Raw genomic sequence first — 57671 nt, forward strand, 5'->3', positions numbered from 1 at the left:
GTTGATATGAGTCGTTTTACAACGACAAATGCTCAAATACAAGCAAATTCATCTGCAAATGTAACGCTAAGTGTGAAAGAAAACTTACAAGGAAAAGTTTCCACATCTGCAAAAATTGTATTAAAAAATCAACCAAAAAATGTCCAGGTTGACAAATCGACCAGCGGCAGAGTAGTCATGTAATTTTTAGTGTGGTCTTGAAAAAGACTGTTTATTTATGTTTAATGTTTAGTTAGCAAAAAAGGTGGTACTTCCCCAGTATCACCTTTGCTTTACCTGCCCTTAGACCGCTTATTCTTACTCCTCCTTCAATGCCTTGTCAATAATAGCGTTAACATGCACATCCGTGAAATTAACTGATCAATAACCACTAATCTCGCGTTACACAACTTAAGTTGGGATTAGTTTCACGACATTTTTGTATATTGATACCATAAGTTGACGATTTAATAGGGCTATGAATAATTTTTTAGGGACTTGTATAAAACAATTTCAATATTATAAATCATTGGGTGATAAAACATTTGAACAGTTGAGCACGGAACAATTATTTTGGCATCCAAACGATTCGAGCAACAGCATCGCATTAATTGTAAAACATTTAGGCGGCAATATGCTTTCCCGTTGGACTGATTTTCTAACCACCGACGGAGAAAAAGATGATAGAAACCGGGACCGAGAATTTGAAAACACCTGGACAGACCGTGATGAACTGATATCGTATTGGAATACTGGGTGGACTTGTCTATTCGAAGCCATCGGATCGCTCGATGAAAATGATTTCGATAAAATTATTTATATCCGTCATCAAGGACACACCGTTATGGAGGCTATCTTACGGCAGCTAGCACATTACCCCTACCATATTGGACAGATTCTTTATATTGGAAAAATATGTTTGGGTGATACATGGTCATCCTTATCGATACCTAAAGGGCACTCCCTTTCCTATAATGAGGAGAAATTCAGACAGAAAAAGCAACAACAGCATTTCACCTCCGAATTTCTAACGAATGATCAGGAGAATACGCCTGAACATTAAAATACAATCAGGGCTGGCACTACAAATGTACCAGCCCTGATTGTAAACTAACCCTAATCTTAAAATACGATGATCGAATTAATTGTCCAGTCGTATTAGCGATGTAAATCAAAACGATCTAACTCCATCACTTTAGTCCAAGCCTTCACGAAATCTTGTACGAATTTATCTTTCGCATCGTCACTTCCATATATTTCGGAAACTGCTCTCAACTCCGCATTCGATCCAAAAACAAGATCTGCCCGTCCCGCTTCCCATTTTTTAGTACCGGATTTGCGATCTGATCCTTCAAAAACTTCCCGATCCTGCGAGATTGCTTTCCAAGCTGTCCCCATATCCAATAGATTAACAAAAAAGTCGTTGGTCAATTGCCCCGGACGGTCTGTCATTACTCCCAGTTGAGAACCGTCAAAGTTCGCTTGAAGAACACGCATTCCGCCAATAAGCACAGTTAATTCCGGTACAGAGAGTGTGAGCGATTGTGCTTTGTCAATCAAAAGGGACTCGGTAGATACGGTATAAGCGCCTTTACGATAGTTTCTGAATCCATCTGCAATTGGCTCGAGATATCCAACAGATTCAACATCAGTTTGTTCCTGAGATGCATCCATACGTCCAGGACGGAATGGGACTTCGATGTCATGTCCTGCCGAGCGAGCTGCCTGTTCTATCGCTGCCCCCCCACCCAGAACAATTAAATCGGCCAAAGAGATTTTCTTTCCAGCTTGTTGTTTTCCATTAAAATCCTGTTGAATGTGCTCGAGAGCGGTAAGCACTTTTTGTAATCGTGCTGGATTATTAACTTGCCAATAACGCTGTGGAGCCAGACGTATCCTAGCGCCATTTGCCCCGCCTCTCTTATCTGATCCTCGGAAGGTAGATGCCGAAGCCCAAGCTGTTGTAACAAGCTCGGAGCTACTGAGCCCAGTATTCAATATGGTCGTTTTCAACGCACGAATATCATCCGAATCAACAAGAGCATGATCAACAGCCGGAATTGGATCTTGCCACAATAATTCCTCAGCAGGAACCTCGGCACCGAGATAACGTTCGCGCGGTCCCAAATCACGGTGTGTTAATTTAAACCATGCCCGGGCAAATGCATCTGCAAATGCTTCTTGATCTTCATAAAATTTACGCGAGATCTTTTCGTAAACTGGATCAAAACGTAAAGACAAATCGGTGGTCAGCATCGTTGGCCGGCGCTTTTTACTTGGATCGAAAGGATCGGGAATGGTTGAATCGGCACCTTTAGCTACCCATTGGTGTGCTCCTGCAGGACTTTTTGTTAATTCCCATTCATTCTCAAACAGATTTTTAAAGAAAAGATTGGTCCATTCTGTTGGTTTTTGTGTCCAAATGACCTCCAGTCCACTGGTAATGGCATCAGCACCCACTCCACTGCCGTAAGTGCTTTTCCAACCAAGGCCTTGTTGTTCTATACCAGCGGCTTCTGGTTCTTTTCCGACATTGTCTGCAGGTCCTGCACCGTGAGTTTTCCCAAAAGTATGTCCTCCTGCAATCAAAGCAACGGTTTCCTCATCATTCATAGCCATCCGACCAAAAGTGTCCCGTATATCTTTTGCTGCAGCAATCGGATCAGGATTTCCATCCGGTCCTTCTGGGTTCACATAAATTAATCCCATCTGTACCGCAGCCAATGGTTTTTCAAGATTGCGCGTGTGCAGCTTACCATCTGCATCATCATCGGCAGATAAGACTCCGTGCGGTTCGGCCACTCCTTCCGAGCCGTGCGCATAACGCATATCGCCACCCAACCAGGTGGTTTCAGACCCCCAATATACATCCAATTCTGGTTCAAAAGCATCAACACGTCCACCTGAATAACCGAAAGTTTTGAAGCCCATAGACTCTAGGGCAACATTACCCGTTAATATCATTAAATCTGCCCAAGAAATATTCTTACCATATTTTTGTTTGATAGGCCACAACAGGCGGCGCGCTTTATCCAAACTAACATTATCTGGCCAGCTATTTAGAGGAGCAAAGCGCTGTTGACCAGATCCTGCGCCACCCCGACCATCACTTACACGGTATGTTCCTGCACTATGCCACGCCATCCGGATGAATAATGGGCCGTAATGTCCAAAATCTGCTGGCCACCAATCCTGAGAATCAGTCATCAATGCATGTAAATCTTTTTTTACGGCTTCTAAGTCCAATTGGTTGAATGCCGCTGCGTAGTCAAAGCCTTCATCAATTGGATTTGACTTGCTCGCATGCTGTCTCAACAGGTCTACACGTAGTCTATTTGGCCACCAATCTTGATTCTGAGTTCCACCTCCTGCGACGGAGTTGCGCATCGTACCATTGTGAAAGGGGCATTTGCTAATGTCTTTTTCGTTGTTGTCCATATTAAAAGAAAGTTTTTTTATATAATACCTTAATTGATCAAATTGTTTGATTTCAATTTTCATAAAAGTACATAAATACAGTCGATCCGCTCCATCGAATGATTTGATAAACTATAGACAAAATTTATATTATATAAAATACACTATCTAAATGAATGATAATACCTTTTCGACATTTTAAGCGTCGTATAACGGAAAGTGGTATGATAGACATACGTAGAAATAAAAAAGGACAGCTAATTTCTATATGCTGCCCTTTTTCAAAATCAGCTCAAATACTGATTTACGTTTACTATTTGTTGCTAATCAATAACAACCTCTTGTGGCCTCGCTACCTTTTCGAGATCTTTTGGGAGAATGACCGTCAACACCCCATCCTCAAAACTGGCATGTACATTATCGGTAAGCACGTGTTCATTTAATTGGAATTCACGCTCAAATGCTAATCCATCGTTCTCTTTATAAATATAATCTATGGCATTGTCTTGTCTATTTGCAGTACATGAAATTTTAAGTATCCCTTCTTGGATGCTGACTTGGAACTGTTCTTTCTTGCGGCCAGCAGCAAAAAGCTGTACTTCAAAGAATTCTTGATTCTCGACAATATTTACAGGAAAAAATTGCTGTCTCATTCCGCTTTGCATGGGTTCGCCTTCAAAAAAATGCTGCTGAAATTTTTCAAAACGGTCCTTGAAATGCTTTCCGCAAAATTTATTATGATTTGAATATCCACTGTTGTAATTATCTCTTTTAAACATGACTTTAATTTTTAATGTTGAATACTAAGTGTAAATTGATGATCGCAGGATTGTTTCCACAATCGCGATTTTTTGTAGCTATTAATAAACGGGAACTATTGTCGCTCTCTTCGAACGGCTTTGTGCATTTAATGGCACGATCGCTACGACTGTATCATAGTGACGCTGAACATTCGGGTGTACTGGGGCCGTGTCCATTTGGAAAGCCCGCCGATCTCTTCTGCGCATTCTTGCTGCGGCAAAGCTTCCTATACCAAACAACACTGTTCCAAACAACAAGAGTTTAAAGATCGTCCCAATAATTAGCGTTGCTAATCCTGCAATTGCCGTAAGCACGATCAGGCGCGGCAATATAAATCGAAGTTTATTTTTCATTTGAATACATCTTTTTTAAGGTTTCCGTCAGCACATACCTTCATCTGTCTGAAATTGTACTTCTTCTTGACCTTCATATTTGTAATTAATTTAGTGTCGCCAACATCCATTCTGACAGATCATCGCGTTCTGTCATTTCTTTCGGTATATCGACATAAAAAAGGCGCCTTTATAAAAGAAGACGCCCAACAACAGTTTTTACTTTAAAATTTTTATTGTTTTTTCAGAATCCGCATCGTCCGCTGAAACGACGCTTCCATTCCTCACGCAAACGCTCCTTCTCCTCTTCGGAAAGATCCTCTCCGTTTTCCGTTTGAGTTGGAAAAGCCTTTCGAAATCTCCCGCCTCCCGGTTTACCAAATCCCCTGCCGAACAGGATTCTTGACAAAACAAAGAGTCCTAGTGCCTGCCAATAGGTAATTGCTTTTAAATGGAAAATATCCACCATTAACGTATTCCATAAATATTGTAACAACGCCACCAATAAAAAAACACCAACAATAATAGCGACAAACATAAAAGCGAATTTACCCTTCCGCTGTCTTTTCATTCTTCCATTCATAGCTTAATCCTTAAAATTTTAATTCTTCATATAAACTCCGCAATCGTACTCTTAGATGCTTCACTGCATACCCTTTGCGACTGATGATTGTCTTTAAATGCTCATTTTCCATCACGGCAATTTCTTGAAGTGTTTTGTCTTCCAGTTCATTCAACATAAAAACCCGGCGTTGCTTTTCGGGCAGTTCGTCCAATGCTTTCATCAATTCGTCCCAAAAAATATCCTTAAATAATTTTAGCTCGGGATTGTTGGAGTCGTCAGCCAAAAGAAACTGACGGATGGGAAATGAACTTTCACTATCATCGTCGCCTGCGATGAGATCATCAAGTGATTCACTTTTCTTTTTTCGATAGCTATCTGTAATTTTATTGCGTGTGACTGCATAAAGCCAGGCTCCAGCATTCTCCAGTTCATCCATATTGGTCAAACGGCTGAATTGATACCAAACTTCCTGTAAGATATCCTCTGCATCCTCAGTTTTCTTTACTTTCCCCTTAACAAAACGCAGCAGCTGACTCCCATAAGTCTTAACGGTATCCGTAAATGATCTGGAATTTTTCTCTGCCATATTATTTTGGTATGCAATGTCCATAGCAGCCTAGACGAACCAGCAAAACTTTTACTTTAAATTATTTACAGCAATCTCTTCTCGCTCACTCCGCATCATGAACAACATCTCAGGTTTCTTTTCTTCTTGTTCCGTGTACGCTTTGTACATTCTAAATTAAGTAAAATCTAAAAAATATGCTCAAACAACAAAATTAATAGCGCTTTTTTTTGTCCCTATTTTAGGCAATAAAAGTAATGTTCTTGGAAGCTACAACGATTACTGACCTTGTAAATACCATAAATTTGTCTTAGTTTACTATAAATAACAAAACGCACCATGAATAGGGTATCGTCAAATTTTTATGCCGTTAATACGGCAGAAAATAAGTATAAAATTTCTTATAACTTCTATGAGCCTACAGATCATCCTGTATTGGCCACGATCCTCATCATCCATGGTATGCAAGAGCACAGTGGTCGATATCAGGAACTGGCCAGTTATTTGACAGCTCAGCAATTTGCAGTTTTAACCTACGACCAATTGGGACACGGATTAACGGCTTCACAACCCGATCTTTTGGGCTATTTCCAAAAAGAAAAGGCTAAAGAACAACTTGTCGATGACGCAATTGCGATGAGTAGTTTTTTACGGGAAGCCTATCCAAAAACACCGCAATTTATTTTAGGACATTCTATGGGATCCTTTGTTACACGTTGCGTATTACAAAAAATTGGGGGCCAATTTAAGGGGGCGATAATTGTGGGTACCGGACAGCGCCAAAAGGGCTCCACCGCTTTTCATCTTTTACTCGCTTTTCTAAATACTGTTGCACCAAAAAAAAGAAGTAAATTGATTAATCGTATTTTTGACAAACGCAACAACGCCCGTTTTAAGAACGAACCGAACCAACGTCACAGCAATTGGCTAAGCGTTAATAAGACAAATCGTATTTCTTTTTTGGAAGATCCACTCTGCGGAGGTCTATTTACCAATAATGGGTTTCATACGTTACTGGATCTTTCACTACAGGCGACAGATCCTATTCCTACACAGCTTATCCCAAAAACGCTTCCGATAGCTTTTATCAGTGGACAGGATGATCCAATTGGCGATTTTGGCGCTGGAGTTGAAAAAAGTGCAGAGCAGCTCCGCAACCAAGGGCAGGCTGATATTACGGTTAAATTATATCCGGGAATGCGACATGAAATATTAAATGAAGAATGCAAAAAAGAAGTATTTGAGTTTATCAGCAGCTGGCTCCATAGCCATTTAACTTAGCTACCGCTCACAAATATTTACCATAACGTTCATCGCACTCCAAACAGCATACAGCACTTCGAGATGTTTTTTCTTTTGCTGTATCTTATGGTGCTATATCGTGTAAGGAATAGGCAGCGGAAGTCCTACCCGACAAAGATCGGCCATCCGCTGCTAGCTATTGAAAATGCTATTTAAAATTAAATGTTGGTGCCGGTTGCGCTGCAACACTACTGGTTGCCCCTTCAATTTTGGGCCAGTCCTTATCCCAGACGATCTGATCCAAAAATAGCATCCGACGATTTCCACCCGTCGCAACACGAGGCTGCTTTGGGTCCATACCATGATAGAGTATCCAATCTTTTCCCTTATCGTCTGTAATAATGCGCGAAGTATGACCTGTCCCCACAAATTGATCATTTCCCCTTAACAGCAACGTTCCGCTCCCTCGCTGTACCAGATTGCGTCCCTCCCGATCCATATAAGGCCCTTTCAAATTTCTAGACCGTCCTACAAGAACATGGTAACTGCTTTTTTCCCCTTCACAACAAGATCCTTTGGATCCGATAAAGTAATAATACCCTTTCCGCTTATGAATTACAACAGCCTCAAAATCACCGGCAGCAACTTTAAATTTTTTATTTAGATCAGGTACAGCTGTTCCATTTTGATCTAATTCCACACCATAAGTGCCCTGCGTTTCAGCATCGCTAAAACTACCCCAAAACAAATAGTTCTGTCCATTCTCCATAAAAAAGTAAGGGTCAATTGAATTGGGTACATTGATCTGCTTGCTATCGAAAAGTTTACCTTGATCTATAAATGGTCCTTCCGGTGCATCAGCAAGAGCAATTCCTATCCCTGGATTAGGATCTCCCCATGTCGAATAGGCATAATACATCAGGTATTTCCCATTGAGCTCTACTACGTCGGGAGCCCAGATTCCACCTTCGGCTTTCCAGCTCGGTTTTGAGCTGAAGGCTGTACCAATCCAGGTCCATTGAACTAGATCGGAAGATTGTAGAATGGATACCAGACGCTGCCCTTTGCCATCTCCCCAATTGTCGGCTGTCCCGTAGGCATAAAACATGTTGCTTTTGGGGTCTCTAACAACTGTAGGATCAGCAAGTATAGGCTCAAAAACCGGATTGGTATAGGTCTTTTGCTGCACCTTATTAGCCCTTGCAATTGTCTCTGGTCCAAGTTGCGTTACTGAACCTGAAAAGCTTCCGCAGGAGCTTAACACGTTCAGTAAAACAACTCCGCCGATCCAATATCTTAACAACATTGTATTCAACATCTTATTATTTTATTATATTATTTTCTACATCATAGGAAAACGCTATTTCGCCTTTCCCAATTTCTCTTCCAGCATTTTGATAAAATAGCCTCCTACAACGGATCTTGCCTTAAATCCAGCTCTTTTAGGTCGATCCGTATACGTCCAGTCGGACATCGGAACCCGATCTGTTGTCTCATTCATAAAACGGTATACTGGCTTTACAAAGGTTTCAAATGTAGGTTTATCATTGGCCATGGTCGCCGTCCAAATAATCCAATCCGTCTTGTTGTAAGGCTGACGGTTATCCAGTGGTAATCCATATTGGTTTTGTTTGCTGAGATAGTAGCTTAGTTCGGTTTCGCGAATAGCAGGATCAAAAATATTCATCTTGAGCAATTTATCCCATACCATATTATACTTTTGGCTCCAGGTTCCTGCCTTGTCAAAAGTCAACTTATAATGATCCCCATCTTTGGCCATGCCTTCCCATTTCTTAGCCATCGCTTTCGCTTCCGTCAAGTATTTTTTAGCAGTAGCCTCTTCACCGAGCATTTGGGCCAGATAACCATAAGAAGCAATTCCCAAGATAGCTTTGATGGATAAATTAGCATTATGTGCAAAATGGCCAGCGAAATCGTCTGTACATAATTGATTTTCGGGATCCAGACCTTTATCAACTAAATAATCTGCCCATGTCGACAACACTTTGCAATGTTTCTTCGCATAAGTGGCATTTCCTTCCACTTTAGCTAATGCATAGGTTAGTATCAGCATATTTCCGGATTCTTCCACAGGCATATCTCCACCATAGGTTTGACCATTTGCCAGCGGATAAGTTCCAACATCGTGCGCAGCAAAAGGTTTTGTCCACTTATTGCTTTCGCTGTAATAAAAAATAGCGTTCATTAGCGCTTTTGCCAATTCCGGATTATAGTACAGGAAAATCGGAGCCGAAGGATAGGTTACATCAACAGTTCCTATTGACCCATTGCTATCATTTTCTTTGGACAGTAAAAGCAGATCGCCATTGGGTGCCTTCACAAGTTTATGGGCAGCGATGGCTTGCCGATAGGCCAAGGCACACAATGCGGCATAGTCCTCTCCCCCATTACGAAGAGCTGTACTCCATAATTCGGCATCAAATTTATCAGCAGCCTTTTTGAGAGCAGCATACTCTTTATCGGCCAATTCAAATTGTTTCTCAATTGTATGATTTCCATTTGTATTCCAATACGGCCGTAAATTTTGTTCGAAATATTGGATAGAATACAAGTCATCATACCCCAATAAGATCTTATCCTGATAGCTTGATGAGACATCAAAAGTTTGTATTAAAGCCAGCTGCTTACCTTCTTTTGAAGGTAATGTGTGTTCGTTTTTTAGAAATTTAACACGCAATTCCTGACTGTTGCCAACAATAGATTTCGTTTTTGCAGCGTTACCAGCCATATAAAAATATCCCCAATCTATTCGTAAATCATCTCCTTTTTTTTCGAGAATCTGCTGACTTTTACTTCCAGTCTTCACAAACTGCAGGTTTCCACTGCGGAATGAGCGGCTTACAGCGTCTTGTGCCGGAGAATTCAAAGCCCAGTTTGGAGCAGCTTCCAAATAAAGCTGTACGTGATGTTTTTTGCCATCCTTTACCTGAATCTGATAAGAAAGGTAATTTACGGGTCGCGACATTAGGTCCAAATTATCCATGAGCAACGGTGCCATAAAAGTAATATTTAGATTGACTGGACCGCAATCAAACGAATAATGTGTTTGTGTGGCCTGAACATTGGCGGCAAGCTGCTTTGCTTCCGTTTCGAATTGAATACTACCTTCTTTTTCTGCAAACAGTCCAAAATCAAAATAACCATTCGCTACCCTATTATGGCAATAACCAGCAAGTATATTTTTCCCCTTTTTCAGTGTCTTCACGATATGTTCGGGCAGTTTGACCCGATTATTTTTGCCTGTCGAATTCCCCGTATTAACAACTTCAAATCCGTTGACATACAAAATGGCATCATCATCGTGCGTAAACTCGATAAAAACAGGTTTTCCGGTGAGATCTTCATCAAGTTCAATTACTCTCCTGATCCAGATCTTAGCCTCCTGCCAATCCGTATTCACCTGAGGTTCTTTATCTTTGGTACCGAAAGGAGCGACGCCAATTTTCCATTGCTCTGCATCGTACGAAGGTTTCATCCAATCTGAAGCGGGTTCGCTATTGACATAACTTCCGGTCCAGGCCGCATGTTCCCCCATCCGTGCCAAAGACAGAGGTTCAGCTTCTTCTTTTCCTAGGAAGCGATAGGATCTCCCATCCACTTTAAGGACGCCCAGTAAAGGAAATGACTTTCCAGTCCAATGGCGGACAACATCTGCATTCAATTCGTTGCTATAGGACCAAGCACTTGTATTGGGATCTATTGTTATTAAGGGATAGGCAGGCGCCCGAAGGTCATTCTTAGGAGGCTGTTTTTGTGCAAACGACGATACAGACTGACATACAATAGCCGCTGCAATTAGTAATTTTAATTTCATTGATTTGTATCAAATAGATTTAGGTTGACCGGTATATTTTCACCGTTAAATTTAGGCCGCAACTCGAGTTGCGGCCATATCGCTATCAATTACTTGGCAGGTGCATTGTAGATCGCACGATGAGCAGCGTTCAACTCTGCCTCAGGCATTTTGACAACTTTACGGTCATAAGTCATCAAGCCATTTGTTTCTACTTCCACATCTGTTGTCTGGGTATACACAGCGGCAGACAATCCCATAGGAATTAGACGTGTCAAGTCATGGATCAGGCGTTTGTAACGCTCCAATAATTCCGTTTTATTCTTAAAACTTTGGTATCCCCAATTATCTTTTTGTTGCCATGAGTGTCCATCTATCGGCAAACCCAAACCTCCAAATTCACCCAATGCAAGCACTTGTTTGGCCCCAAACAAATTTGGATCAGGCATGGCTGCGTCTGGGTAATTATGGATATCCAAGATATGTCCAGTTTCCATAAAGTTACCGCCACTAGCGCTATTAACCAGTCTTGAAGGGTCATTAGCCATAGTCCACTCGGTAATTTCCTTAGTTTTGAATTGTCCCCAAGCCTCATTAAACGGCACCCAAATAACAATGCTTGGATAGTTATGCAATACCTCCATAATGGCTTTCCATTCTTTTTTGTAGTAACCTTCAGATTCCTGCGAACGCTGTTTATCCCTATTTCCACCTGAAATTTTTCCTGGCTGCATATCCCAATGATTTCCGCCAAGATCACCACTAGGCATATCTTGCCAAACGAGCATACCTATACTGTCGCAGTAACGGTACCAGCGCGCCGGCTCTACTTTGATATGCTTGCGGATCATATTGAATCCCATTTCCTTTGTTTTGATCACATCAAATTTCAAAGCCTCATCCGTTGGTGCTGTATGTAATCCATCCGGCCACCAACCTTGATCCAATGGGCCATACTGGAAGGTAAAATGATTATTCAGCATCAACCGCTGAATACCATTTTCGTCTTTTTGCATGGCTATTTTCCGCATGGCAAAATAGCTTTTCGCTTGGTCAACAATCTTGCCCTTACGAATTAACTGGATTTCTAAGTCATAAAGTTTAGGGTTACTCGGCGACCATGGTTGCAAATTAGGTACTGCAAGATCAAAAGATGTATTGGGCTGCCCGACCTGTTCTTTCACAACTTTCCCCCCATCTAATGCACGGACCCTTATTTCATCACCCGCTTGGCTTTCTTCGACAGTAGCCTGAAATGCTAAGATCCCTTCATCCAATCGTGGTGTTTGTTTGGTATTAACAATATAAGATTGTGGAACACTTTCCAACCACACGGTTTGCCATATTCCTGTGACAGGCGTATACCATATCCCATTCGGCTTGTTCACCTGTTTACCGCGTGGTTGAGGTCCATCATCCGTAGGATCCCATACCCGGATGGCAATTTCCTGCTTTACACCTTTTTTTAGAAAGCTGGTCACGTCCATTGAAAAAGGGGCAAAACCACCCTCATGTCTTCCAACCAATTGGCTATTTACATACACATCACATTGCCAATCCACTGCCCCAAAATGCAACAGAACCTTGTTTTTATTGACAGACTTATCCAGTGTTATGGTATTATTATACCATAGTGCCTTATCTTTTCCTACTTCTTTACCAACACCCGACAACGCCGACTCAATAGCAAAAGGAACAAGGATATTCCCCTCCCATTGACGCGGAATCTCTTTATTACCTACTGGAGTAATTGCATATTTCCATAAGCCATTTAAATTTTGCCAATTGTTGGTTCTGGTTAATTGTGGTCTAGGGTATTCAGGATGTGGCTTTTGTGCTGTGACTTTCTCGCCCCAAGGGGTTAATATATGTGACCCCGCGGGTTTCCAATCCTGAGCAAAGTTCAATTGTGCTGCCATCATCAAACTGGCAAAAAATAAGGTTTTCTTCATCATAAAAATCGTTAAGTCATTTATTTTATATCGTATTTACATTATTTCACGGTTGGAAAAGCAGCAATGCGTAAACGTGCTGCTCCCATAGGAATCAGTTCGACTTCCTGTACCTCGCCCATACTTTCCACGGGACTAAGTGGCAATACGCCTGTCAGACCATTTTCATCAATTTTCCACCCGTCAATACGTTTCGCTTTGACAAGGATAGAAATAGGTACTGCGTCTGCATCGAAGGGAAACGCATCCTTAGGCCACGCCCTTTTCACAACTTTCAATTGGTCTAATGTTTGCAACTGATTTTGTACAAGTCCGTAATTCCAGTCACTTGCAGGAAGGATTTCATAGGATGGCCATTTTGATGGATCTGCAGTCTCCTGCCATTTGGAATCGCCAATTGCCGAGGCTTTACTATCTTTTTTTACATAGTTCTCTTTTATTTTGAGGGCATAGGTCAATGGTCCCCGTTGGATACTCACTGAATTTTTATTGGCGTTCCATGTTTTCAGATCAATGGTCATCGGTAAGGAGAGTTCGACTTTGTCACCGTCTTTCCATTTCCGTTCAATCCGAATATATTTTGCTCCAGCTTCAACCTGCTGGCTTTTACCATTGACAGTAACTTTCGCTTGCTTGGTCCAGGCAGGTATACGGAGATAAAATGGGAAATCAACAGTTTTACCCTGGGTGCTTATTTCAAATCGCAAAGACTCTTCAAAAGGGTAATTGGACTGTTGTTTGATCTGAACAGCTTGGTTGTTTCCGACTTTTATTTCAGCCTTCGATGCAGCATATAATAACGCCGCAATACCATTGTCATTGGTTGCCATGTACAGATGTTCGGCATAATATGGCCAACCCTGACTGTGGTTGTGCTGACAGCAGCGGGAACTGAAGGGATTCATCATTAAGAATGGTCCATTGTTATCAATTCCAGGAGCATGATTATGACTGTCGCTGATGGTCATATTGGGACTTGTAATATACCTTAGCGCTTTAAAATCGGCTGTTACAGCTGCGGGGTAGGTATTAAATGCAACTTCTTCAGCATGATCTGCCCAAAAAGGGTCTCCGGTTATTCCGAGAAGGATCTCGTTAGAGGCCATCTGTTCCACCATACCACAGGTTTCTACCCCTTGACGGGGGTCGGTATATCCTGGACGTGCATTTTCATCTGCACCGAACATACCCCCTGGAACCTGACCAAATACCTGCCGGACATAATGAAAGTTAGCGTAGGTCGCTTTCAGATCGTCACTCGACTGGCTTTTCAAATAATAGGTTGCTGGCTCTCTGAAACATTGGGCAACATTGACGTTATGCCAATTGGGCAAATCGTCTTTCTGCCGCCAATTGGCGGTATTCCGATGGATTTTATCCGCCAAATCCATCAACCAGTCATTACCTTGTGTTCTATTATAGAGCCAATAAACGGATAGCAAATTGTCACCACCACGACTGTTCTCCCAATAATCCTTGAGAAAAAAACTATCCGGCAAATTGGCCTGCCATTTAAAATAATTGGTCATCAACGTTAAAACACGCTGGTCACCGCTATATTCATAATAGGATTGCAGGCACCATAACATCAACATATTACCCCAAAGGTCCGGTTTGTTATTACGCAGGATCAATGGGCCAAAGTATCCATCAGGAAGCTGGCTTTTAAGGGCCGCTTCTAACCAGATCTTTGACTCAGCTATGATTTTAGTATCCTTCAAGATGTAGCCCAAATTAGCGTAGCCTTTTAACCAATAAGGAACTTCTTCCCAGCCATAGTCTCCTTTCCCATCTGTACTTAGCCAAGCATTATTTTTCTTGGATAGCCAAGCGCTAATTTCTCCCAGATGGCCTGTAAGACCATCTTTCTGCAGCTGCAGATATTTCCCAAGCCAACCTTCGGGTACGATGCTTCCTACAGGTAATTTTAGCAGGGCATTCTGTTTTAAAGGCAATCGGTTATTAATATAGTTTAAATTTTTCCCCTGCACCGGCAAATGATCAACAGCAATTACGACATTGCTTTGCGCTGAACTTAGAAAACAAATTCCAATCAAATAAGATAATAAACCGATTTTTTTCGTCATTGTTGGCTTGATTAGTTTATAACAGATTATCCAAAAATAAGGTTTAATGAATGAGTTGGATGATTGATTTTTCTCAAAAAACTGCCTATTTGTATCAAATCAATAAAACGCAACTGCAAAATGCATTTAAGCCTATTAAATGAAGAAAGCGCACCACTTCACAGCGGTGCACTTTCAAACCAATCACTATTAAATATATATTATTTTACCGAAAAACGATACAGGGATTTCGTATGATAAACTTCTCCAGGGTTAAGGACTGTAGTTGGAAAAGCAAGTTGATTCGGAGCATCCGGGAAATGCTGCGGTTCTAGACAAAAAGCGGTGCGAAATGAATCTTTTTTTCCATTCTTCAATTGTACCTGCTCATTCATAAAATTGCCACTGTAAAACTGTATACCCGGTTCAGCCGTCAATATATCCATGACGACACCTGATTTATCACCGACCACATGCGCCGCTTTATACCAGTCTCCTTCCTTTTCTCTACTCAATACAAAATTATGATCATATCCCTTTCCAAAGCTAAGTTGCTGGTCATTTGCGTTGATATCTTCTCCAATCGACTTTAAATTCGTGAAATCAAAAGGGGTTCCTTTCACCGAAGTCAACTGTCCAGTAGGTATCAAGGTGCTGTCAACAGGTGTATATTGGTTGGCAAACAACTGAAGTTGATGATCCAGAATTGTACCGCTTCCCTCACCATTTAAATTAAAGTAAGCATGATTTGTTAAGTTGATCACCGTCTTTTTATCGGAGGTAGCCCGGTAACCAATCATCAATTCGTTATCGTCGTTAAGCGTATACGTCACTTCCATTTGAATATTGCCCGGAAAGCCCTCATTTCCGTCCGGTAAGGTATAGGCAAAAGTAAGCGATGATGGATCGGAAGATTTTAATGACCAATGGGCAAAATGCACCCCTTTGAAACCGCCATGTAAGGTATTGGGACCATTATTTACCGCCAACGTATAGGTTTCGTCACCCAGTTTAAATTTCCCTCCGGCGATACGATTGCCAAAAGGTCCAACAATGGTACCGAAAAATGGCTCTTTTGGATTATTATAATCAGAAGCTTTAGAAAATCCTAAAACTACATCGCATAACTCCCCTTTATTATCTGGAACCCACAAACCGACTAATCGTGCGCCAAAATTGGTGAAGTAAGCCTGCACGCCATTTTTATTGCTCAATTTATAGAGGTAAGCCTGTTTTTGATCAATGGTTGCGCGGAACTGCACAGTATCCATCAGGGCCGCTAAAGAATCTGCTTTAGGAGTTTTGGAACCAGTCGATTGCTGACAAGACACACAAAAAGCGAGCATTGCAGAAAGACCAAGCAAGGTCATTTTTCCTTTCATTCGTCGTATTTTAAAATGGTTTATAATCTTTGTTTAGATAGAACTTGTGTCCTTTTCTAGATTTTTTTATAATTTTAGCGATTACTATACATAGGCTAAAGTCTTAAATTTTTGAGAAATTTTAAGATTAAATTGTTTCATTTTAGCACTATTTTGTATCAATAACCAAATGATCATGATCAACCTGAAGTCTCTACGCTTTCTATTCTTTCTGTTTCTTCCACGGTTGCTCTATGCACAGCCCTATTATTTTAGTCATTATCAAATTAATGAAGGATTATCAAACAATGCAGTTATCTGTAGTATGCAGGACAGTCAAGGCTTTCTTTGGTTTGGTACGAAGGATGGGTTAAATCGCTTCGACGGCAATAATTTCAAACATTTTGACGCCCCGAGCCTTGGTAAAAACAACCTAGGTGGCAACAACATCATTTCGCTGACAGAAGACTTTCGAAAAAGAATATGGATTGGTACAGATCAGGGAATCTATTGCTACGATCCCGTGGATGAACAATTTAGACTTTTGAGCAAACAATTTGAAAATGCAGATGTCCCTGTTATCATTACCGATCAACGCAAAAAGATTTGGTTTATATCCAATGGAATGCTCTATTACCATGATTTGATGAGTCATGAAATTCGACAATTGACTAAATCAGACCTGTACATCACCTCCATCAGCTGCACGAAAAACGGAACGGTGTTTTTTGGCACTCCTGAAGGGAAGATTTTCCAAATAGATGCTGCGGGCACCCCTGTGCTGATGCTCGACTTTCAAGCAAAATATGGTGCTAAAGATTGGTTTAGTATTGAGAAAATAAAAGAAAATCGCGAAGGAGATCTATTGATCGGCACTTCCAAAAGCGGGGTCTATAGCTACCGATTCAAAGACAAATCGCTTAAACCCATACTGGGCCCCCAACAATTGAAGCAATTTCTCTATGTAAGAGATATTTTACAGCCAAACGATCATGAATATTGGTTTGCAACAGAATCTGGTCTCTTTATATATCAAATAGCTAGTCAACAATTCATCAATATTCAAAAAGAGCAAGAAAACCCTTGGGGCATATCCGACAATGCTATTTATAACGTTTTACAGGATAAAGACGAAGGTATCTGGTTGGGAACGTATTTTGGTGGAATCAACTATTATCATAAAAACAACAGTATAATCGAAAAATTCCTGCCACAGGACCGCCCAGGGAGCTTAAAAGGGTCGGCCGTACGCATTATAAAAAAGGATATCGACCATAATATCTGGATAGGCACCGAAAACGGTGGATTATCAAAACTCGACCCCATATCGGGTAGAATTCAAAACTTCTCGGACAAACAAGGCAATCTGGCAAATAACAACATCCATGGAATTCTCCCTATTGGCGACAAATTGCTGATAGGCACTTTCGTCAATGGTCTCGACATTTTTTCGCCCAAGCTTCAAAAAGTTATCTATCACATCGACCGCAACAGTAAAGTGGCATCATCCGATCTTCAAAGTAATTTTCTATTTTATCTCTATAAAACCCGGAAAGGGGATATTCTCGTAGCTTCAACGCGTGGATTATACCGCTTTGATTTTGATAAAAAATCGTTCCACCTCATCAATAATGTTCCAGAATATATGTTTTACACAAGCATTTTGGAAGATAAAAAGGGGAATATCTGGGTAGGTACGTGGCGAGATGGATTGTTTTGTTATCACCCGACGACGCGTTACTTCAAACATTACACACATCGGCAGAACGACCCTAGCTCCTTGCCAAATAATAGGATCAATAGCTTATTTGAGGATTCTCAACAGCAGATTTGGATAGCCACAGAAGGTGGAATGGCAAAGAAAAAAATAAATCAAGAGGGCTTTCAAAACATTGGTCTAGCCGAAGGAATGCCCAGTAATGTGACGCTAGCTTTCTTAGAAGATAAACAAAATAATCTTTGGGTGAGTACGTCTAAGGGCTTGGTACGCTACCACCTTCCCAATGGTAGAAAACGGATTTTCAACTTGGAGTCAGGCCTTCCGACTATTCAGTTCAATTACAATTCATCTTTTGATGATGACAATGGAAACTTCTATTTCGGCACCATCAATGGACTTATTCGCTTCAATCCGGAAAAGCTAAACCAAATTAACTATAAGAATCAAATACCGATTTATATCACTAATTTTTACATCAACAACAGAGCGATCAATCAATATACCGATCCCAATATTCTATCCAAATCAATATTATTCACTAAGAATATAAAACTAAAACACGACGAATCATCCTTCAGCCTTGATTTTGCGGCTTTGCATTATCAAGCCCCCCACTCTATTCATTATAGTTATAAGATGGAAGGCCTTGACGACAAGTGGATAGACATTACAAGCAATCAACGTGCATATTTTACCAAGCTCTCTCCCGGAAAATATATTTTTACAGTAAAAGCAGAAGATCCCAATGGCAATACAATCCCTACTTTTGCTAGTCTTAAAATCACGATCCTTCCACCGATCTGGGCAAGTGTACCGGCCTTTATTTGCTACGCATTAATAGCCGCTGGACTGATTATATTTATAATTTATCATTTTAATGAAAAGATCAAACAACGCAATCGACAACATCTCTTAACCGTACAGAACCTACGCGAACAAGAACTCTATCGTTCAAAAATCAATTTCTATACCGATGTTGCGCATGAAATACGCACGCCATTGACCTTGATCAAAGCCCCCTTAGAAAAACTTATGGATAAGGTAGATCACAATCCCGTCACCGACAAACTATTATTGACCATGCAAAACAACACGGAGAAACTAATTGCCCTTAGCAATCAATTGCTGGATTTTAGGAAAGTCGAAACGGAAGGGTTTAAATTGCACTTTGAATCAGAAAACATCAGCCTGATGGTTCAGGAAATCATCGGTAACTTTACAGTGACTTTACAGTCGCAAGGAAAACAGATTGTATCGCAAGTTATGCCCGATATTATCGGTCAAATCGATGCGGACGCATTTGACAAGATATGCTATAACCTATTGAATAATGCCCTTAAATATTCCTTATCCTTTATTGAGGTAAATTTGAATATGGATATACAGAAAAATATTTTTATATTGACCGTGAAAAACGACGGCGCTTTAATTCCTTCAGAAGAAAGGGAAAGAATTTTTGAACCATTCAATCGCTTAAAACAAAATAAGAATGTTCCTGGAAGTGGTCTGGGCTTGGCATTGACAAGATCCCTAACGTTGAAACACCAAGGTACCTTGTTATATACTACAAATGACCTTCAATTGAACGTATTCACTTTGACGTTACCTTTGAATCACAATACAAATCCATAATTATGAATGCCAAATCCAATTTATTACTAGTAGATGACCATACCGAACTGCTCGAATTCATCGCAGATGATCTCAATGAAGATTATCAGATAACGACAAGTTCTAATGGAAAGCAAGCGTTGGATTTACTAGCTTCTGAATATTTCGATCTGATTGTAAGCGATGTAATGATGCCGGAAATGGATGGTTTTGAGCTTTGTCAAAGAATCAAGGAAAATATCGCTTATGCACACATTCCAGTGATACTTTTGACTGCAAAAAATAGTATTGAATCAAAAATTCAAGGGCTGGAATTTGGTGCTGATGCTTACATTGAAAAACCTTTTTCGCCTGCTTTTTTGAGGGCGCAAATAGCTAGCTTGTTAAAGAACCGGATAAAGGTTAAAGAGTTTTTTATCAAAAATCCAATGTCCCAAATACAGCAGATTGGCCAAAATCAAAGTGAACAGGAGTTCTTGCTGAAGATTGAAGAAATTATTATGCAGCACCTCGATGATCCACAGTTCAATGTGGACCGCATGGCCGACATTCTCTGTATGAGTAGGCCTACACTGTACCGCAAAATCAATGTTGTATCGAGCCTCTCGCCCAATGAATTGATTAATTTGACCAGGCTCCGAAAAGCAGCAGAACTGCTTATTCAAAAACAGTATAAAGTGTACGAAATTTCAAATTTACTAGGTTACAGTTCCGCAACACATTTTTCGCGTAATTTTCAAAAACAGTTTGGACAAAGTCCAACTGAATTTCAGGAATCACAATCGAGGTGACCTATTACTTGAACCATAATCTCCATTCTAGACACATTAAACTTAGGTTAACAGGCAGCCTTTCAATACATATGTCCGAAATTAAATTCAAATTGCTCTTCAATTGGAATAAATAAAAGAACCAGATTTGCTAGGAATCTGGTTCTTTTTTTAGAATCGGATCTGCCGATTGAAGCATATTTTAGCTCAGGTTTTCCTGATACAGATTGGTATCTTTATCTTAACATCGAGGTTACCATTCAATATCTACCTGCACACCATCAGGACTATTTTCAAATCCCAGTAAATAGGTTTTTGTTCTCGTATCCCAATTTGCTTCTGAAAAGACATTGTGTTTACCTACCAAAATACGCTTTGGCTTATTAGGCAATAATATACGCGAAATGTTGGTCGTATTAATCGGGCTTTTTGCAGTAAATGAATACCGATGATTAGCCGTTATTTCGTTGTAGATACGACTTGAGGAGGCCAACACCTGTTGTTGTTGTTTGTTCTTTATGTGATCGATATTCACAAACAAACACTGCTCATTCGGCTGTATAATTTTAGACGTGATAATGGGCAAAGTCGGATCGTAAAGATCGATTAGATTTCCCTTAACCTGATAAGGAAGATTGCTCACACTCTCATCCAATACAGCTACCAGATCGTAATTGCCTCGCGTCAGTGTAAAATAATTTTTAAATTGCAGCTTTTCCCCTTTACCATTACTTTCATAAAGATTCTTGGTCACATCCAGCAGTTTCTGACTGTTATCAGGTTTAATCACAAATTCCTTAGGATCGGATCGTAATACGTACAAAGTGCCTTTCCCATACCTGTATTTTCCCTCTTTTGCCATTTCGTCCTTCAGTCCCATCTGCTCAAATAGATGATCGGATGGCCTTTGATACTTTCTACCATTCCTATTCCACCATTCCTGCACCGATTGAAAAGGATCAAGATCCGTTCCACAATACATCAAGACGCCACCATTTTTTACCCAATCTGCAAGGTACTGATGTGCTTCAGGGGCTAATGGCTTCATATTGGAATAAGACATGAGCAGGACTTTCGTGTCCGCGAGGGCATTCTTGACCGCTAAATTCTCCAAATGAACTGTTTTTATAGGTACCCCGCGTTTTAGGAAAGGAAGGGCGAGTCCATAAAAGTTGGCTAGTTGTGGATCATCATATCCGGCATGTGTCGGAAAACGCTGGAACATCAATGAATTTGCCAAAAGCACACTGATCCCTGTCGATCCAGAGACTTTGCCGGTTAATTTGGGCATACTGTTCAGGCTATTGATCATAACCTGCATCTGGGTCGAATAATGTCTTGGTATTTTTTCTTTTTGATCATTATTAGGGCTTGTTTTATACAGTCCCTCATAAATACGTTCGGGCCAGGGCATCACCTCATAATTGGCGATATTTGGATATAAAAGCTGTGCTGTGAATGTCGCCTGATAGTTTTTCTTATAATCGGCCCAATCCCGGGGCCAATCTTCGATCGGATCTGTCAAAAAAAACATCTTCCGTCCGGTAGGAGCCGTCATAGATTCCATTGCACCATATTCCAAAAATGCCGTCTCGAAAACGCGTTCTTTCGCTAATCCATTAAAATAATTCGGTTCACGTGAAGTTCCTGTCCATACCTGCGCGATATAACCATCCACACAGGGAAGAGAAGCCAAACTCGCTTCGGGACTGACGATCATCCATTGCGAATAATTGATCAAAGAGTGCGTCGGCACATAACATTTTACGTCCATCCCTTTGGTTTTACCGTAAGATTTAGCATAAGTAAAGACTTCATTCAGCGCATGGAGATATAAAGCATACTTTAACTTATTGGATAAGTAGGTGTTCTCTGGCGACTCATGCTGTGGTCGCCATTCAAAACCATAGTATTTTTTCCATTCTTTTTTAAACGATTCACTGTATCCGGCACATGCCCAGAATTCGGGTTCTTCCATAAATATGGCGTCGATGCCAGCATCAATGACCCTTTTGACATGCATCTGCTTGATATATTTTAAATAATTTTCAGTAGGAACGATATAGGGTACCATATGACCATGCCAGATGGTATCGCCTTTGACATCGACCTGTCCCTCATCCAAGTGCATCTTCCCATCCCATTTCCCTGTAAAGTAATCTTGGTACTCGCCCCAGGCAATCCCAGTCATAAAATGAACAATATACCCCTTATCGCGCCAGGACTTGACACGTTCTTCAAAAGGGGGCTTTCGGGATTTGTCGGATGGATTCCCTTCTGTTCCATAGACCATCACCGCGTCCGCCCGATTATCGATTGTAGGGCGCCACTCGCTGGAGGTTTGAAATGTCGTCTTTACCGGATCTCTCTCTTGGGCGACCGTCGTCAACGCCGCCAACATTATTAACGAGAGTATATTCGTTTTTATCATAATTTATTGTCTATTTCTTTACGTACGGTTTACGCCTATATTCCCCCTACTATTCAACAGGTTTAACCCATTAGATCAAGCAAATGAGGAGTGAGCCAGTCCTATTGAAAATTCAAATTTTATCATGGTATTTTTAACAGAGTGGCTCAACATGGCTACAGATTCCCTTAGGGAATATCGACCCTTTTGGCTTCGTTGTAATTCCATCTGCGCGTTCCGGTTCCACGGGGAGTGTCGTAATTAATTCGCGAGGCTGCCCGAATGAAAACAGTCCGCCCTTTTGGGATTTCTCCCACAGATTCGAGATCAATAACCTGCCCTAATTTTGCCTTAAAACTGTTGCCCCCATACTCGATTTTGCTAGACCAACGTTCGTCCCGCGCTCTATACCCTACCGTGGAGGAATAGCTGACAAAGAATTGTATATCTGTCACATTTAAAAAATCCCCATTATAATTTCCCAAAGGTTCAATTTTATCCCGAAAAAACTGTTCGGTTATGGCGCGGGTAACTTTTACCTTGGCTTTTACCTTTCCGTTTTCCACAACCGGATTTCCGACCCATTCGACTTTGAGAAAAGGATGCACCTCCATCTTGATTTCATGAGAGCCATTCAGCTCCATGTTTTTGCTGTCATCTGATAGCACCTTCCCATCGCCATCGGTACGCACCAATGGAATAAAAGGTCCATCAACAGTGATATTGTAATTACCTTTAAACAATTTCGTGTTCTGAAACGTTCCGTCAGGCATACAATAGAAATCAGGGTTGTGTTCCACATTATCGCCCCAACTGAGTTCTTTTAACCGAACGCGAATCCCCTCACTTCCCTGATCGGTCAATATGGGTTCGCCGGTCGATGCGTCGACCACAACACCTTTTAATGCCACCGAAGGCGCTTCATAATTATCTGCCTCAAAAAGGCTGCACGAACTTAGCATACATAGGATGCCTATCGCGCCGAAAATACTATTTTTCATCTCTTTTACGTTTAGTGATGGTTTGAATATTCCGAATTGATTTGCTTGCTATTTTCCGGAACGCTGCTCCACCAGTCATTCACTTTGTTATTAGAATTTCAGGCCTTCCAAGTGACCTGTGCTTAGCGCCTCTACGCTCTCAGCACAGCATACTTGTTTATCGGTTAGGTTGCTGGTCAATCACGGGACTTTTCGCTACCTCTCCTCCGGGGATTTCAAAATAATAGTCTATAGGTGTATACCGGAATGTTTTGGTACTTACCCATTGAAATCGTGCATCAAAGAAGTATTTACCCGTTGAGGTGGAAAAAAATGGATATAACCCCCTGAACCTAAAATTTTCATTGTTGCTATATAAATTTTTATCCTTCTGTGTTCCCCAAAAACCATCCCGGCCTTCAAAATGCAGCACTCGCCATCGACGCAAATCCCATTTTGCTTTATGTTCAAACGCAAGTTCCTTGCGACGCTCTCTCCGGACAATATCTCTTCCGGTATTATCTCCAGAGATCGCACCTGTTAGCAAATCTGCTCCCGCGCGCGAGCGAATCTCATTGACAGCACTGGTTGCCATCTGTAAAGGGTCGCTTCCATCAGTAGGATTCGCACCCAGCATTTTGAGTTCGACAGCTGCTTCAGCTGCATTTAATAAGACCTCAGCGTAACGCATTAAAATAAAGGGCTGATCAGATTTCCCTTCCCCTAATTCTTTTGCTGGATTTGTATTCAGCCATTTACGCACATAAAAACCAGTTAATGTCGCTTCACCATTATCGAAGAATGGTCCTTCGTTTCCGGCAGCATTCATTTTTTGTCCATTATAATCAACAGTTTGCTGACCACCACCATCTCTTGGACTCAGGTAAAGCGTCTTTGGTGAACCTGTGTAAGCACCCAGCTGTTGGTAACGTGTATCCGCGCTTGCATAAGAATAATCCGTGAACAGCGGTTTTATGGGTGCTGAACCGGTGTAAATGCCCGCCCGTATTTCCATTTTTCGATCCTTAAAAATATCATCGGGAAAGATAACATAAGCACGCAAGCGAGGTTCAGCATTTTTAAAGAAGTCCATCGGTTTGTCGTACAGTCTATACTCCCCGTCCTTGCTGCTTTGTCCGGTAGTCACTTTAACTGTGCCGTCGGCGTATTTGTCAAATCCATCAAACAGTTCCATAAAATCTACCGTTGGACAAGTACCCGCAGACAGTGGCGATCGAAAAGTGAAGGGCGAACTAAATGCATCAAAACTATGTGTCAATGTCGGATAAACATATTGTTTAACGTATATATTTTCCGGACTACTGAGGTCACTAAACATGTCCACCATATTTTGATACTGAGCTTCTTTATCGTTCGCTGCCCATTTCTTTTTATACAGCGAATAGCCCCCAGCTGCTATTACCTGTCGAGCTGCGGCGTAAGCTTCTCCAAAGTACTTTTGTGATGCAGCTCTTGCTGTGGTGGCATCGAAACCGATCACCCGTACACCAGTTTTTCTTCCCAGACCAGTCAAGCGACCAGAAACAGTTTCATTATATTTGGCCACACTTCCAGCATAGAGCATGGCTTCGGACTTAAAAGACAGGGCTACAAACTTGTTGGAATAACCTGTTTTGGGACTCTTCGCCATGAGTAATTTAATGGCCTCATCGTAGTCTTTAAGGATTTGGTTCCAGGTATCTTCCTCACTGGAACGAGGTATTTCCAGATTATCCAATGTATTCGGATATTGCAGTTCTTTCGTCACCAAAGGAATTCCCCCGAAGCGTCGTGCCATGGCGTAGAATACGGTTGCCCGAACATAGTATCCCTCACCTAAGTAATGATTATAAAGTTCTTCAGAAAATTTATCCTTGTAATTCGGTAGAGTTTCAATGAGATGATTGGCATCCCGAAGTAATTCGAACGCTCTTTCCCAATACGCTGTCCGCTCGCCAGTAAACGAAGTACTAATTCCATCCCTAGTCACAGCTTCGCCCGTTCCTTCAATGCCAATGGCAGCCAGCCAACCATTGAATTCTATCCCCCATTGTGCCATATACTTAAAATCTTCCAAAGGCATTAGGCTGTACATCCGAGCCATATAGATATCCATACCGGCTGGGGTATTCAATAGATCTTGATCTGTGACAATATTTTTTGGCGTGATATCCAGATCGGCACAACCTATAAATCCGATGGAGCCAGCTAATGATAATATAACGAGTAATTTTTTCATCTGTATAAATTTGCTTTTCAATTGTGATGAAGCTATCCGATTTATCCATTCCCCAATAAGATTAAATAAATCATGATGGCTTCATCGGAATGTATTTTTTGCTTGCTAAAAAGTAAGCGATAAGCCTAATGAATAGGTTTTATTCAATGGATACATCCGACCTAAATTATCGTCTGGGTGTTCGGGATCCACATATCGCACGCCTGTGATCGTAAATAAATTGTAAGCATTTGCATAAACACGTAATCGCATCGATGAGGAGGATGGTTTTAAATTCGAAAAGGTGTAGCCCAATTCAATGCTTTTAAGACGTAAATAAGCTGTACTCACCCGATTAAATTCAGAATTGGATTTTGGGTATCGTCCTGTGAAACCATAATAGCCCTGCACCCATTCTGTTGTGGGATCATAAGGATCGGCCAATGGATTAACAGGGTGCCAGCGGTCAAGATATTGCTCAAGCGTTCCGCCTCCGTTTGTGCCCCATATTGCATAAAGAGGTTCTTTATATTCCATTGACCCCAAAGCTGAGCCTTGAAATAAAAGGTTCATATCGAAATTTTTATACGCAGTTTCGATATTCAAACTATAATTGACCCAAGGCGTTTGGTCAAAGGCAAATGGGTGTTCATCCTGATCGTTAATTTCGCCATCCCCGTTCCAATCCAGGTATTTATAATCTCCAGGCAATACATCACGTTCCTTATAAATTGGATAGCTCCAGATATCGGTCCAATTTTCAAACCGTCCTGCCGATTCATAGCCAAATTGTATTCCTTGATACCGGTCGTTGAAGTTGTCATTACGCCAACGGTCGTACGAGTTTTTGTACGGACCATTTTGAACTGCTGTGAGATATTTATTTCTGGTCACCGTGGCAATCGCGCGAATATTATAGGAGAAATCGTTGATTTTATTACGATGTTTTAATTCCAATTCCATTCCCATATGACGATCACTATTGGCATTTTCCATCGGGGCTATGGCCCCGATTGCCGTAGGAAATTCACTTGTACGGCGTTGAAATAGCCCGGATCGCGTTCGTTCAAAATAATCCAAGGTAAAACCAAATAAACCGTTCCAGCCTTCAAAATCTAAACCGACATTGAAGGTTTTCGCTTTATACCAAGTAATTAATCCATTGGCGATAGCCTTTCGGCTTACGCCCGTAATGTATTTATCACCGAACATATAGCCTGGCGCATATTGATTGTTATAACCATTTTCAGCATTTCCGCTTGTAGCAGGATAAACATACCCAGGCACCCAACCAAAATCCCATGAATCTGACAAGTCGTCACCCAGTACACCGTAGCTACCACGTAATTTGAGTTGATTGACGAAAGAGAGTGCGTCAATCGATTTGAAAAATGGTTCTTCAGAGATACGCCATCCTATAGAAGCGGAAGGGAAAAAACCCCATTGATGCCCTTTTGCAAAACGGGAAGATCCATCATAGCGAAACTGGAATTCGGCAATATAACGTCCAGCAAAATCATAGTTAACACGTCCAAATAGCGCAGACTTCGCTTCATTATAGTAGTCACCGATTCCGCCATACATGGAAGTCATTTGTCCGTCTTCTACACCAGCGAGCAATTGATCTGAACCAAAAGCAAGATTTTTCAATCCATAGAAGTTATCGCCATCGTTTTTTTGTGATTCCCAGCCCGCAAGCACAGCTAGCTTATGTTGCTCCGCAAAAGTTCGATCATAATTCAAAATAAATTGTCCCAATACCTGTTGCTTATCATAAAACTCCCGCTTCATTTGATTTGGACTGCTCAAGTTATAGAGTTTCTGATCATATTTACCTGTTGTTTTATTCAATGCATACTGATAATATTCCTTTCTGAACAGGGAATTGTTATCCGCACGGTAATCGTAACTAATTAACGCTTTTGCTGAAAATCCTTGAAGCAAAGGGGATAAATTACTCAAATCATAATTTAACGCAGCGGAAGATTGAAAAGTCTTCTTTTTGAATTTGCGATAGCCGGAAATAGCGGCATCCATCATCGCGACGGTATTTTGTTCTAAATCTAGTCCCTCATAATTTAACAAGATATTGTCAGGATCTGCGTATGCAGGAAACAATACACCCTGACGCCAATAATTCCGAATGATATCAACAGCACTGTTGTAAGGATTATTTTGCTGATCGGCCATCCCGCTGATATTTAAGTCAAGTTTCAATCCCTTGGCCAATTCTGCCGAAATATTGGACCGTAAGTTGTATTTATTATAATTAAGATCACCTGATTTAAAAAAGCCTTGCTGGTAGGAATAACCACCCCCAATATAATATTGAACTTTATTACTCCCACCTGAAAAGCTAATATCGTGTTGAGTCTGCGGCGCATATTTTGAAAAGATCAGACCGGTCCAATCGGACGAACGTCGTGTCCCATTTCTAAAATCTTCAAAATCTTTATCGGTATATATGGGACTGCCACCATTGATATTGTTCATGGATTTCTCATTGTAGACCGTCATGGCACTGATTGCATCAGCCAATACAGGCAGTCCCGAAGGCCTTTGAAAAGTATAAGATCCATTATAATTGACGTTCGTCTTCCCTTCCTTTCCCTTTTTTGTCGTTACCAGTACCACACCGTTTGCCGACCTCACTCCATAAATGGCAGCCGATGCATCCTTTAGTACCGAAACGTCTTCAATATCACTCGGGTTGAGACGTTGAAAGTCTTCACTTGTACGGGGTACCCCGTCAATTACGACTAAGGGAGCTCCCATGCCACGTATATCAAAATTTGCACTATAAGCTCCTGGCTCTGCACTCTTCTGCCAAACGCGTACACCAGCCACCCGACCAGTTAGCATATTCTGCGGATTTTCGTTTTTCGTCTGCCTCATTTCTGTCCCCTTGACAGATGCAATGGCACCGGTTAGTGATTGTTTACGCTGCGTACCATAACCGACTACAACAACTGTTTCCAACTGCATATCATTGCTTTGCAATACAACATTAATCGTGGATTTCCCATCAGTAACCTCTTCCTTAGCGCTGAAGCCAAGAGACTTAAATAATAGTTTTTTCCCTTCAGGAACACTAATGGAATAGCTTCCGTCCGCGTTGGTCGTTGTCTCTATACGACTATCTGCGTTCTGAACCGATATCGTCACTCCAGCAATCGGCTTATTGTTACTATCCAATACTTTTCCCCTGACATTCCGTTGTTGGGCCCATCCGATGGACGGAATACCCAGCGCCATCAGCACAAGCAGTGTGCTGAGTCGCCGCTTCGATTTCCCTATATCCTTTTTCATCTTAATAAATTGGTTTTAACTAGTGATTGTGCTATTTGAAGTATTTCATGAGCTTGTAGGCTCGGTTTTATTGGTATTTGTTTCTAAAGTAAATCTTGCTTCCGTTGATCTTCTACCTCATCCAGTTATTTCCCGTCATGAGCGTGAGCCAGCATTGCGTACTGTGCCGCATAGGCAAACATGAACATTCCCTCTAGGTTATTTTTACCTTTGTCTGCATGCCATCCCCCGAGAAGATCTTGCGGTAATAAGCCTGAACGTAAAAAGCGTGTATATCCATAGTCTAAATTCTGTTGAAACGATTCCTTATAACTTCCAGCTTTTTTGAAAATTGGAGAAATCTGAAGAAACCCTCGAAGCAATACACCATTAAACCAGTTGTTAAATCCATCCGAAGCATAAGTATAGTGCGCAGGAACCTGCGAACCTAGTTTAGCAAAATATTGGAAACTGGCATCGGCCAACTGCTCGCCGTCTTCCAAATAGATTTTTGATTGGGTCGCCCGATACAGATCAGCAGCTCCAGAAATCATTGTGCCGCTGTTATAGGAAAAAGAGGTGCCAACGGCTTTCCTCAGTTGGGTGTTTTTTCGGTACTTTATGCCATCCACTATTTCGTAGGCAATACTGCAATCTGGATAACAATCGCCCAGCATATCATCATATACACCTTTATCGTTCAATAGATGATCCTTTTGCCAAGCGTAAATCCTTTTAGCAAAATCCAAATAAAACTCGCTCTTCCGAATCGTTTTGGAACGACGGGATTGTTGGTCTTTTATATCAATATACCGGTATGTTATGAGGTCCTTCTTGGATTTATAGATTTCGTGTAACCAAACCAGCGGGCTAACCATTGGTGCATTGCTACAGGCGTGTTTCGTTACATAGCCCGGTCCCCACGGTATCCCACCATTTTCATGCCCTCGATTATCGGGTGTACAGTCCCATCCATCGAGGACATAAGCAGTCAGATACTCGGCTTCTTTTAGATATGTATCTTTACCAGTCAGACGGTAACCCTCTATCAACTCCCGTATCATCCACATCTGATCGTCATAAACATTGAGAACGCCGGTTACATTGGCTTTACCTTTTTCCCCAACACGATCTACAGCGTAAACTGTCCAGTCCTGTGTCTGCGTAAAGGAAATAAGGTTGAAGGAACCTAAATAATAGGCTGCATTACCATGGAGCTGGGCCAACAGGTTAACATAGCGCTTATAGTATTGATCAAATAAACGATGGTTCCCATTTTCTTTCTGCGACTTGAGACCACCTAAGATGGCATTGACAGCCTCTATCGAGGCGGAATACATCCATACACTTGCTTTTTCTTGGGAGCGCACCTTTGTATCCGGGTTATAAAAACGATACATAGCTTGTCCATCAGCCGAGAAATAAACTTCCATTGATCGTTCAAAAAGTTCCATCGCACGGAGTAAGTTTTGCTCTTGAATATTGTGACTGTTTTTGATATCGGCAACGGAAAAAGATGTTTGTGCCTCGGCATATCCATACGGAACAATCATCATGGATACAGAAGCAACAATAACAAATTGCAGCTTTTTAAAGACTTTCATAAGTAAGATTTTCGATTTATAATTAGTTCGAGTTTCTACCGGAAATACCTGTAGGAATTCGAACGCAAGGTAGTATTGACTGATTATTTTTTGGGTTAAATTTGGGTTAAAACGCAAAAATAAAACGATAACCCTTCCCGCTATTTGTTTTTATATTATCATTAATGATACAAATGCCACTTGGTGATTGTAACATAGGTTTTATTTTATTGGCCGCTTTTTTTTGCATACTTTTAACGCTGTTAGATATTGATAAGGGATATCCTAACCGTTACGATTTCATTAAAAGCCGACAAGGGGCAACAGGTAATATGAAGCAGCTCATTGTCGACGACGAATTGGTTTAAGTTTTTGATTGTGCTATGCCACGCTGTACACTATATATTGTTTTTTTGCTTTTAATTCCGATACTTTCCCTATCTCAGGGGCTCAAGTTTAGCGCCGGCCATGAACCTATAGATAAACGAACCTCCTATGAATTATTTAATAAAAAGGATATTTCATTTGAGAAGCAGTTTACCTTAGCATTTGAATTATCCATTTATTCATCAAACTCATTAGGTAATATCTTCCGTGTCAAGAATAAAGACAACAATACGATTTATAATCTGTTTTATGATGAAGAGGGAGAAAATTGTATCTTCCGACTGAATGAAGAAGGTAAGACTAGTCTGATCATCGCGAAAATAAATCAACAGCGCCTGTTTAAGGAGGAATGGATAAACATTCAGTTGACCTTTAATCTTGAAGAGCAAGCATTTAAGCTCAAGATCCAGGATCAGACGTTTGAATCACCAAGGGTCAAGCTACCACAAGTATACACTCCCCGGATTATTTTTGGAAAAAGTGATTATCTAATTGATGTACCTATGATGTCCATCAAAAATGTACGTATTGGAAATGCAACGCATCAGTACTTCTTTCCACTAAAGGAGAATGCGGGAGGTATTGTCCACGATGAAGACGGCAATGCTTACGGGAGCGTTTCCAATCCAACATGGCTGATTCTAGATTCTTACAAATGGAAAAATATTTTTTCGAACAGTTCACCGTCACAAGCTGGCTCATGTTACAATCAGCGAACAAAAGAGATTTACTATTTTAATCAGGATTCCATAACCATATACAATATAAAAACCAATCAGACAAATAAGTTGGCATTTCAAAACCCATGTCCTGTTAAACTGGTTTTAGGAAATAATTTCATCGACTCCGTGACAAATAAACTCTATGTTTATGAACTTTTTTATACGCAATCTTATTTCGGTCCTACAGTCGCGAGTCTCGATCTTGAAAGTTTCAAATGGAGAGTTGAAAGCTCCGACCTGATCAAGAAGGAGCTAAATCATCATGGCTCTTTTTATGACGAAAGAAATCGGCGGTTCTATATTTTCGGGGGCTATGGCAATATGACATACAGTGATGAATTTAGACGTTACGATGTCGACTCCAACAAATGGCAAACCGTACAGGGATGGTCAGGTGATAAGATCTTCCCACGTTATTTTCTTACTGCTGGAAAAGGTACCAAAGATCATACCGCCTATATATTCGGAGGTATGGGCAATGAATCCGGAGAACATATTGTTGGGCGAAAATATCTGTATGATTTTTATCAGATTAATTTGAACAGTAAGAAAATCATTAAAAAATGGGACATCATGTGGAAAGATAAGCATATCGTACCAGCCCGAGGTTTGGTCTTCCCTGATGAAGCGCACTTTTATGCTTTATGCTATCCAGAGTATCTAACAAAATCACATATTCAACTTTATCGCTTTTCGATTCAAGATGGAAGTTTTGCCATAGTAGGCGACTCCATCCCGATCTACTCAGATAAAATAAGTACACATGCCCAACTTTATATGGATAAGCAGTTAGGCCGACTCCTAGTATTGGTTCAGGAATCAAAGGATGATATCCAATCGACATTAAAGGTTTATTCATTAAACATGACTCCTATAACCTTGACAGAGCTAAACAGCTTTCCCAGATATGGTTCACATCGCAAGGTATTCCTATTCTTGATGGTATTGGGAATATTTGGATTGAGTACTTACTTTATTTGGAGGAAAAGAAGAGGAAAAAGACAATTAACTAATCTACTAGAAGAGACGGCCCTTATCACTAATCCAATAGCTGTAACCGCTCAACTGCCACAAAAAGACGATTCTGTCCGTCCGAATGCAATTTTTCTATTCGGTGAGTTCCGTGCGTTTGACCGAAACAAACGGGATGTCTCCTATTTATTTAGCACAAAACTTAAGCAGGCATTTTGCCTCATCCTATCTCACCGATCGGGTATCAGTTCACCATATTTCAGCCAGATGATGTGGCCTGACAAATCAGAAGATAAGGTCAAGAACTCAAGAGGAGTTACGATCAACCATTTAAGAAAAGTGCTGAGCGAATTTACAGGAATAGAACTTGTATATATGAAGGGCCGATTTATTATTGAAACAACAGAAGAATTCTATTGTGATTATGTAGCATGTATCCAGTTAATGGCTGATCCTTCTTACATCAATGAAAGCAGATTAACTCAAATCATTCAGCGGGGTAAGTTTTTGCAGGGATTGGATCACCCCGTATTTGATACCCTAAAAACTGAAGTTGAACAAAATTTGCTCCCCATTTTACTGGCGAAACTTCAGCAAGCGGAACTCGGACATCATTATAAAAAAAGCATTGCGTTAGCACATGCTATATTGTTATTGGATCCTTTGAATGAACAGGCTATATTCTCTCAAGTAAGAGCGATGTATGTCTTACATCAGCAGGAGGATGCCCGTATAAAATTTCACCAATTCTGTCTCAATTATAAACAGCTGATGAACGAAGATTTTCCACACCAACTGGACAAAATTATATAGTACCCCCAACTTAAGTCGCCACTCCCTCACGGTGACGATTCACAAATTGCTTTTTCAGCATATACAATTTGTAATGATCGTACAGTCCGATAATTAAAAGAACGAAACAGACTATGTAGAAAGTTTTATTCGATAAGTAGGTAAAAGAAATACCGCTTAAAAGCCCTCCAAGTACATAAGCTCCAACAATGCTCAAAAGCAAATGAAATTTGTCCACCAATGCCTTATTATTTCGGTTTGATTCTTTAGTGAACATCGAAATTAATATTGCAAGATCTGTCGTCAACCCTGTTAGATGTGTCGTTTTTACGACAAAATTTGATATGCTCGCCGTTAAACCATTTTGTAGTCCCATCGCAAACAATAGTGCACCAACAAGTATCTCTGTTTCTTTTAAGGAATCCTCATAAAATACATCCAGATATATCCCTACAAATAATATACTCAGTATTTCCAACGCCAAGGGAATAGAATGAGTCAGGTAGGAACTAAAACGTCCTTTACCATGGATAATGATAAGATTCGAAAGCATGCTTCCCGTCAAAAAAAGTAATATCCAAAACAGTACCACTGCCCCTTGATACCAATTTCCTTTCGCTATCTCCTGCGCAAAAACGGCGTAATAACCGGTTACATTGGATGTAAACGAGAAAAAGACGATAACGGAAGCGACATTGACCATTCCCGCCGAAAAAGCGGTAATCCCTCCCAACTTAATATTATCTTCGATGGTCCTATGATTGCTATATTTTCTCAGCATATTTTTCCTTTCCTCCTTTTTTCAACACGATACGCGCTATCCCTTTTGTCTGCATATCCAAATTAAGGTGCAGCACCAATTGGTTTTTGTTCAGTTTCTGAATAACAAAACTTTCGATAAGCTCATCATTCTTTCGAAGCTCAAGGATGTGCCCCCTCCCCTTCAAAAACCAGTTGTATTGTTTATCCTCATGATGCGCAATAAAATTTTTATCGCCCATCCTCTCAAAGTGCCATAACCCATCCTGCAAAGGCGGAAGATGAGCTATTGCGGCATCCTTTATTCCTTCATGAATAACCGTCTGCTTTTTAAACATAGGCGACTTCTCCACTTTCTCAAAGTACCAACCTTGCTCTTCCCACTCTCCCTCTAAAAGCCGCTCAGGATTTTCATAAAAAACAACCATTGAACTTGCTCCCAAAAGCAAAAAAGTCAACAATACAAAGTTGAATTTTGCCAGTATTTTTCTCTTAATAATTAACATCCCATTTTTTGTTAAAAAATAAATCCGCTAACACATTTCTCCCTGTTTTATTTGTTCCAGGTTTTTCTACAATCCTGACATTCTTCTGTTTGCTTCTATTCAAATGAAGCAAAGCCTGTCCGACGTCAAAAAAGTGCCGTGTTCTTTTTTCAAATTCATAATCTGTTGGAACTTTGACTTCATCAATCCGAGCTCCGCGCAAATAATGCTGTAAATAATTGAGATTGTCCGAGCTGAGGATATCGGTATAGATTGTTAGCTTACGATTTTCATACCGATGACAGATCATTTGGCAGGCTTTCAAGAAATCTTCGGATTGAAGATTGCTGAGTTGGTCTTCCAATGTAATTCCTAATAGTTCACTGATCGAAGCACTACTCTTATTGCCATAGACTAGAATGATGTCAAGCTCTTCCGCTGTAGATTGTTCGATGCTGTGAATAACAAAAAAAAGCGAATCAATTGTAAAATCACTTGGGATCAATACCCGCGTTGCCTTTGCCATATCCAATTATTTTTATACAAAATTAATAGGCCACCATGGCAATCGAATGAATCTGGAATTAACTTTCTATTAGAATATTCGAACGGATATTAAAATGAGATTAAAAAGAATACCAAGATTAAAATCAGATTAAAATTTGGTTCCGGCCTTGTAGTATAACTCTGCTAGTGCCTTCCGAAAATCCGTAAAAAGCTTCTCTTGCTTTATGCGCATTTCGATCAGTTTGCTTTCTCTGCTATTAACCACAAACAAGGTTGATTCACCTAGTTCAAACTTGTTTAACTCCCCCTTAAGTAAACGTTCCTGGTTACTCACATTTAAAGCATGAAGTTCGAATTGCGTACTATAAGCTGTTAATTCGTTGTATTTTCTAATAACATCATTGTAAATGTTGCGCTCGGTAACCACCTGTTCGTAGTGTAATTGATCTAACTTAATTCTCACTTCTTTTAATTTCCCCCTTTCACTTCGAATAAATAGGGGAAATGCAAATTCAAACCCCAGTTTATAATTCTGCCAGTTGAAATCATACTGTGGTGGTATAAAATCATTGAAACTGCGGCGGTTCGATATCAATGTGCCTGAAACCGTAAGTTTTGGTTTCAGCATTTCCTTACGGTAGCGTTCTTCAAATTCGAGCTGTTGATTTTTACTCGCCAATTTGATCAATTCAGGATGGGCAATTTTAGCTGAATCAAGGAGTGCATGGATCACTTTATTGTCCGGTAAGAGAATTTCGCCAGCTGCCTTATGAGGAACTGCATAGTCTGGAAGTTCCACTGGAAATTGCTGATCATTCCAAAGGTGATTGGACAACATAATGCGGGCATTTTTTAACTCGGCTTCATACTTCGAAAGCTCTATCCACCTTTCTTTGACTACGACATAGGCCTCAACCGAGTCAATCACAGGTTTATCACCCAAGGCCGTTTGTTCGCTGATAGCCTTAAAGCGTTGATCTGCTAATTTTACACCTTCAAGTAAAAACTGATACTGCTGATAGGCAAAATACCAATTCCAGTAGTCTGAAACTGCCTGGAACCAAATGCTATTGATTTGCTTTATCTTTTCGCCTTCTAAATAGCGTATCATTGCTTTTGCCTGCTGTAACGTATTTCTTCTGCTATCAATAATCAATCCTTGTCCCAGTGGTATACTTAAGCCCACGGCAGACAGGCCAGCGTTGTTCGTCCTGGATTGAGGGTTCGTATAGTCACCGACATTTCTGTCGTAAGCAATTTTAAGGTCGGCTCCAGCCAACCAAAGTGGAATTTTCAGCTCACTATTCCACTCGTTGTAGTATTCCTTATTGCCGAAGTGTTTATTTTTAAAACTTGCATTGATAGTCGGATCAAACTTACCTAATGCCTGCATCACCTGCACTTTAGCAGTCTCACTCAATAGATTGACTTGTTTTACAATCGGATGGTTTGCCATCAAAAGTTCTTCCATATCATCCAAAGTGAACGTTTTTCTTGCCGTATTCTCCTTTTCCTGCGCGGGAAGCAAATGGCATAGAAAAACATACAATACAATAAAAATGAGATTCAATTTGCACATAGTATAATCATTTTTTTCCGCTATCCTTAGGTTCACGCTCCAAACTCGGCGGAAATCCATTTAACTGTCGCCATATCTCGTACCATAAAGGGACTTTATTTAAAATAACTCTTCCGAATGCTCCGGACCCTTGATTTAACTGGGCCGGCCAAGGTTCATCCCCTTCAGGCACCGGTGCTGTTGCGCGCACCAAGATCCTAAATTGACCATTCGTACTGCTGACTTTATCGATAACCGACACTTTTCCTGCAAAAGTACCAACTGCCACCGAAGGCCATCCGGAAAACTGAATCGATGGCCACCCATCAAATTGTAGCCGTACATCGCTTTCCGGTGCTATCAATGGCACATCCATCGCATTTACATACAGTTCAACAGCAAGCAAGGGGGTTTTAGGCTGCAATGTCGCCACAGACTCTCCCTCCTTCATATTTTCACCTATTCCAGCTTTGAAAGTCTTGACAATAAATCCGTCCTGTGGAGCTCTAACAATATACAGTCCTCTTCTCACATCGATATTGGAAATCTCATTTCTAAGTTTCGCAATATCACCTTGCACAGAAGCTTTGGAGGAAAAAGCAGAACTTAAATCAGATTGTGCTTTCGCCAATGACTCGTTATATTTTGCACGAATGTTATTTAATTCTATTCGGGCATTGGTTAAAGATTGCCTTGAATTTGAAAGCTTATTTTCGGCACTAACAACTTTAGCCCGGTCATTTTGTAGATTCAGACGTCTTGTTTCAATATCTGTCAAAGAAAACAGCCCATCTCGATACCCCTCTTCGTAGCGCTTAAGCCGCTTTTCACTGGTCTCGAAAAAGCTCATAACCGCAACGAGTTCAGCACTATCAATTTTCACGAGATTTTGAGACTGTATCACCTTATTTTTAGCAGACTCGAGCTGAAATTCCAAACCGTTGCGTAAAGCCAGAATCTGCGCTTCGGTGGCTTTCATCTTTTGATCTGCGGCATCCTCACCGCTTTGTTTAGCATGCAATTGTTCTTTCAAGCGCAAGGGTAGCATTGGATCGAAATAAGATTGTGCAGTCTCCGAAAGCACTAAAATTGTGTCACCTTTCTTTACTTCCTGCCCCTCAGTAACCGCCCAATGCTCGATACGACCGCCAATTTGATTTTGTATCGTCTGTGGTCTATCTTCGGGCCGCAGCGCGGTTACCGTTCCTATTCCAGCAATTGTCTGCCTCCACGGCAGAAATAATGCAAGCGCAAAGATAACCGCTGAGCATACCAAAAGGCGTCCAAGAACGAGGGATCCACGTTCTTTTAATAGTTTAGATACTGCATCCTGGGAGAGATCTCTCCACGAAACTGTTTTTTGACTCTTCTCGTCCTTGTTAATCCACATAATTAGCAGCGTCCTCCTCCAACGCAAGATCTGTTATCGCCGCTAACTTGACTACCCCTGTCAGCATATCAAAAATTGTATTTAGATTGGTCATCAGTTTCTCTATCGCATAACCGATTTGAACGATGACGACTTCGGCAGCCACAAATTGCCCAAAAGTCATTTGTCGCTCAACAACATAATAAGATCCCAGTAAAAGCATCGCACCAAATAGCAGCGTACGAAGCATGACAGAGCCTATAAAAAACCTTTTTAAGACCTTAAAATGATCATTTCGAGCTCCTAAATATTTACCAACAATATGATCTGTAGTGTCTGTAACTGCCTTCATTTTTGCTTTGTCCCCGCGATAAAGCGCTATATTTTCCGCAACAGATTCTAAATAGGCTACCGTCTTATATTTGTATTCGGACTCTTCAATACTCGTCCTTAATCCCCTTTTATAGTAAAGCGCCAATATAATGATAACAACACAGATCACGACCAGCCCAAAAGCCAAAAACACAGGATGGTAAAAGGACAATAACACCACGCTAAAGAAGATGGTTACAACTGCAGCAATGATATCGATCAAAAGTTTAATAATCCCTTTTTGAATAATGATCACGTCAAAAAATCGGTTCACCAATTCCATAAGATTTTCCCCTAGTAATTCTTTCGGATCGATTCGCGGAAGCCGATACGAAAATTCCATTGCTGATTTTAGAAAGATCTTCTGTTCTAAATATTCAACCAGCGTGAGTTGTCCGATCAGTAACGTGCCGGCCATGACCACGCCAAACAGCACAAAAGCAATTAAAATGTAAGTAGAACTATACATCGCTCCGTTGCTTAAAAAATTAAATATCGCTGTAATCCCTATTGGAATTGTCAGACTAAACATACCAATGACGATAGCATAAATAAATATATAATTGATTGTTTTACGTTCTGGATGTAGGAGGCTAACCAGACGCTGCAAAGGGGATGGTCCGCCGTGTAATTTCGCCATAAAAATAAAAAATAGATAATTTGAAAATTATGATTTAATCCAAAGACAGTTGGACAATTTCTGCTGATTATCCATTCGTCAGTGCCATTTTATGATGAGAGGGATCTCCCTTATCGCTAAAAAGTACGGTCGAACGAATTTGGCCCTCGATATTTCGAAGCGCTTCAGCAACATTAAAAAAATGACGTGTCTTCTTTTTATAGGTATAATTGGATGGAATTCTAATTTCGTCAACAGCTTGTCCACGGAGGTAATGTCGGAGATAATTTTTATTGTCTGTATATAAAATATCGGCAAAGATATGGAGATGGCGGTCTTGATAACGCTGATACAGCACACGACAAGCATTTAAGAAAGATTCAGATTGGAGCATATCGAGCTGATCATCCAATCCAATGCCGAGCAATTCACTTGCTGAAGTACTGCTTTTATTACCGTATACCAGGATGATATCAATTTGATCGGCTACCGACTCTTCTATACTCTGCCGGACAAAATCGAGCGAATCAACCGTAAAATCACTGGGAATTAATATGCGCGTTGTTTTAGCCATGCTATTTTTTTAAGCAAAGTTAAAACGCAGTTATGGCAATGGTATGAATCTAAAATTAGCTTTTCATTAGAAAGCTAACGACAGCATTAAAATTGGATTAAAAACACCGCTGAAATTAAAACTGGATTAAAATCGCAGATAAGTCGGTAATTCCACTTCAACCGTTGTCCCTTCGCCTACAATAGAATTGACTTTCAACGAACCGCCATGTAGTTTAATGATATTTCTTGCCAAAGGTAAGCCAATTCCATAGCCATCGATACCACTCGTATTCGAAGCTCTAAAATAGGGGTCGTAAATATGATCCAATTCTCGGGATGGTATTCCTATACCCTTGTCTTTTATAAGAATAAAAACTTTGTTGTCCAATGCACCCAATGCGATGTAAGCGGTTCTATCCGATGAATATTTACAGGCATTACTGATAATATTAGACAGTGCAAGCTGCAGCAAAATTTCATTTCCATTCACCTTAAGTCGCATGCTATCATCCGGCAATAGGCTAAAATCTGTTATAATCTTAAATTTGTCATTTATAGCCTTCACTGTCAGCTCGGCATCCATTACGATCTGATCAATACGAACTGGATTGAACGCTGTCGCGTTGTTCACAAAACCTGTACGCGCCAGCAATAAGAGTGCTTTAGTTTTTTTCTCCAGATGCTCTGCAGATTCAATAATTTTGGATAATGTGCGTTGGTACTCCTCATTGCTGCGTTCTTTAGATAAGGCAAGATCTGCCTGCCCGATAATGGAAGTTAATGGCGTGTTCAGTTCATGGGATGCATTGCTAATAAAGTTTTTTTGAGTTTCAAAAGAGGTCTCTAACCGCGTCAACATCCGGTTGAATGTCTGCGCAAGACCATGAAGTTCACCTTTATACTTTTCTTCATCCAATCGCTTATAGAGATTTTCGGAACCAATCGCCTGCACCTCTTTCATCATGGTCAATATTGGCTTTAAGAATGAGCGTTTCATGAAAACCGAAACGACGAAAATAAACAGAATACCCAAAATCAGGCTTATAATTAGCAAGTTCCGGAGATAAGCCAGATGATGGGTATAAAAATAATTTTCCGCAGATGCCCCAACGATATAGTGACGCCCGTTTTGCGAGAAATATTTGGTTGAATAAAATTGCTTGCCCGACTTGAAATTTGACGTTCCCTTTTTACTAATTTTATCCCAAAGTTCATTGTGGAATCCCTGGCTTCTTAAAATAGAATCCTTGCCACCAAATTCCACTAAAAATTCGTGCTGATTATTGAGATTCTCAATAAAATCAAGGCTCCATTGATCCGATTGGGAAGCAGATTTACTGTTCAGGAACTTTTCAGCAGCAATATTTCGTCGGAGATCCAGCCGCTTATAAAAATCAGTAAAAGCAAAATTCGTAACGGAATAAAAGATAAAGCCAACAAAACAACTCACGTATATGACTAGAATTGCAATGAGATAGATAAGCTTTCGGTTATAATTGTGCATTTCGAAATATTCAGTCTTCAATTTTTAGTACATATCCCATACCAATAACCGTATGGATCGCCTTCTTTCTCGTTACTTTTTCAATCTTTTTTCTGAGATAATTCACATAAACATCGACAACATTTGATCCAATATCAAAATTAATTCCCCATATTTTGTCTAAAAGCTCGGTTCGCTCAAATACCTTTTTCGGACTTTGGATGAACAATAAGAGCAAACGATATTCGGTACTTGTTAAATTAAGTTCCTGGCCGTCGCAATAGGCTGTTTTTTTATAATCATCGATACTTAAAAAACCATAACTATAGGTGTCTTTTGACGGTTGAAGCTCACGCTGCGTGGCCTGGACGATCGACTTTTGCCGGCGGATCAATGATCGAATACGCGCTTTCAGCTCAATAAGTTTAAATGGTTTTGAAAGATAATCATCGGCGCCATTATCAAGTCCTAAAACTACATTTTCGGGTGTTCCCAAGGCTGTCAGCATCATTACCGGAAGGTCCGTATATCCCCATTGCCTAATTTGTTTACAGATATCTAGTCCATTAGTTCCAGGCAAAAGGATGTCCAACAGCACAAGGGAAACATCTTGCTTCGCCAAAAGCTGCTCCAATCCGTCCGACCGACCCAAATGAATGACCCGATAACCATCTTCGCCTAAGCCTTGTATAATCAAATCAGCGACGTCCTGCTCGTCCTCAACCAAAATAATTTTTTGCTTCTCCATATTCGTCATTACGTTTACCTCTGTTTAATGAACTCCCATCCAAACCATAAAAATAACGTTTTGAGTCAAGAGACACAAATCCCATTTTTTGCCAGCGTCCACACTTAAAGAATACGCTCACCATTTAACAAAAATGTTAACAGCGATTTCGTTTAATGCTTCTAGTTAAAAACATGAGGTGGCAACTATGCCACCGCTATGACTAATTTAAACCCCATCTCGCTACAAGATTGTTATGCTGCTCAATCCATTGCTTTGCGGTACGATCCTTATCCTTGCTTTCTTCCATCTTCGATAACAAGTCTGCCATTGTTGATTCGTCAAAACTAACTTTAGAGAAAAAGACGGCCAACTCGGGCTGTTCAACGTTAAAGTTTTTCCGGGCAAAAATCTTAATTTGCTCGGCTTCGCCCAATGTCTTTTTGGGATCTTCCAAAAACTTCAATTTCATTTTAGCAAACATCCAATGCGGTTGCCATCCAGCTACCACAATCCATCGCTTTGCTTTGATCGCGTTTTGTAACTCAGTAATCATGGCGACTGTAGAAGAATTCACATGGTTATAATCGAGTCCATAATCTGTGACTACTTGGTCTATTGCACGCGTGATGCCAGCGCCCTTTTCTATCCCAATGATGCGTTTATCAAATTCTTTCTCATGTTTTTTTAACTCTTCAATCCTATCTATAGTTACATAATCTGGTACTACGAGGCCATTTCGGGCATGGTTATAACTTGTTCCAAGCGCTTTAAGATTTGGGAATTTAGCCACTTTGCTGCCATGAGTCAATGGCAGCCAGACATCCATATATAGATCGGTATCACCATTATTCATGGAGGCTAATATCATATCAGGGGTAGCCCGTTGAATAACGACACGATACCCTTTTTCCTCCATAATTACCTTCGCAACATGTGTCATTGCTACCCCTTCGGCCCAGCCGTCCACCATCCCAATATGGATAATATTTTTATTTCTGCCTGTCGTGCATGCGGTAAACATACACACGAACAGACAAAATACAATACTTTTTATTTTCATCATACTATGCTTTCTTTTTTACAAAACCCTGAGTAATGCGATCCAAAATAATAGCAAGAATCACAACAGACAATCCGCTTTCAAAACCAAGACCAATATCCAAGTTGTTAATACCCTCAAGTACTTTTTCACCCAATCCCCCTGCAGCAATCATTCCGGCAATAACAACCATAGATAGAGACAATAGTATAGTCTGATTAATTCCTGCTAATATCGTTTTTGCAGCCAAAGGCAATTCTACTTTAAATAAGATCTGACTATTAGTTGCTCCAAATGAACGCGCAGCTTCCACGATATCTTTCGGAACAGCATCAATCCCCAGGGTTGTCAAACGCACAGCTGGAGGCATAGCAAATATAATAGTCGCAAAGGCCCCTGGTACTTTACCAATACTAAAAAATAACACTGCCGGAATCAAGTAGGCAAAGGCTGGCATTGTCTGCATCAGATCCAGTAAGGGGCGAATAATGCTTGCCGCTAATTTATTTTTTGCTGCCCACACGCCCAACGGAACGGAGATAACTAATGCCGTTGCCGTAGCGACTAACACTAATGCCAAGGTCTCCATAGTAGCCGTCCAAAACCCCATCAAATAAATCAATGTTAAACCTAGAACTGTGGTCAATGCAACCCCCTTTCCTGATTTCCACCAGGCTAATGCCGTAAAAAGACCGATGATGATAAAAAAGGGAATTGTGATTAATATCCACTCTAATCCAAGAATTGAGGCATTCCCAGTATTCTTTATCAGATTAAAAAATGGCTCTAAATGCGCTGTTAGCCAATTGACCGCTACGGCTATATATTGTCCTATATCAATTACTTTATTCATTTCTACTACTTATTTGCTTTCTCTTTTAATTCTATTATTTCCTCTTCATTATACTTTGTTGCTTCAATGATCAAAGACGTTTGGGTGACTATACCCAATAAACGATTATCATTATTCACAACAGCAATAGGCGACCTAATCTCAGATATGAGCGGCAACATTTCTTCCACAGTTACTTCTTTAGATACTGTTGGAACATTTGTATGAATAATCGATTCGACGGTAAGCTCCTTGCGCTTAGCCGATTGGATGACTTCACTTATATGTACAAAACCAAGAAAGGTTTCATGTGCATCTACTACAGGAAGAATTTCTATTCCTGTGCTACGCATTTTACGTAAAGCTCCCTCAGGGCCATCTTTTTTGAAACGTACTACAGTCGGTTTTTCAAACATTAAAGAGCCAGCGGAAATAATGGATTTGCGATCGACTTTTTCGACAAAGGCTTTAACATAATCACTTGCTGGATTTGTCAAGATATCTTCCGCTGTACCGATCTGTTCGATGACACCATCTCTCATAATGGCAATACGATCGCCTAATTTGATCGCCTCGTCCAAATCATGGGTAATAAAAATGATCGTTTTTTGTAAATTATCTTGTAACTCAAGCAACTGATCTTGCATTTCCGTTTTAATCAGCGGATCAAGCGCTGAAAACGCCTCATCCATAAGCAATACTTCGGGATCATTGGCAAGTGCACGAGCCAATCCAACACGTTGTTGCATTCCCCCAGATAACTGTGAGGGAAGCTGCTGTTCAAACCCGTTCAGTCCAACGGTATCAAGTGCTTGCTGCGCTTTAGATTCCCGTGTTTCACGCTCCTCCCCTCTTAATTCTAAACCAAAAGCAGCGTTGCTCAATACGGTGTGATGTGGCAACAGACCAAATTTCTGAAAGACCATGCTCATCTCCGTCCTTCTCACTTCGAGAAGATCCTTATTATTTTTTCTCGTGATATCCTCCCCATTGATAAATACCTTGCCTGAAGTTGGCTCATTTAAACGATTAAGGCAACGAAGCAACGTAGATTTTCCACTTCCTGAAAGCCCCATGATAACAAAAAATTCGCCTTCAAAAATTTCGAAATTAGCTTTATTGATGCCAATTGTACAACCCGTCTTTGCCAAGATTTCCTTTTTGGAGCATCCTTCATTTAGTAACTTCAAAGCTTCTTTCTTCTGCTTTCCAAAAACCAGCACCAAGTCTTCAACTTTTACCTTTACCTTTCTAATTTTACCCATATCTTAATTTTTTTAAACACCAATAAACCACAACGACATAAGTAATCCACTAAGGCCATACGCCTACGTTATATTTTTAAAATCAAATAACACTCCGGTAGAGTTCATTTGATTGAAATCCAACGAATAACAGTCCAATCAACTTATTAACTAACATACTTTACTCTCCGTTCGGTAAGAGCAATGATGAAAAAGAAACTAATCTTTTAAAGACGAAACGCACCACAATAGCGCATTTCAAAAAATACTCTAACAAGTATCACGAACAACCTAGGATGTACCAACTGGCACAATGCCGTAGCGGAATAAATTTATTCCTTTCTGTCTTTCGACGCTGCAAAGATACAAAAAATAAACTAAATGGCCTTTAACAAACACAATAAACTGAAAAACAATGTGTTATAAATAACGTAAAATGCTAGTAAATACTTTTACCTTTTAACCAAATGTTTGGATAAGTGGACGATGGCTCGAACAACATGGTATATAGAACAATTTTTCATTTTCAATACGTAATAAACGCATTTATTACTTATCTTTATGCTATTGAAACAAAACTCAACCCCAGCCATGTTTATCGGCGCAGTCAAATGGTTCGACAATAACAAAGGATTTGGTACGATTGCATTACCTGCCGGAGAAGAACTCTTTGTACATATACGTAGGTTTAAAATTCCTCCAGAACATATTATTCAGCCTGGAGAAGTTATTGTCGGTGATAAGAAGGCCGACCCCAAGAGGAGCGGCTATCTTGCTCATAACTGCAGGATTCTCAAAAGGCCCGAAGATTGGAAATTCGTCATCTCACTCCTCGACAAAGAACATACAGTACACCTCCCCGACAGCCACGGTCGAGAACAAAAGCACAATTTAACCTCCTTAACAGCAAGACAACTTTTAAGAATCCAGCCCAAAGAACTTATCCCCAAAATGCTCACGGCTAATTTTGATGTTGATTTTGAGAGCACAATTTTTATTCCCTATGCCGAATTGATTGACAAAAGCATTACGGGCATATTTGAGCGGGAAACCGCATGCGATCTACTTTCCAAGGTATTCGAATACTTCGGAAAACATGTCTCCCATCAGATTTTATTTCGTGTATGGAAGGAAAGCATGTTTAAGTATATTGGCTATCCGTCGGAAGGTGACTACGAAATTCCTGAACTTGTATTTAATTTGAATGCTACAGAAATCAATTATGAGGATCTTACCCGAATTAGCACCTATAGTTTTGGAAAATCCTTCTGTGCTGATTTTGTAAATGCTTTATTTGACGACGTAGAAACAATGGACAAGAACGATCTCGAACCTTTGCTACCTTATATTGAATTTTTGGAGAACGAAGCGTCTATTGAAAAAATTCATACTCTTCTGCAAGAATAGCTGCAATGGATCACGTGTTGAAAATCGATATTCAAACCATTGCAGCTATCCATGGTGGAGACTGATCAATCGTCTGCCTTACTTTTGCGCATATCCTCAGTCTTTATCTGCTATCGTAAGGGAGACTGGCTAGCAATTCATTCTGCTAAGATCACATAGACCAAGGTTGTTTGCAGGTCTTATACCTTGGGCAAATTATAGCCATTATGATACACTTTTGCCAAGTATTGGTCTGCATCTTTATCGTTAAAACTGCGCTTTTGTTTATCCCAAAATAATTTCTTTTTAGACCTATACGCTATGTTTCCCATCTGCGAGAAAATGGCTATATGCGCACCGGCTTCTATCGGAGCATTTAAACCTTCTGCTGACTTATTTCTAACGGCTTCGACAAAATTTACCATATGCTTGTCCAATCCATTATCCTGTGAACGTTGAAAAGAGACAGCATCCATTCGCCCTTTTTCTGGAATAACTTCCCAGCCCTCGCGATTTACCACCAGGGTACCGTTATTACCAATAAATGCTACTCCGTGATTCTTTTGGTAAGGCCCCAAATCTATACCTGTTGCCTGCTCCCATTGAACATTGAATCCCTCAAACTCATAGACCGTAGTTAAGCTATCTGGTGTTTCAGCAGCGTCTTCTGGATAAGCAAATTTACCCCCCGCGGCCATTACAGACACCGGATCCGACACTTTCATGCCAATCAAAGCGTAATCCAGCATATGTACTCCCCAATCGGTCATCAGACCACCTGCGTAGTCCCAATACCATCTAAAATTGAAATGAAAGCGATTGGGATTAAATGCTCGTTTTGGCGCTGGTCCTAGCCACTTATCATAATGCACTCCGGCTGGAACACAAGCATCTGGCTGCACTGGAACACTCTTCATCCAGCCCTGATAAGCCCAAGCCTTAACAAGGCGTATCTTTCCAAGTTTTCCGCTGTGGACAAAATCCATAGCATCTTTGAAATGCTGCTGACTTCGTTGCCATTGCCCGACCTGAACAACACGTTTATGCTTTTTAGCAGCTGCAACCATAATTTCACATTCGTGAATGGAGTTACCAATTGGTTTTTCGACGTATACATCTTTTCCGGCTGCAATAGCATCAACCATTTGCAGGCAATGCCAATGATCTGGCGTAGCGATAATAACAACATCGACGTCTTTTGCTTTCAGAAGATCTTTATAATCAACGTAAGCTTTCACATTTATCTGGCGCTTCTTTAATTCCTCAACTCGATTCCGCAACACATTTTCATCGACATCACATAATGCTGTACACTCCACCCCAGGTATATGCAAGATCGCATTCAAATTTGACCAGCCCATACCGTTGGTACCGATCAGCCCCACACGGACTGTATCGGCTTGAAAACCGAATACTTTAGACTGTGCAAAAAATGCTGATGCCGCCAATAGGCCCGTGCTTCGGATAAATTCTTTTCTCTCCATTGTTTAATTTGGTTTATATTGATATTGTGTTCAACACGAAGAAGATGATTAGCTTGGCATCTCCCCAGTGATAGTACTAATATAACATTTAGTCTTTAGTATGAAGAATATTAATTCAAACAAACAACCTGAGATAAAGTCGTTTGAATGTCTCAGAGGATTCTTCGGTGAATATCAGTGCATAAGACGAACTCAATAGTAATTGACACAAATACTGCAGCGGGCAGACACCGGTGTATCAACAGCTCCATGTATTATGATCTTATTGCCGAAAAATTATCAATAATCTTCATCAAAACCAATGCTTCTTCAATCGGAGATGGATTTGGCCCGGTACCCGTGAAATATTCTACTGTACGCGAAATCATCGGCAATTGAATATTTTCAGGATGGTCAAATGTAAATTCCTTCTCTTCTAACGTAGTATGAACAGCAACAGTATTTCCAAAAATGGGGAAAGTAATACGACCAAGGCTTCCAATAATTTCACACCTGTCTATCTGATTTTCTTTGGCAACATTGAAGCACCAACTTCCTTGAAACACAAGCTGGTTTTCAAACAAAATGGTCCCTGTCGTTTGATCTGCAATGGCACTTTTGTCATCCTGAATTAAACTAAAACCATCATAGGATACAGGCATCCCAAAAAGATAGAGCATTAAGTCTAGCTGATGAGGGGCTAAATCAAAAAAATAACCTCCTCCGGAAACGGCAGGATCAGTACGCCAATCGCCGGCATCCTTCGTCACCAAATCTGGAGTTCTGCTTTGCCACAAACGTAGTTGCACCGTTCTCAACTCGCCGATTGCACGTTGGTCAATAAGTTCCTTAACTTTCAAAAAAAGAGGCAATGCTCTTCGATAATGTGCTACAACCAACTTTCCGCCCCTGGCTTTTACTTCCTCCAGTAAAGATTCAGCTTCCTGCGCATTTAACGTGACAGGTTTTTCTACATAAACATGTTTTCCTTTACGTAAAGCAGACAGTGCGTACGCAAGATGAGACGACGGCGGTGTTGCAATATAAATCGCATTGATATCGATATTATCAAGTAAATCTTCGGCCTGTGAATACCACAAAGGAACGTGGTGTCTCTCGGCATAGTCAGCAGCTTTGGCCGCATCCCTTCGCATGACAGCCATAAGCTGACTATTAGCAACAAGATTTAGCGCAGGCCCGCTTTTTTTTTCCGTGACATCACCACATCCGATGATGCCCCAGACAACTTTATGATTTTCCATAAGATATTTTCAAATTATTGCTAAAATGCCCCCCCATTCTTCCCTCATCTAAGACCAATTGTGTGATACCAAGATCCAAAGCGGCAACTGCTGTTTTCTGCTATACAGATTAAATATCAAGTTCATGTTCTGCTATCGGTTTGGACTGATTGCCGCATGCTAAAATTTATACCTGCAAAATACAAAACTATTTGCAACGGTTCAGCTTATTTTCCGCTTTCATATGGTCCAACCGAATGCCTTAAATATTATTTCGATTAGCAGCAAGATCAGATGAATTTGTACAATAGGCTTTGCTGAATAATTTTTTTTGCTTTGAAAAGTATTTATATTGCATATAAAAAGCATTTTATCTAAGTTTGGGGTTATCCAAAACTAAAGGGATTAATTAGGCATCACATGATCGGCAGATTTTTCAGAAAATTCTATTTACATATTGTCATCTGGACAATATTACTGCTCTTACCCTTTATTATCTATCTTTACCAACCGGATAAGATTGCAGATTTCAAGCCCTATTCAGCATTATCGCATTTAGTAAATATCGTATTCCTGGCTACCCATTTTTATTTACATTGTTACATTGTCGCACCGACCTATTTTTTCGGCCGTAGAAAGATCTTTGTGCTATTGATAGCACTAGGATTCGCTACTTATGTAGCTCTGAATTATACCATAGTCTATTTTAACCCAGATGGAGAACTCGCTCATCTGATGAAGGAGAATATTCTTTTTGTCCGCCTGGTGATCGGTCCAGGTATTATTTATTCCCTCTGTATGATTACTTCTTCCATGATCTTTCTGTATGACGAACAGGCTAGACAAAAAGAACTCAATAAACAGATTGCACTGGAAAAAACGACGGCAGAACTAACCATGCTAAAACTTCAGATCAGCCCGCATTTCCTGTTCAATACACTCAATAATATCCGTTGGCTTATCCGCAAACAGTCTCCCGATTCCGAAGGGACTATTGTTAAGCTATCCGAAATGCTTCGGTATATTCTTTATGAAGTAGATGGCCCCAAAGTCGAGCTGTTTAAAGAAATCGATCATATGCGCAACTTCATTGATCTACAAACTCTTCGTCTTCCGATTGAAGGAAATGTAAGCCTAGCTATTGAAGATACCGTCAAAAACAGGCTCATCCCCCCTCTACTGTTCATACATTTTGTAGAAAATGCTTTCAAGTACGGTGTGGACAGTAAAACTGCACCCCAGATACAATTTCAATTTAAGGAAATTGAAGGTGGAATTGTCTTCACATCCCGCAATAGAATCTTAAAACATACAGAAACACGTCCAAATGAAGGTATAGGACTGATGAATGTACATAGAAGATTGCAATTACTATATCCCAATCGTCATGATCTTAAGATTATAAAGACCGACGACGGAGATTTTGAAGTAACACTCAAACTGATGACTGATGAAGATTAAATGTATATTGATTGATGATGAACCCTTCGCGCTCAATATTCTTGAAGACGACTTATTAAATTTTGAACATATTGAGGTCGCCGGTAAATTTAATGCCACGGCCGAAGCTAAAGAATATTTAAAAGATCACCATATTGACTTGATTTTTCTTGATATCGAAATGCCCGATCAATTGGGCACGCAATTTATTCGGGAACTCACTCCTCGCCCGCTGGTTATCTTTACCACTGCCTACCACCAATATGCAGTCGAAGGTTTCGAGCTAAATGCCCTAGATTATCTCCTTAAACCGATTTCAAAGACCCGACTTGCCGCCGCAGTCCAAAAAGCGGAAGAAAGCATGCTGCTCCGTTCGAAACAACCTGCTGTACAAGATCACATTATGGTCAATGTAGAATACAAAAAGACAAGAATATCACTCCATGAGATCAGTTACATTGAAGGTTTGAAAGACTATGTAAAGATCTATCTGGTAGACCGAGAATCGCCACTTCTTACGCGTAGTAACCTACGAGGGATGGAAAAAATATTACCTACTACAGACTTTCTCCGCGTACATAATTCCTTTATTGTCAACAAAAACCGTATTGAGAAAATCTCCCAAAATAGACTAACGTTGCCCGAAGCAGCTCTTCCTATTGGTAAAAAATACATCAAAAATATTGAACAGTTAACATCATATCTCCGGATTGCATCGCTCTAAAGATCCATTCGTCTACACATTCGCTCCTTCGGTCTACAGATGGTTGCATAGCTAAAAAATCCTTTTCAAATTTGTGTACTATTATGTAGCCTAATCCGCATAAAGATAGTATAGCAAAGAAAAAATGAAAAGATTGATAGCAATAGCATTAATGGCAACCACTGTTGCCGCTGTACACGCTCAAGCACCCGCAGGAGGACGACCTGCTTTCGCAATTTCTGAAGGCCAGATCTCGGGCCAAATTGTAGACAACGAAGGAAAACCTATTTCGCAAGCTTCGGTTAATTTATTAAAGGTCATTATAGACCAAACAACAGGTAAGGAAAGGGAAATTCTTATAAAAAGCACCAGTTCCTCGGAAAACGGAAAGTTCAATTTCTCCGCCATTTCGGCAAGAGAAAAATGGAAGCTTAAAATCAGCTCTGTCGGATACACTCCAATAGACCTTTCGGTAGATTATAGCGACAATAAAGCAACAAGTAAAGATCTGGGTGCAATCAAATTGGAAAATGACAACCGTAAACTCGATGAAGTTACCGTCACCGGCCGCAAGGCACTTCTCGAAATGGACATCGACAAAAAAGTATTCAATGTGGAGAAAAATATTGTTGCCGCTGGTGGAACAGCCATTGATGTACTCCGAAATATGCCTTCGGTACAAGTCGATATTGACGGAAACGTAAAACTGAGAAATGCAGCTCCCACCATTTTTGTCGATGGAAAACCGACCACACTCACTCCCGACCAGATTCCTGCCGACGTGATCGACAAAATCGAAATTATTACAAATCCATCTGCCAAATATGACGCTTCGGGAAGTATGGCCGGTATCCTCAACATTATTCTGAAGAAAAATAAGAAAGCCGGATATAACGGTATGGTCACCCTGGGTGGAGATCGTTTTGGCGGCACCAACTTTATGGGTAGTCTAAATCTACGTCAGAATAAATTCAATATATCACTGACCGGAATGAATATGCGCATGCGCACCAACACCGAAGGCGACAGTCGCCGTATCAGTACAATTAACGGTGTGGAGTCTGAAGTAGATCAGGATATCGAAGGCAAAACAAAAGGTATGATCACCTTTGGCCGATTGGGTGTGGATTACGATTTAAGCCCCAAAACTACCCTATCTGTTGCAGGAGTATTGGTACAAGGTAAATTTAAGCCGAATGAAAACTCAACAATATCGACCACTTCTGCAGGCAGTACCTCAATGAGCGATCGGATCTCCGAATCTGAAAGAAGCTTCAAACCACGTGGATTGCAAGCCGGTCTTGTCCAAAAATTCAAAACTGAAGGCGAGGAATTGTCTGTCGATTTCAATTACTTTGGCGGCACCAACACATCAAACGGCCTGTATACAACCAACTATCTCAATTTCGACAGGAAGATCAGCGGAACACAGATCCAAAAAAACATCGGTTCCGGAGACAATCAGTTCATGACTGTTCAGGCAGACTATGTCAAACCATTCAAAAATGGCATGAAACTCGAAACTGGCGTACGAGCGCAGATCAATAAACTTAAAAACCTCAACAATAACTTCTTAAAAGCCGTAGATAAAGATGATTTTGAAAATATCACCGCAGCTTCAGCAAACTATAACAATAAGAACAGCGTTTATGCTGCCTATGCCTCATTGGGTGGCAATTTAAAAGATTGGGTTTCTTATAAGGTTGGTTTACGTGCCGAGAGTTCAACTTACGACGGAGAACTTCTGAATACAAATGAAAAGTTCCACAATAAATACCCGCTTAGCTTGTTCCCTTCGTTATTTTTGAGCAAAAAAATAACCGAAAAAGACCAAATACAGATGAGTGTAACCCGTCGTGTCAACCGTCCTAATTTTTTCCAGCTCATCCCTTTTGTTGACTACACAGATAGCTTGAATATTACGCGCGGTAATCCGGATCTTGTACCTGAATTTACTACATCGGGCGAATTGTCCTATAGTCGTACACATGGAAAAGGTACATTTTTGGCAACGGTCTACTATAAACGTACAAACAACCTGATTACACGTTATCTGACACAAGAACTGAATCCGGTCACAAACAAAATGGACTTCATTAACACCTATATCAATGCCAACTCCAGCAAAAATTATGGGGCCGAATTCACGTATACCAATACGCTTAAAAAATGGTGGGATCTGACGGCAGACCTTAACTTCTACAATTCTAAAATTGAAGTCGACGAACAAACACCATCGGAAGGTATGTGGACCGTATTTGGAAAATTGAACAATACGTTCAACTTACAGAAAAACTGGAATCTGCAGCTTGCCTTTGAATATCAAGGCAAAACAAATATGCCTGTAACGCAGGCTCAAACATTTGGCCCACCTATGAACCAAGCGCAAAGCTCTTCACAAGGGTATATCAAACCATTCTATGGTATCGACTTTGCCATCAAAAAAAGCTTCTTAAAGAATCAGGCTGCCTCAGCAACTCTGGCAATCAACGATATCTTCAGAACACGAGGCAATACAATCGTTTCCTCCGGAGAAGGGTTTTCTCAAACCTATTACCGTCTTTCAAATCCACAATTGATCAAATTGAATCTTTCCTACCGCTTTGGAAAAATGGATATGAACATGTTTAAGAAAAATAAAAACACGAATGCCATGGAAGGCATACAAATGCAATAGCGAATATTTTATAAAAAAAAGGGTATTTTCTAACGAAAATACCCTTTTTTTTTGTTTAATAGCCCCGAAGAAGTGGACCTCCAAAATCACCGTATCACGATCCATTATTCAGTATTCAATCGATTATTTTTCAATAAAAATACCATATTTCAAAAAAAAATATTAACTTGAATACTAGAAACATTAATCACAAATGTTTTTAACCAAAACAGTTTGAGCGTCGATTGCGCCGAATACATCAATAATTTTTTTCACGTGTGAATATAAAGCGGAAACGTCCGCCAAATACGCACGCAAACATTAAAAAATAGTTAAAATTTGTGCCAAATTATCCTCTCGCATTAAAATGGATTACATTCTGTGCAGGCAATGTAAAAGTTTGTGGTTCACATGTAGAACATCAAGGTTTTTTATTCAAATTATGGAGGGTTACAAATTACACCATTCAAGTTAAGAATAATGAAAAATTTGTATTTACTTTATTGCAATCAAAAGGTGGTATTCATCTAATTGACCAGAAAAAATATCCGTTAGAAAGCTATCAAATTCATTTAATTTTTCCAGGACAGTCAAGTTCCTTCTCTTGTATGGAAGAGACCACTGCTTATCAGTTTAAACTCTCTAGACAAAATTTCGAAAAGCTATGTCTTTGCCTTCCTATCAATATGAAGTTACTAAGGCATAACCCTATAATAGACATCACGGAATATCAATTTGAAATACTACGTAACGATTTACAACAAATAGGATCGGAACTTTCTCGAATTCAACCGCTATTTAAAATTTTAGGGACACGTGCATCACTTAGCTTACAGGAAATTAATCGGATTCTGATGGATCGGATTGGATATCCCCGATCGTCATCCCTTCCAGTAACTTTAAATAAATTCCTAGCGTTGATCGAGCTACATTACAAGGAGCAACATGATGTTGCCTATTATGCACATGCGCTTAATATGACCGAAAATGCGCTTAGGAAGCTCAGTAATTACCATTTGAATGTTGCGCCACTTAAATTAATACACGAGCGCTTATTAACAGAAGCTAAGTGTCTACTAAGGGCTGCGCCCAATCCAATCAAGGCGACTATGATTGAACTCGGGTTTCAAGACTTGTCTACATTCTCGCATTTTTTCAAGAAACGAACAAAAATGTCCCCATCAGCATATCAACAAAAATACTTCCCGCCTAAAAATTCTTAAAGTGATTAGCATGCGATCTGATCCTGCGTTGGAATAGTCTTAAATTCATTCACAGCGAAAAAACTGCTATTTACCGACATAAATGGACAGTCCGCCTAAAAAACAAATTATTTAAAGTTCAAGTGATTAACTTCGATAACAACAAATATAACAGAGAAATTCTTATGCCTAAGATCCATTTATTAGACTATTTTCCGTCGAAGCTCATTTCGGTAAAAAGGATCAGATTCAACATGCTACTATCGTTGATGGTTCTATATTTTATACCCTATTCACAGAATGCAAAAGCCCAACAATCAGATTGGTTAACAAAAGATATCATATTTAGGAGTGAGGGCATTCAATTGGCAGGTTCCATACTTCAGCCTAAACATACCCGTGCGGCCATTGTCCTCGTTCACGGCTCTGGGCAAGAGAAAAGGATGACGGAGTTCGCCTCATTTTTAGCCCGAAATGGTATCGCTGTATTTACCTATGACAAACGCGGGGTTGGAAAATCGGAGGGAATCTATGCGGGCCCTGAGGTTGGTACAAATAACATTGACTCCGCTAACCTCAACCTGCTTGCAAAAGATGCGCAGGCGGCTGTAAAAACTCTCCATCAACAACTGGACAACCCGAATATTCCAATCGGACTGTTGGGATTTAGTCAAGCAGGATGGATCATCCCGTTGGCGGCCAACAAAAATCCATTGGTCGACTTTTTTGTCTTGTATAGTGGTGCAGTAATTCCGGCACGTGAACAGCTCCGATTTCAGTTCTTCACAAACGGAAAAAAAGACTTTTGGGATAAACATACGGAAACTGAGGCTCGTCAACATGTGATGAATGATCCAGACCGTTATCAATTTATAAATACCGATCCAATCGCATCACTAAAAACGACAGCTGCACCTGGACTTTGGCTATTCGGGTCGCAGGATATCCAAATACCGGTAGGCTTATCCATAGAACGCCTCAATGCATTGAAAGCGCAAGGTAAACCTTTCGAGTATTGCCTATTCCCAGCACTAGATCACAACACAAGCCTTTCAGCATCGGATGAACCAAGTGCTATTGCACTTCAATGGATTAAAAGCAGGACTAAACGCAAAATCACTCCTTCTCCTCTCGTACAAGAAAATCATAAGAATACCAAAATTTTAGGTGTCCATAAGAATTGAGACCACCTAGACTATAGCTAATAGGATAATCATAGCTATGCTGTTGCAATTCAAGTTCATTTTTATAATCCGCAACAAGTTTTTTAATTGGGTTAAGACCTGTTGCACGTCTAATAAAGCTTTTTTGTCGTCCGCCGCGCAAATATACCAATACGTCTGAACCATTTAAAATCGCTTTATCCAATTCGGTCAGTTGTTGGTTATAAAGTAATTTTTCTAGGACGTTTTTCAGATCACCACGCGGAAAATCGCTTTCTCCCATTATAATGGAATGCGTACCGTAGTTCACGGATGAAACATAATAAGGATTATATCCTGTCTTTTTTAATTTTCCAACTTCCTCCTTATTAAAAACCTTTACATAATCCGCTAGATCAACTTGAAGGCTAAATGCAATATGTTCCCGGCGCAATAGCAAGCTGTTTGCCCTCTTTATTGTGGTCGAATCACGATGGCGAACCAACTTCAGCACACTATCTACGTCAGGGCTATTATTGAGATGATAACGTATCGCCCTATAGTCGAAAAATGCGCCTACAGAAGATTGCTCCAAAACAGCCGGTTCGCCCCTGCTTTTCTTTGCAAAAGCTCGAATAGCATCATAACCTGGGATGATACGAATCGAAGATAAAGTTGGCTGTGTAGATGAAACTGTATTTTTAAAAGGTTTATAATAAGAACGAAGAGCGGTTAATTTTAGCTGCGGTGTCGTGTCTTTCAATCCCCAGACCGTGCCCAAATGGAAATTCTTGTCTACAGTACCATCCACATAAAACTGAGTCACAGAAAAGCCAACAGAACGTCCTACAAACTTATATCTTTTGTCCGTTGCTATTCCATCAATCTCCGTAGCGTCAATATCAGCATCCTCTTTGTCACAACTTGACAAAAAACAAATGCTTAACAACAACAGGAATAGATATTTCATAATTTAAAAAATCAATAGTCACTTCTGGTGAAGCACTTCTAACTCATCTACCCGTCGGACAATGGACTTTAGATTCTTCTCAAATATATACAAAATTCCTAACCCAACATACATAAAAATAAGAATAACAACACGATACAATGCTAAGGGAGGCTACGCACCTAAAAAGTTAAAATAAGATCAACTATTAATACGTGCAAAAAGATCATCTAAAACACGAAACTTTATTCATCCTTATGGAATCGACGATTTTTTTAATGATTGCCACCATTAAGTCTAATTTCCACAATCAAAAGACTATAAATAGCCAATATAGCGATTAAAACTAAAACAACCTAACACCAAATTATAACTAATAACAGTTTTCAT

At 40.3% G+C, this 57671-nt stretch carries 42 protein-coding genes (1 of these 42 only partly in view); 12 read left to right on the plus strand and 30 right to left on the minus strand.

The annotated features are described in order from the left end of the window. Both J2X77_RS05625 and J2X77_RS05630 read left to right on the plus strand, forming a co-directional pair. On the plus strand, positions 1–183 hold the end of the coding sequence (locus J2X77_RS05625) for a GIN domain-containing protein (protein ID WP_209574817.1). It extends 561 nt beyond the left edge of the window; 183 of the gene's 744 nt are visible here — the last part of the coding sequence; its start codon lies beyond the left edge, outside the window; its stop codon occupies positions 181–183. A 274-nt stretch (positions 184–457) separates the two neighbouring features. Continuing rightward, complete coding sequence (locus tag J2X77_RS05630; protein WP_209574818.1) at positions 458–1042, plus strand: DUF1572 family protein; 585 nt, start codon at positions 458–460, stop codon at positions 1040–1042. A 95-nt stretch (positions 1043–1137) separates the two neighbouring features. On the opposite strand, the gene katG is transcribed toward J2X77_RS05630, so the two are convergent. From katG to J2X77_RS05655, 5 genes are all read right to left on the minus strand, one after another. Further along, positions 1138–3417 carry a catalase/peroxidase HPI gene (katG, locus tag J2X77_RS05635; RefSeq protein WP_209574821.1) on the minus strand — a complete coding sequence of 760 codons (2280 nt, stop codon included), beginning with the start codon at positions 3415–3417 and terminating at the stop codon, positions 1138–1140. A 302-nt stretch (positions 3418–3719) separates the two neighbouring features. Beyond that, positions 3720–4175: an Hsp20/alpha crystallin family protein gene (locus J2X77_RS05640; RefSeq protein ID WP_209574822.1), complete on the minus strand. Its 456-nt coding sequence runs from the start codon at positions 4173–4175 to the stop codon at positions 3720–3722. 81 nt (positions 4176–4256) lie between these two features. Next, positions 4257–4550: a hypothetical protein gene (locus J2X77_RS05645; protein ID WP_209574824.1), complete on the minus strand. Its 294-nt coding sequence runs from the start codon at positions 4548–4550 to the stop codon at positions 4257–4259. Positions 4551–4773: 223 nt separating this feature from the next. After that, complete coding sequence (locus J2X77_RS05650; RefSeq protein WP_209574826.1) at positions 4774–5112, minus strand: hypothetical protein; 339 nt, start codon at positions 5110–5112, stop codon at positions 4774–4776. A gap of 10 nt (positions 5113–5122) precedes the next feature. Then, entirely contained in the window at positions 5123–5680 is a 558-nt protein-coding gene (locus J2X77_RS05655) for an RNA polymerase sigma factor (RefSeq protein WP_209574828.1), read from the minus strand. A gap of 318 nt (positions 5681–5998) precedes the next feature. Here J2X77_RS05655 and J2X77_RS05660 point away from each other — a divergent pair, with 318 nt between their 5' ends. Then, positions 5999–6940, plus strand: a complete 942-nt coding sequence (locus tag J2X77_RS05660; RefSeq protein WP_209574830.1) for an alpha/beta fold hydrolase — start codon at positions 5999–6001, stop codon at positions 6938–6940. Between the two features lie 169 nt (positions 6941–7109). On the opposite strand, the gene J2X77_RS05665 is transcribed toward J2X77_RS05660, so the two are convergent. From J2X77_RS05665 to J2X77_RS05685, 5 genes are all read right to left on the minus strand, one after another. After that, positions 7110–8207: a family 43 glycosylhydrolase gene (locus J2X77_RS05665; protein ID WP_209574831.1), complete on the minus strand. Its 1098-nt coding sequence runs from the start codon at positions 8205–8207 to the stop codon at positions 7110–7112. A gap of 54 nt (positions 8208–8261) precedes the next feature. Further along, complete coding sequence (locus tag J2X77_RS05670; protein ID WP_209574832.1) at positions 8262–10736, minus strand: glutaminase family protein; 2475 nt, start codon at positions 10734–10736, stop codon at positions 8262–8264. Positions 10737–10825: 89 nt separating this feature from the next. Next, a complete protein-coding gene (locus J2X77_RS05675) occupies positions 10826–12670 on the minus strand; it encodes a sugar-binding domain-containing protein (protein WP_310079578.1) in 1845 nt (614 codons plus the stop codon). 38 nt (positions 12671–12708) lie between these two features. Continuing rightward, the gene (locus J2X77_RS05680) at positions 12709–14754 is read right to left on the minus strand and encodes a beta-L-arabinofuranosidase domain-containing protein (RefSeq protein ID WP_209574835.1); all 2046 of its coding nucleotides are present in this window, start codon (positions 14752–14754) and stop codon (positions 12709–12711) included. A gap of 200 nt (positions 14755–14954) precedes the next feature. Further along, positions 14955–16115, minus strand: a complete 1161-nt coding sequence (locus J2X77_RS05685) for an aldose epimerase family protein (protein ID WP_209574837.1) — start codon at positions 16113–16115, stop codon at positions 14955–14957. A gap of 175 nt (positions 16116–16290) precedes the next feature. Between J2X77_RS05685 and J2X77_RS05690 the strand changes: the two genes are divergently transcribed. After that, a complete protein-coding gene (locus J2X77_RS05690) occupies positions 16291–19446 on the plus strand; it encodes a two-component regulator propeller domain-containing protein (protein ID WP_209574839.1) in 3156 nt (1051 codons plus the stop codon). A gap of 2 nt (positions 19447–19448) precedes the next feature. Continuing rightward, positions 19449–20216 (plus strand): response regulator, encoded by a 768-nt coding sequence (locus J2X77_RS05695; RefSeq protein WP_209574840.1) that lies wholly within the window; start codon positions 19449–19451, stop codon positions 20214–20216. A gap of 232 nt (positions 20217–20448) precedes the next feature. On the opposite strand, the gene J2X77_RS05700 is transcribed toward J2X77_RS05695, so the two are convergent. The 5 genes from J2X77_RS05700 to J2X77_RS05720 form a co-directional block, all read right to left on the minus strand. Further along, positions 20449–22626, minus strand: coding sequence for a hypothetical protein (locus tag J2X77_RS05700; RefSeq protein WP_209574843.1), 2178 nt, complete (start codon positions 22624–22626; stop codon positions 20449–20451). Between the two features lie 167 nt (positions 22627–22793). After that, positions 22794–23606, minus strand: coding sequence for a DUF3823 domain-containing protein (locus J2X77_RS05705; RefSeq protein WP_209574845.1), 813 nt, complete (start codon positions 23604–23606; stop codon positions 22794–22796). A gap of 157 nt (positions 23607–23763) precedes the next feature. Further along, entirely contained in the window at positions 23764–25824 is a 2061-nt protein-coding gene (locus J2X77_RS05710) for a RagB/SusD family nutrient uptake outer membrane protein (protein ID WP_209574847.1), read from the minus strand. A 105-nt stretch (positions 25825–25929) separates the two neighbouring features. Then, positions 25930–29112 carry a TonB-dependent receptor gene (locus J2X77_RS05715; RefSeq protein ID WP_310079582.1) on the minus strand — a complete coding sequence of 1061 codons (3183 nt, stop codon included), beginning with the start codon at positions 29110–29112 and terminating at the stop codon, positions 25930–25932. A gap of 125 nt (positions 29113–29237) precedes the next feature. Next, positions 29238–30695 (minus strand): glycoside hydrolase family 76 protein, encoded by a 1458-nt coding sequence (locus J2X77_RS05720; RefSeq protein ID WP_209574851.1) that lies wholly within the window; start codon positions 30693–30695, stop codon positions 29238–29240. A gap of 392 nt (positions 30696–31087) precedes the next feature. On the opposite strand from J2X77_RS05720, the gene J2X77_RS05725 reads away from it, so the two are divergent. Then, on the plus strand, positions 31088–33568 hold the full coding sequence (locus J2X77_RS05725) for a kelch repeat-containing protein (protein ID WP_310079584.1): 2481 nt from the start codon (positions 31088–31090) through the stop codon (positions 33566–33568). 10 nt (positions 33569–33578) lie between these two features. Here the strand turns inward: J2X77_RS05725 and J2X77_RS05730 are convergent, their stop codons facing one another. From J2X77_RS05730 to J2X77_RS05785, 12 genes are all read right to left on the minus strand, one after another. Further along, entirely contained in the window at positions 33579–34328 is a 750-nt protein-coding gene (locus tag J2X77_RS05730) for a YoaK family protein (protein ID WP_209574854.1), read from the minus strand. Further along, entirely contained in the window at positions 34312–34812 is a 501-nt protein-coding gene (locus J2X77_RS05735) for a hypothetical protein (protein WP_209574856.1), read from the minus strand. The genes J2X77_RS05730 and J2X77_RS05735 overlap by 17 nt, the downstream gene beginning before the upstream one ends. After that, positions 34799–35317: a hypothetical protein gene (locus J2X77_RS05740; RefSeq protein ID WP_209574858.1), complete on the minus strand. Its 519-nt coding sequence runs from the start codon at positions 35315–35317 to the stop codon at positions 34799–34801. The genes J2X77_RS05735 and J2X77_RS05740 overlap by 14 nt, the downstream gene beginning before the upstream one ends. 129 nt (positions 35318–35446) lie before the next feature. Next, positions 35447–36877 (minus strand): TolC family protein, encoded by a 1431-nt coding sequence (locus tag J2X77_RS05745; protein ID WP_209574860.1) that lies wholly within the window; start codon positions 36875–36877, stop codon positions 35447–35449. A 7-nt stretch (positions 36878–36884) separates the two neighbouring features. Further along, complete coding sequence (locus tag J2X77_RS05750) at positions 36885–38246, minus strand: HlyD family secretion protein (protein WP_209574862.1); 1362 nt, start codon at positions 38244–38246, stop codon at positions 36885–36887. Then, positions 38236–39237: an ABC transporter transmembrane domain-containing protein gene (locus J2X77_RS05755; RefSeq protein WP_293937865.1), complete on the minus strand. Its 1002-nt coding sequence runs from the start codon at positions 39235–39237 to the stop codon at positions 38236–38238. The genes J2X77_RS05750 and J2X77_RS05755 overlap by 11 nt, the downstream gene beginning before the upstream one ends. A 67-nt stretch (positions 39238–39304) precedes the next feature. Next, a complete protein-coding gene (locus J2X77_RS05760; RefSeq protein ID WP_293937864.1) occupies positions 39305–39790 on the minus strand; it encodes a hypothetical protein in 486 nt (161 codons plus the stop codon). 126 nt (positions 39791–39916) lie between these two features. Beyond that, positions 39917–41275 carry a HAMP domain-containing sensor histidine kinase gene (locus J2X77_RS05765; RefSeq protein ID WP_310079593.1) on the minus strand — a complete coding sequence of 453 codons (1359 nt, stop codon included), beginning with the start codon at positions 41273–41275 and terminating at the stop codon, positions 39917–39919. A 10-nt stretch (positions 41276–41285) separates the two neighbouring features. Next, positions 41286–42002 carry a response regulator transcription factor gene (locus J2X77_RS05770; RefSeq protein WP_293937860.1) on the minus strand — a complete coding sequence of 239 codons (717 nt, stop codon included), beginning with the start codon at positions 42000–42002 and terminating at the stop codon, positions 41286–41288. Positions 42003–42204: 202 nt separating this feature from the next. Next, positions 42205–43047 (minus strand): glycine betaine ABC transporter substrate-binding protein, encoded by an 843-nt coding sequence (locus tag J2X77_RS05775; RefSeq protein ID WP_293937859.1) that lies wholly within the window; start codon positions 43045–43047, stop codon positions 42205–42207. Between the two features lies 1 nt (position 43048). After that, on the minus strand, positions 43049–43876 hold the full coding sequence (locus tag J2X77_RS05780) for a proline/glycine betaine ABC transporter permease (protein ID WP_310079595.1): 828 nt from the start codon (positions 43874–43876) through the stop codon (positions 43049–43051). Positions 43877–43881: 5 nt separating this feature from the next. Next, positions 43882–45120 carry a glycine betaine/L-proline ABC transporter ATP-binding protein gene (locus J2X77_RS05785; protein WP_293937857.1) on the minus strand — a complete coding sequence of 413 codons (1239 nt, stop codon included), beginning with the start codon at positions 45118–45120 and terminating at the stop codon, positions 43882–43884. A 540-nt stretch (positions 45121–45660) separates the two neighbouring features. Between J2X77_RS05785 and J2X77_RS05790 the strand changes: the two genes are divergently transcribed. Next, a complete protein-coding gene (locus tag J2X77_RS05790) occupies positions 45661–46506 on the plus strand; it encodes a cold-shock protein (protein WP_293937855.1) in 846 nt (281 codons plus the stop codon). Positions 46507–46685: 179 nt separating this feature from the next. Here the strand turns inward: J2X77_RS05790 and J2X77_RS05795 are convergent, their stop codons facing one another. Further along, positions 46686–47969 (minus strand): Gfo/Idh/MocA family oxidoreductase, encoded by a 1284-nt coding sequence (locus tag J2X77_RS05795; protein WP_310079598.1) that lies wholly within the window; start codon positions 47967–47969, stop codon positions 46686–46688. A 254-nt stretch (positions 47970–48223) separates the two neighbouring features. Further along, positions 48224–49210 carry a Gfo/Idh/MocA family protein gene (locus J2X77_RS05800; protein WP_209574882.1) on the minus strand — a complete coding sequence of 329 codons (987 nt, stop codon included), beginning with the start codon at positions 49208–49210 and terminating at the stop codon, positions 48224–48226. 399 nt (positions 49211–49609) lie between these two features. On the opposite strand from J2X77_RS05800, the gene J2X77_RS05805 reads away from it, so the two are divergent. The 5 genes from J2X77_RS05805 (at position 49610) to J2X77_RS05825 (ending at position 56374) form a co-directional block, all read left to right on the plus strand. Then, entirely contained in the window at positions 49610–50650 is a 1041-nt protein-coding gene (locus J2X77_RS05805) for a sensor histidine kinase (protein ID WP_209574884.1), read from the plus strand. After that, a complete protein-coding gene (locus J2X77_RS05810) occupies positions 50640–51353 on the plus strand; it encodes a LytTR family DNA-binding domain-containing protein (protein WP_293937850.1) in 714 nt (237 codons plus the stop codon). The genes J2X77_RS05805 and J2X77_RS05810 overlap by 11 nt, the downstream gene beginning before the upstream one ends. A gap of 124 nt (positions 51354–51477) precedes the next feature. Next, entirely contained in the window at positions 51478–54009 is a 2532-nt protein-coding gene (locus tag J2X77_RS05815; RefSeq protein WP_209574889.1) for a TonB-dependent receptor domain-containing protein, read from the plus strand. A 320-nt stretch (positions 54010–54329) separates the two neighbouring features. Further along, positions 54330–55211, plus strand: a complete 882-nt coding sequence (locus J2X77_RS05820; RefSeq protein WP_209574891.1) for an AraC family transcriptional regulator — start codon at positions 54330–54332, stop codon at positions 55209–55211. 164 nt (positions 55212–55375) lie between these two features. Continuing rightward, positions 55376–56374 (plus strand): S9 family peptidase, encoded by a 999-nt coding sequence (locus J2X77_RS05825; RefSeq protein ID WP_209574892.1) that lies wholly within the window; start codon positions 55376–55378, stop codon positions 56372–56374. Here J2X77_RS05825 and J2X77_RS05830 read toward each other — a convergent pair. Then, the gene (locus J2X77_RS05830; protein WP_209574894.1) at positions 56307–57302 is read right to left on the minus strand and encodes a hypothetical protein; all 996 of its coding nucleotides are present in this window, start codon (positions 57300–57302) and stop codon (positions 56307–56309) included. The two genes, J2X77_RS05825 and J2X77_RS05830, sit on opposite strands and share 68 nt — an antisense overlap. Positions 57303–57671 lie beyond the last annotated feature (369 nt).

Origin of the sequence: Sphingobacterium sp. 2149, assembly GCF_031455655.1 — a bacterium.
GTDB lineage: Bacteria > Bacteroidota > Bacteroidia > Sphingobacteriales > Sphingobacteriaceae > Sphingobacterium.

Coding starts and splice junctions, on each gene's coding strand:
- J2X77_RS05630 (WP_209574818.1), top strand. CDS start 458: ATGAATAATTTTTTAGGGACTTGTATAAAACAATTTCAATATTATAAA.
- katG (WP_209574821.1), bottom strand. CDS start 3,417: ATGGACAACAACGAAAAAGACATTAGCAAATGCCCCTTTCACAATGGT.
- J2X77_RS05640 (WP_209574822.1), bottom strand. CDS start 4,175: ATGTTTAAAAGAGATAATTACAACAGTGGATATTCAAATCATAATAAA.
- J2X77_RS05645 (WP_209574824.1), bottom strand. CDS start 4,550: ATGAAAAATAAACTTCGATTTATATTGCCGCGCCTGATCGTGCTTACG.
- J2X77_RS05650 (WP_209574826.1), bottom strand. CDS start 5,112: ATGAATGGAAGAATGAAAAGACAGCGGAAGGGTAAATTCGCTTTTATG.
- J2X77_RS05655 (WP_209574828.1), bottom strand. CDS start 5,680: ATGGCAGAGAAAAATTCCAGATCATTTACGGATACCGTTAAGACTTAT.
- J2X77_RS05660 (WP_209574830.1), top strand. CDS start 5,999: ATGAATAGGGTATCGTCAAATTTTTATGCCGTTAATACGGCAGAAAAT.
- J2X77_RS05665 (WP_209574831.1), bottom strand. CDS start 8,207: ATGTTGTTAAGATATTGGATCGGCGGAGTTGTTTTACTGAACGTGTTA.
- J2X77_RS05670 (WP_209574832.1), bottom strand. CDS start 10,736: ATGAAATTAAAATTACTAATTGCAGCGGCTATTGTATGTCAGTCTGTA.
- J2X77_RS05675 (WP_310079578.1), bottom strand. CDS start 12,670: ATGATGAAGAAAACCTTATTTTTTGCCAGTTTGATGATGGCAGCACAA.
- J2X77_RS05680 (WP_209574835.1), bottom strand. CDS start 14,754: ATGACGAAAAAAATCGGTTTATTATCTTATTTGATTGGAATTTGTTTT.
- J2X77_RS05685 (WP_209574837.1), bottom strand. CDS start 16,115: ATGAAAGGAAAAATGACCTTGCTTGGTCTTTCTGCAATGCTCGCTTTT.
- J2X77_RS05690 (WP_209574839.1), top strand. CDS start 16,291: ATGATCAACCTGAAGTCTCTACGCTTTCTATTCTTTCTGTTTCTTCCA.
- J2X77_RS05695 (WP_209574840.1), top strand. CDS start 19,449: ATGAATGCCAAATCCAATTTATTACTAGTAGATGACCATACCGAACTG.
- J2X77_RS05700 (WP_209574843.1), bottom strand. CDS start 22,626: ATGATAAAAACGAATATACTCTCGTTAATAATGTTGGCGGCGTTGACG.
- J2X77_RS05705 (WP_209574845.1), bottom strand. CDS start 23,606: ATGAAAAATAGTATTTTCGGCGCGATAGGCATCCTATGTATGCTAAGT.
- J2X77_RS05710 (WP_209574847.1), bottom strand. CDS start 25,824: ATGAAAAAATTACTCGTTATATTATCATTAGCTGGCTCCATCGGATTT.
- J2X77_RS05715 (WP_310079582.1), bottom strand. CDS start 29,112: ATGAAAAAGGATATAGGGAAATCGAAGCGGCGACTCAGCACACTGCTT.
- J2X77_RS05720 (WP_209574851.1), bottom strand. CDS start 30,695: ATGAAAGTCTTTAAAAAGCTGCAATTTGTTATTGTTGCTTCTGTATCC.
- J2X77_RS05730 (WP_209574854.1), bottom strand. CDS start 34,328: ATGCTGAGAAAATATAGCAATCATAGGACCATCGAAGATAATATTAAG.
- J2X77_RS05735 (WP_209574856.1), bottom strand. CDS start 34,812: ATGTTAATTATTAAGAGAAAAATACTGGCAAAATTCAACTTTGTATTG.
- J2X77_RS05740 (WP_209574858.1), bottom strand. CDS start 35,317: ATGGCAAAGGCAACGCGGGTATTGATCCCAAGTGATTTTACAATTGAT.
- J2X77_RS05745 (WP_209574860.1), bottom strand. CDS start 36,877: ATGTGCAAATTGAATCTCATTTTTATTGTATTGTATGTTTTTCTATGC.
- J2X77_RS05750 (WP_209574862.1), bottom strand. CDS start 38,246: ATGTGGATTAACAAGGACGAGAAGAGTCAAAAAACAGTTTCGTGGAGA.
- J2X77_RS05755 (WP_293937865.1), bottom strand. CDS start 39,237: ATGGCGAAATTACACGGCGGACCATCCCCTTTGCAGCGTCTGGTTAGC.
- J2X77_RS05760 (WP_293937864.1), bottom strand. CDS start 39,790: ATGGCTAAAACAACGCGCATATTAATTCCCAGTGATTTTACGGTTGAT.
- J2X77_RS05765 (WP_310079593.1), bottom strand. CDS start 41,275: ATGCACAATTATAACCGAAAGCTTATCTATCTCATTGCAATTCTAGTC.
- J2X77_RS05770 (WP_293937860.1), bottom strand. CDS start 42,002: ATGGAGAAGCAAAAAATTATTTTGGTTGAGGACGAGCAGGACGTCGCT.
- J2X77_RS05775 (WP_293937859.1), bottom strand. CDS start 43,047: ATGATGAAAATAAAAAGTATTGTATTTTGTCTGTTCGTGTGTATGTTT.
- J2X77_RS05780 (WP_310079595.1), bottom strand. CDS start 43,876: ATGAATAAAGTAATTGATATAGGACAATATATAGCCGTAGCGGTCAAT.
- J2X77_RS05785 (WP_293937857.1), bottom strand. CDS start 45,120: ATGGGTAAAATTAGAAAGGTAAAGGTAAAAGTTGAAGACTTGGTGCTG.
- J2X77_RS05790 (WP_293937855.1), top strand. CDS start 45,661: ATGCTATTGAAACAAAACTCAACCCCAGCCATGTTTATCGGCGCAGTC.
- J2X77_RS05795 (WP_310079598.1), bottom strand. CDS start 47,969: ATGGAGAGAAAAGAATTTATCCGAAGCACGGGCCTATTGGCGGCATCA.
- J2X77_RS05800 (WP_209574882.1), bottom strand. CDS start 49,210: ATGGAAAATCATAAAGTTGTCTGGGGCATCATCGGATGTGGTGATGTC.
- J2X77_RS05805 (WP_209574884.1), top strand. CDS start 49,610: ATGATCGGCAGATTTTTCAGAAAATTCTATTTACATATTGTCATCTGG.
- J2X77_RS05810 (WP_293937850.1), top strand. CDS start 50,640: ATGAAGATTAAATGTATATTGATTGATGATGAACCCTTCGCGCTCAAT.
- J2X77_RS05815 (WP_209574889.1), top strand. CDS start 51,478: ATGAAAAGATTGATAGCAATAGCATTAATGGCAACCACTGTTGCCGCT.
- J2X77_RS05825 (WP_209574892.1), top strand. CDS start 55,376: ATGCCTAAGATCCATTTATTAGACTATTTTCCGTCGAAGCTCATTTCG.
- J2X77_RS05830 (WP_209574894.1), bottom strand. CDS start 57,302: ATGAAATATCTATTCCTGTTGTTGTTAAGCATTTGTTTTTTGTCAAGT.